The organism is Desulfovibrio desulfuricans, from assembly GCF_024460775.1.
GTDB classification, from domain to species: domain Bacteria; phylum Desulfobacterota; class Desulfovibrionia; order Desulfovibrionales; family Desulfovibrionaceae; genus Desulfovibrio; species Desulfovibrio desulfuricans_E.
Genome location: NZ_JANFYZ010000001.1, coordinates 1 through 57,531 on the forward strand (window position 1 = coordinate 1; position 57,531 = coordinate 57,531).

Genomic DNA, 57,531 nt, shown 5'->3' on the forward strand with positions numbered 1-57,531 from the left:
GTTGCCATCTTGACCATTGTTGATTGTGTAGCCCCTGTATTTTCTCCCAGTCGTGGTGTCTTTTGCCATGACCATCTCCTTTAGTTTGCTTTAACTCTGTCGTAGTTATTACTTCTATGGCTAATGAACATACAAATGGCATTAATGTTGTGCTTATAATTTATTCTGCATGTTGCATTTATTATTCGCAGCAAACAGCTATTTTCTAATTATTATTAAGACACTACTAAAACCGGGATAGACAAGTACGCACTATACCGAATATAAAAAAATTTACTTCTGAAAGATGCTAACAAATTTCACATAACATTGTTGCGATAAAGTTTACTTATACAAACTAATGACAACAAATCGTTATTAGAATGGTTGACAATTATTTTGTCCATCTATCTACAGGCTACTCCCCCTTAAGGGGGAGTAGCCTGTAGATAGATGGACAGTAAAAATATGCCTAGCCAGCTAAGTAAGATTGACTTTCAGAGCATAGGTAGAAGGGGAAAAAACCACCAACCACTGACTGGCCAATCTTCACTAACATATCGCACCGCGCTGTACAGGGATTAACATGTATCATCATCCAATTGCACACTAGGGTTATTTTCCATTGGATCAGCAAACATGCCGTTTTCCCTTAGTGCCCTGTAATGGTTGTAAGCAGCAGCCCTTTTACATATGCCCATATCGACAACAGCAGCACACACTTCCTTCTGCCCATGTGTAGGATTCTCTTTGACATAATCGACTATGGCTTGATCAATAGTCGGCACGCTAGCAACCGGCATATCTCCGTCCACATCTTCTGATTTTTCACTATCAGGGCAAGGCAGGCCTGAATCGGAATGAATCAAAGATCTCTGGCAGACGTCAAAGACCATCCCGCTAGCTTCGTTCTTAATCGTGTAATTAGTCCAGCAATGTTCACCAGATTCAAAATTACGATTTTTTGTTGCTATTACTTCAATTCCACATTTACCAATCTTCAGCTGAAGAACAACGTCTAAAGCAATCTCTTTCCCCATTGTTCCATATGCTGTATCGCCCTTTTTACCTTGATGATCTACAACAATTGCAGTTTTTCCATTCTTTCTACACCAGTCATAGAACATATTGGGCGCGGCTGCATTGGAAATCCCTGTTGACATACTCGTAGGAAATACTTTGAAGAGGCTATCCACAATAATTATATCGGCTTGTTCAAGGTCAAGCAGCAAGTCTTCCCAACCAGCTTCGGTGTCCAACCGTATATCTTTATTTTCAATCACGAATGAACGGACTATAAGTTCATTCGCGGCACTCTCTGGCAAACCAAGTCCTTCGGCAATTGAGCGAGCACGGTTTTTCAGGCTGTCTGCGGGCAACTCTGCATCAATTATCAAGACACGGTATTTCCGCGATGGGCATACTTTCCCGCCAAGAGCCTTGTACCCATTGGCGAAACACAGCGCCAATAGCAAAGCAAACAGACTCTTTCCTACACCACGCCATGCAAATATCGTCATCTGATCACCAAGCCGCAGTAGCCCTTCCAGAAGCATTTCTGGTTCGTTTTCGCTGCCGGGCAATTCCAGCAAAGGCTGCCCTTGGGGTAAAATTCCTCGGGGAGGCTCAACGCCAAATTCACGCCGGCAATGTTCGGCAAACTCAGGAAGACTGCACTCACCGTCCTGTCGGGTTATCGCAGATATGTCTTGAGTGAAACTAGAAATGTTATTTATTTTATGCCGCTTAAAAAAATATGGAGACAACCCATGTGTCTTCAGTGCCAAGAATACCTCAAAAGCCTGACAACATCCGGCAGCAGTGTTGTCTGGGAAAATAAGCGGAATCAGTGAACCCAAGGATGCCCAATCGCTTATTTCAATTGAACTATATGTCGTTATCGGTAGCAATTGGGATATCAATGCGTAACCCTGCTTGATAGTCTCGCACATCGTTTCGCTTGAACATATGAGGACATATTGAGAATTCGGTCTAAGTCGCACAATATCATTTAGATTATAAAGAGGAATTTTATTGGCGGGGTGAAGCAAATCAAAAACAATATTATAAGCAGAGTTACCAGCATACTGCCATGCCGATATGGGAAGCTTGGCAATCATTCCTGATTCATCAAAAAAATGCACAACACCGAAAGCTGTACTGCCATTCTCTGTAGAGTACCAATATACTCTAAATTTTTTGAATCCAAAATCTATCGGAAAATCTTTGATGGCCTGTTGCGCATGCTGCTTGTCTCTGTCCGTCATCAATACGCTGTTGTGACATGCCTTTCGATTGAACAGATAACGATCTTCTTGGGCCAGAAGTAACCCTATTTCCCTGATGATATTCGAATATACATTTTCGGGAAGCCACCCTTTTTTCTGTCGAAAAAGCGGCCCAAGGTAAAATCCGCCCAATGCCGAATATCCTTCTGCCTCGGTAATGAATTTTTTATCTTCACTGTTTCCGTGCAGCCGATTCAACAACCGATTTCTTGGGGTAGAATATGCGCCGCAGCTTTCAGGATGCAAGGAAATAGCAGTATTATCAGACAGAAAAATATCTTCGCCTTCTTGCCTTACTTCAGGATCAAGCAACTTTGCAAAACTTGCCACAAGGGCTGGGTCTGTCTGGACTTTACGCCAGAGCAAGTCCTGTTGAAGCACATCATTCACAGAGCCATACAGCTTCCAGGCAGGATGACCGAATGCCTTTGGATAACGTGGAGTATATTGGAACATAATTCCTCCAAGGGAGGCAGGCATGAACCTGCCTCCCAAGCTTAAAAATTTTCATTTGCAGTTTTAATAGATCTTGTACTAACGATTGGCACGTTTCATGTCCGCATCAAGCCATTTCAAAAAAGCATCGCGCAAAATAATAACCTTACGAGGCGATACTTTAATGAAGCATTGAGCGGGAATTTCTCCGCGTGATCTACGATTCTGAATCGTACGCCAACGCAATACATTACTTGTCAAGCAGTCAATCATCTTTCCTGGAAATGATTCAGGCAATGTTGCATAGTATTGTTCAATTAGCATAGTAGTCATAAGCCACACCATTTTTGCACGTGAAGCGAGATGCGCCTTAAATTCAGGCACATGTTAAAGACGCCAATATGTCAGGCGACCAGTGTTTGGAGGAGGCTTGCGAAAGAAAAGGGGATGTGGCAAACTGAGCTTGATACGTCAGTCAGGCCGAAACCGTTGGCGCGGTTTCCCCTGCGCAAGCCCGGCCTCTCTTCATGGATGCCGGGTTTTTTATGTTCTTTTTTTCTGCCTATAATCTAGCAATCTACATTTTGTGGAACAAAATACTGCTTTTTGAGTTTTTCCATAAAAAATTCTTCCACAGATTGGACAGATTCTCATTAACAAGAAAAGCCGATTAGAAATATCCCAAGCTGGCGTCAAAATGTAATTTACTTCTATATACTCTTGAATACTCATCGGAGACGAAATCGCCAGCACGGACGGAATAGCATGCAAGCCTTCCACTCGAAATCCAATGGAATGATTCTGTTCAACAATATTATTAAAATCTTGCTGTGGAAGACTACAATTTCTGATGGCCCATGAGAAAAAGAACTCATGTCGCTTCCTACATCTTTCAAGAATATCCCTTCCAAGTTCAAATTTCTTCTCGCCAGGTATCACATATACTGCGCAAAATTTTTGGTAGCCATAAGGTTTTTTGCACTTCAAGAAGGCGCCCCTACGGTCATCCTCTGACAAGCAAAGTCGCGTATTCGCCAATCCCCTTACAGCTATATTGGGGCATCCCAGAGCAAAAAGTGGAGAAGGCTCAAAACCAGAAATTTGAATAATGGATTCAATAGGCTCATTAAGATTGAGCCACGTTTCCAGGAGCTGGTAAGCGAATGCTATTTTGTGTTTAGTTTTTGCCATGGGTCAAAGCTATGGTCTAAGAACTATTTTGTCAACAAAATAGTTCTTAGACCAGCACTGGAATACACAAAACAAACCTGAGAGGGGCGGGATAGGAGCGGGATAAACGGCAAAAAGACGCAAAAAAGGGTTTGTGAGCGGCCTTGAGCCATCTTCACAAACCCTTGATTTATCTTGGTACCGGGAGCGAGACTTGAACTCGCAAGAGGTTGCCCTCGGCGGATTTTGAGTCCGCTGCGTCTACCAATTCCACCATCCCGGCAGACTGACCAAGACACATGGGCAATGCCGCATATGCATGGCGTGAGTGGCTTTGTAGCCCAAGGAGCGCCGATTCGTCAAGTCCTCAGAGCAGTTGCTCCCTGATTGGGCCAAAAGCCGCCCGACACCGTGGTACAGAATTGGCTGGCTGGGAGTACGGGAATGACCATCAACATTGTATGGGAACGAAACGGATTTTTATTACGATCTGCCAGTCTTGGAGATTCAGAACCTTACTATGAACAGAATTACAATCTATTGGACAGAGAGCCTGTGAAAATGACAGGGTGCAAAGATAGTTTTACAAGATAAGAAGTCACTTTTTTTTCAGTAAATCTATTGATGCTGCTGACACGTATCTATTTTTACTCATAGCGCCAGTAGCGAATGCATTGTGAGCGATATTGATGCTGTTCTTTGTAGTGCTCATTTTTGCATTGCTATCCTTCAAAATGCATATAGAGGAAGGGGCTTGGAACATGGGCAGTTCAGTCTATTTGTAGTTTTGTTTTTGATGAATTAAAGATCTCCTGTCTGCTGCTGATGCGTTTTGCCCATATGTGTGGTGTAAAAAACTTCAGATAACTCTGTTTGCGTCTGGATCGAACTTTTTATCAGGCTGGTACTGGAGTTACGGCTGTGCAAACATCCCTGAACTCCTTGATTGCCAGCATCATAAAACAGGCCGGGGGCAATTGCTCAATAGCGGGTGTCTCCCTATCGACAAGCTGATGCCCTTACGCTAACTTGATATACAGTTTTAGGCTGAATCATGTCGGCGGCATCTGCAACAGCAAGGTATTCCGTGATTTTTTATAGGATTTGTCGTGTCTTGCCTGTCTTTAAGGGCGGCGGGTCATGACAGCATCAGCGCCTTCAGGTTGGAGGCCCTCATTCGAGGCGGCGTGTCAGCGCCAGTCTGTTTCCCCTTCCCATCGCCTAGGCGGGAAGAGGGGGCTTTTTTATTGCTTGCCGTACCCCTTCCTTTTTTTCATATCTCCCCGCGTTTCTTCTCGTAGCAGTTTAGTTGCCCCGGTTCTCCATTCGATTGACCGCGCTGTTGGCCGCCTTGCAGCACAGCGCTGTTGTCGCTTTTGTCATATTACCCGCTCCACAACTTTGCGTTGTGCGGCGGGTTTTGTTTTGCGTTTTTGTACCGCAGCAAAGGGTACGATCAGGAGTATGCGCTATGTATGTAGCTGGAATTGATGTTGGTTCTGTGGCTGCAAAGGCCGTTGTGCTCGAGCTGCTGCCCAACGGCGGCTTGCAGGTTGCCGGTCGGGCAGTGCTGCCTACAGGCTGGAATACCGCCGAGGCTGGCGAGTTTGCGCTCAACAATGCCTGCGAGGCTGCCGCAATGGCACGCAGCGGTCTGAGGCATGTCACTGCCACGGGCTACGGGCGTATTGCCCTGCCTTTTGCCGACAAAACGGTTACGGAGATCAGTTGCCATGCGCGGGGCGCTGCGCATCTTTTCCCCCGCGCGGGGCTTGTGCTCGATATCGGCGGGCAGGACAGCAAGGTAATAAGCCTGGATATCCCGCGAGAAGCGGAGGCAGGCAGTCTGGATGCGGCAAGCGGTACGGGCAGCCTGGGCCCGCTCAAAACTGCGGGAAAACCGGGCGCAGTGCGCGATTTTTTGATGAACGACAAGTGCGCGGCAGGCACCGGGCGTTTTTTGCAGGTGCTCTCGGGCATTTTGAACATGCCGCTGGACGAACTGGGCAAGGCAGCCGCCACGGGCAAGCCGGTGGCCATTTCAAGCATGTGCGCCGTGTTTGCAGAAACAGAAATTGTGGGCCTGCTGGCCCGCAGTACGCCGCCGATAATTTGCCCGGATCGGGCATTTCGTAAATTTTCTGGTTAGGTTGGGGCTGCATCTGCGTTCCTCGATTGCAAATAAAAGTTAGTCTTAACTAATTCTGTTAAATTCAATTAATTAAATTGAAAAAGAATGTCAATACCAGCTAGGGAAAAGTTCAACAATTCGGGCAAGCGCACGGATGACAATGAAAAAGGGACGGGGTAAGCAGCGGAAGCCAAAGGCTGGCAGCACTACTGACTGCCATATTTGCGGAAAAAAGGATGTGTTCGCAGTTGGAAGGGGCTGAAAAAAGATTGCAATTTGCCTGAGGGGTTGCCTGAATTCGGCAGTTTATCCGGCAACAACGTGTCCGTGCCAATCCATCTGATATTATGCTGTTTAAAAGATGGTGCTCCTTGACGTAGGAGCACCTGAATGAAGCGGAGCCGATTCACGGGATGGCAGCGTAGTGGGAAAGCAGGCATATGCACAGATGGTTGTACCCGGTGTTATTACTTGTTTTCCTGTTCAGGTTCTTACCTGGTTTCGGGCAAAATTTCCTGCCCGAACAGGCCGAATTTTTTCATTTTTCTCCAAAGTGTGGCGCGCCCAATGCCCAGTCGGCGCGCAGTTTCTTTCCTGTTTCCGCCGCATTGCCGCAACATGTCGCGCAGGGCGCGTGCTTCCAGAGCATAAAGGCTGGCGGCAGAGGAGTCCTGTTGTCTGACAACTGGGGCAACGTCGTTTGGGCATGTCTGTTCGTATGGGTGGCAACTGCGCAGGGAATCAGCCATGATGTCTTCAGAAAGCACACCATGCGGGGCAATGACCATGGCCCGCTCCAGAACATTGGCCAGTTGCCGTACATTGCCCGGCCAGGGGATAGTTTCCAGAAGCGCCATCCCACGTGGATCTATCGGTGGCATGGGCTTGTGCTGTTCTTTGGATTTTCTGTGCAGTATGAACCGCGCCAGCAGGCCAATATCCCCCAAGCGCTCCACCAGCGGGGGAAGCTCCAGAATGAGCACCGCCAGTCTGTAGTACAGGTCTTCCCTGAACCTTCCCGCCTGAACTTCTTTCGCCAGATTGCGGTTGGTGGCGGCGATAATGCGCACGTCCACCGGCGTTACCTTGTTGTCGCCCACGCGCGAGACCTCTTTTTCCTGTAGGACTCGCAACAGGCGACATTGCAGGGGCAAAGGCATTTCGCTTATTTCATCCAGAAAAATGGTGCCGCAGTGGGCCATTTCAAAAAGACCCATTTTGCCGCTTTCGCTGGCGCCAGTGAACGCCCCCCGCACATAGCCGAACAGCTCGCTCTCAAGCAGGTTTTCTGGCAGAGCGGCGCAGTTTACGGCCACAAAGGGACTGTCTGCCCTGGCACTGGCATTGTGGATAGACTGCGCAAAGAGTTCCTTGCCTGTACCTGTTTTGCCGTAAATGAGAACAGTGCTTTCGGACTGCGCATAGGTGAAGGCCCGTTTTTTCGCTTTTTCCAGTGATTCCGATTTTCCAACCACATCGGCAAAGGTGCTTTTGGCCACGTGCCCGGAATCACGTACCCGTTTGCGCACCCGCTGCTCCAGAGACTGGATGCGCCGTACTTCCTGCAAGGTAAGCACCGCGCCCCGGCTGTGCCCGTTCACGTGGATGGGCACACTGGTAACGGCAAGAGAATTGCCGCCTATCAGGCATACTTCGGAGGCTTGCTCGTTTTCAGGCGTCTGGATGCAGGATTCCCAGGGCATGCCCAAAACCTCGCGCACGTCGCGCCCCACCACATCCTGCCGCCGCAGGCCAAGCAGCTCAAGGCCGATGCGGTTTATCTCAGAGATATGCCCCGAGGCATCAATGCCGATAATGCCATCGTTGATGGAGTTGAGCAGGGCATTGATTGTGCCGAGGCGCAGGTCTTTTTCCTTCTGGAGCGAAACAATGCGCTTGCCCTCTTCAATGGCGTCCTGAATGACGCGCGGATCCATGTCGATGTGTACGCCCTGCGCGCCAAGAGCCCGAGCGGCGTTTACCACGGGCGAGCCGCCCACAAAGGCCTTTACGCCTCTGGCAATGAGCTGCCGCAGTCTTTCCGATATATCGGCAAGATCCGTCAGGGTTTCCACAATCACCGGTTTTTCAAAAAAATCCTTTAGGGCAAGAGCGTTGTAGGTGAAGGATTCAAATCCCACCACCGCGATTTTATCCGCAAGGCCAAAAGCGCGGTTGACTGCGCGCAGCATGTCCACGCTCGTATACCTAAGCTCCAGCACATGCGTTTTGAGGGCTGCTTTAAGCAGGGCAGCCGTGCCGCCGTTGCTGACTACAACCATGGCCTGTCCCTGGTCGATATGGCTTTGGGCAAGGCGCACTGCATCTTCCAGCGCTGCTTCATAAACAAGAAAGCTCTCGCCGATGCGGCTGAAAATGTTGCTGATAGTGTTGGTAATCGGTTCGCTTGGGGTGATGAACAGAATGTCTTCCCTGCGGATATGAACCATGGACGTCTCCATCTGCAAATTGTTTCCTTTTGATACATGGTATATCAAGTGAAACATAAATGAAACAGAAAGATGCAACATCATCATTCTGAACCCGCCGGTATTCTGGGGCTGGCTGAAGGTAAAACAATATTTATTTGTTGTAATATATTGTAAAATATGAATTTTTAAATTTATTTGTGTTGTCCTGCAACCACTGGACTCTACTGGCATGTCTCTTGCTTTTTGGCGCAAGAATGCATTCGCCATGTTTCATAGGGAGGACACCATGAGAGTTCATGTCATAGAACCCATAGACGAAAGCGCCATGCGCAAACTGCGTGCCGAGGCGGAAGTAGTGGCGTGGGATGATCCGGAAAAAAACGACCTTTCCCGAGCGGATGCGGTCATTGTGCGCGCGGCGTCCGTCACGCGCGAGCAGATTCTTGCTGCACCGGGGCTGAAGGTTATCGGCAAGCATGGCGTTGGCGTGAACGCCATTGATCTGGTCACAGCCAAGGAGCGGGGCATACCTGTTGTGTACACCCCGCTGAGCAACGTAAATTCAGTAGCCGAACTGGTTTTTGGCTTTATTCTCGCCACTGCCCGCAAGCTGCGCGACAATATGGAGCACATACGCCGAGGGGCAGAGCGCATAGCCCCCGCAACTCTTACAGGCCTTGAGATTTCCGGGAAGTCGCTTGGCCTTGTAGGCTTCGGCAACATAGGTTCACGCGTGGCGCAGATTGCCGTGAACGGGTTCGGCATGGAGGTTCATGTCTACGACCCTTATATGAAAGCGACCACAGCAAAAGAGCGCGGCGTGCACTTGCATGAAACTCTTGAAAGCATGCTGCGCGAGGCAGACTACATCAGCGTGAGCGTACCACTTACCGAAACGACCAGAGGGCTCATAGGCTCCGCGCAGTTTGCCTGCTGCAAGCCCACGGCCGTTATCGTCAGCACCGCGCGCGGCGGGGTTATTGACGAATCCGCCCTTTACGAGGCCTTGGCGCGCAAGACTATTTACGGCGCTGCCAGCGACGTATTTGTGCAGGAACCCCCCACCATGGAAAATCCTCTGCTGCAATTGCCCAACTTTATCGGCACCCTGCATATAGGCGGCAGTACGCACGAATCGCTTGTGCGCGTTGGCAATACGGTTGTGGACGATGTGCTTGCCGTGTTGCACGGTGAAAAACCGCTCTATCCCTATGCGGTATAGCCTTTTGTTTTAGCCTGTTACCGAAAAGGATTCCGCTATGACTCAGACGGATACAACCTCGCCGGTTGAAGAACAGAAATTGCGTGAAGCAAAAAAGGCCACTGCGGCCGCCGCATTCGGTACTTTTTTGGAATATTACGATTTTTCAGTATACGGCTACTGCGCTGCCCGCATATCCAAGGAATTTTTCCCCAGCGACAACCCCACGGTTTCATTGCTGTCCACCTTGGCTGTATTTGGTCTGGCCTTTATCGTCCGGCCTTTGGGCGGCCTGTTTTTCGGGCACATTGGTGACCGCTACGGGCGAAAGCTTTCGCTTGTGGCTACGGTGGTGCTTATTGGTGTGGCCTGTACGGCCATCGGCTGCTTGCCCACCTACGATCAGATAGGCATCGCTGCGCCTATCCTGCTGATTCTTTGCCGCATATTGCAAGGATTTTCCGCCGGGGGCGAGATAGGCAGCGCGGCTTCGTACATTCGTGAATGGGCGCCCGCAGAACGCCGCTCCCTGTATCTTTCCTTTGTGCCCAGCGTGGCCAATTTGGGCAAGGCCGGGGCCGCTGGCCTTACCGGGCTGGCCGCCTATCTGTTTGTTGGCGAAAGCGCAAGCTGGGCCTGGCGCGTACCCTTTCTGGTGGCCATGCCCCTCATGCTCGGTTGCCTCTGGATGCGTCTCAAAATTGAGGATACTCCCGACTTCACCAACATGAAGAACGAGGGCAAGCTTTCTGAGGCCCCCATCAAGGAGCTGATACGTCAGTATCCTGCTTCACTGTGCAAGCTGTTCATGTACTCCCTGGTTCAGAACGTGGGTACGTATTGCGGTACCGTGTATGTCGCCATCTATATGCGCACAGTGCTTAAAATGCCTGCCACCGAAGTTGGCTTTATCGTACTGATAGCAGTGACCTGCGCGGCCCTCTTCATACCCGTGTTCGGCCTCATCACAGACCGCGTAGGCCCTGTTAAAACGCTGGTGGCCTGCTACGTCTGCTATATCGTGCTGAGCTATCCCTGCTACGCCATAATGGGCAAGGGCTTTGGCATGGCCATCTTTGCACTGGTTACCACCATGATCCCTTATGCCCTTTGCCAGGCTGGGTCATATTCCATGTACCCGGAGCTGTTGCCGCCCCGCGTGCGCAGCACAGGGGTTTCCTTCGGGCATAGCATGGGGGCTGTTTTGGGCGGGGCCACCACTCCGTTTCTGGCCACCTGGCTCATCTCCAAATTCAACGACATCATGATTCCCGCCTACATCCTCATTTTTGTGGGTGCGCTGGGCCTGGTTAACCTGCTGATTCTCAAGAAGGCCGACCCCGCTGAAGGGCGTCGGTTCCGCTAATAGCCTTCCTTTAAACAACAGTGCTCTGGAGAAATATATGGAACTTTTTGATTGCACCCTTCGTGACGGCGGCAATGTGCTTGGCAACGGGTTTCCGGCTGATCTGACCGAACGTATGCTGAAAGGGCTTGTTGATTGCGGCGTACGGTATATCGAATACGGCAATGCCAATGGCATTGGCGCGGGCGAAGAGCAGGGCAAGGTCGCCCCGTTGACGGATGCCCAATACATGACCCTGGGCAAGCCGCTGGTGGATAAGGCTCGTTTGGGTATGTTCATTCTCGCTGGCAACGCTACGGAAGCACGTGTGGCGGCGGCCGCAGAGGCTGGCCTGAGTTTTTTACGTGTGGGGGCCAATGCAGGAGATGCCGACAAGGCACGTCAGGCCGTTGAACTGGTAAAAAAGCATAAGCTCGAGGCCTGCTATTCATTGATGAAGGCCTATGTGCTCAGCCCTGATGCTCTGGCCGACGAGGCCGCGCGATTGCAGGATATGGGCGTAGATATGGTGACCATTATGGATTCCGCAGGAACTATGATGCCGGATGAAGTCTGCAGCTATGTAAAGAAAATGGTGCGGCGGGTGAGTATTCCCGTAGGTTTCCACGGGCATAACAATCTGGGTATGTCCGTGCCCAACGCAGTTGCGGCTTTCAGGGAAGGTGCCGCCATAATTGACTGTGGTTTGATGGGCATGGCCCGTAGCGCGGGTAATTTGGCAACGGAGATTGCGGTAGCCGTTTTTGACCGGCTCGGGGTTCGCACGGCTGATCTGAATGTTCTTTTGCGGTTCATTGATGAAAAGCTTGCGCCCGCCATGGAAAAACACAATTACAGGGCGCCTGTCGTGCCCCTTGATCTGGTGTTTGGCCTTGCGGGATGTCATTCTTCCAATACTGCGGCATTGCGCGAAGCTTCAAAGGAGTATGGCGTGGATATCTTTCGCCTTACCATGGCCGTTTCTGCTGAAAACCGCAAAAATCCTTCTAAAGACCTCATAAAGCAGCACGCATCCAAGCTTGCTGCCGCGCGTTGCCTGTAGGGCTTGTGCCCGTCCGGGCACTGCGGTTCCTAGCGTGATCCCTTTTTCGATGTGCGCAACCATATTATGCAGTAAAAAGCGGGGGCCGCGCCGTTAATAGCGTGGCCCCCGCTGGTGGGAACATACTCAGCAGTGGTGCTGGGTGCGAGGGAGCACCTTAATGATCTCATCCAGATTTTCAAGCGCCTTGCGGCTTTCAATCTGAACAAGCAGGCACAGGTTTTCTCCGCCTGCGCCATATCACTGGGTACGCGGCTCCACGTGGAGCCCGTGCAATGCTGGCTCCAACGCCGCGCACGCCATGAGGGGATACCGCTGGGCGTTCACCATGCGGCGGGCGTCGTCCGCAGTGTCCATCATGGGGACCAGAACGGTCTGCGCGCCAATATCCAGCATCTGCTCCAGCAGCGCTAGAAGCGTCTACGCAGTGTTTGGCGCATGTCTCCGTCAATCAACAGCCAATCGTAATCGCGCGTGGCCGCCATTTCCGCTGGAATCCTGAAAGCGGAAGTATAACCCACGGGCATCTCTGCGGTCTCGCGCCGCAAATGCTTGTTGCCAAGGTAGGGTTCAGGTATACACAGCCTGACTGTCTTACTTGCAGAGTACCCCTAGGACCTTTACGGGGAAAGCGCAAAACCCATTTTGGTATTGCGGCGCAGTCTGCTTATGGCCGCTACCTTGGAGCAAAAAATGAAAACGCGTGTAGAACACGATTTTCTTGGCGAAATGAAAATCCCTGCCAATGCCTATTATGGTGTGCAAACCATGCGGGCCGTGCAGAACTTCAGCATTTCTGGCCGCACAATTTCCCAATGCCCATCGCTGATAAGGGCTTTGGCTTACGTAAAAAAGGCTGCGGCCCTTGCCAATGCGGAACTGGGCGCATTGCCTGCAAACATAAGCAAGGCCATCTGCGCCGCGTGCGATGAACTGCTGGCGGGCAAGCTGCATGACCAGTTTCCGGTGGATACCATTCAGGGTGGGGCTGGTACCTCCACCAATATGAACGCCAATGAGGTTATTGCCAATCGCGCCCTGGAAATCATGGGTCATGAAAAGGGCGATTACCAGTATTGCCACCCCAACAACCACGTCAACTGTTCCCAGTCCACCAACGATGCCTATCCAACAGCCTTCAGGCTGGCTCTGTATGCCGAGCTGACCAACCTTATGGAGCACATGCGGTATATTCAGGGCTGCTTTGCGCGCAAAGGCGTGGAATTTGCCGATGTGGTAAAGATGGGCCGCACCCAGTTGCAGGACGCAGTGCCCATGACGCTGGGCCAGGAATTTTCGGCTTACGCAACAACCATCGGCGAAGACATTCTGCGCGTTGAAAAAAATCGTAAACTGCTTCTTGAAATCAACCTTGGGGCCACTGCCATCGGCACCGGTATTAACGCGCCTTCAGATTATTCGCGTATTGTCTGCAATCATCTCAGTAACCTTATCGGGCTCAATGTGGTGACGTCAGACAACTTGATTGAAGCCACATGGGACACAGGCAGCTATGTGCAGATTTCGGGAGTGCTCAAGCGTTTTGCCGTCAAACTTTCAAAAATCTGCAATGATCTTCGCCTGCTGTCTTCCGGCCCGCGCACGGGCATTAACGAGATAAACCTGCCGCGCCGTCAGCCTGGTTCATCCATCATGCCCGGCAAGGTCAATCCCGTCATTCCCGAGGTGATCAACCAAATATGCTTTGACGTCATTGGTAAGGACATGACTGTAACCATGGCCGCTGAGGCTGGGCAGCTTGAGCTTAATGTCATGGAGCCTATAATTGCCCACACGCTCTTTCTGGCTGTGGAACGTCTGGGCATTGGGTGCAGAACGCTCGGGGAAAAATGTGTGGAAGGCATTACCGCCAACAGGGAACGCTGCCTGGAACTCGTAATAAATTCCATCGGTATCGTGACCAATCTTGTGCCGGTTATTGGTTACGAAAAATCGGCGGCAATCGCCAAAGAAGCCCTGGATACCAATAAATCCGTCTCTGAAGTGGCGCTTGCGCATGGCGTGATGACTGCGGAACAACTTGAGAAACTGCTTTCGCCCGAAAGCATGACACGCCCAAGCCGCGCGCACCTGTAAAATACAACCTTGCGGTAACGCTACGGGGCAATCCGCAACTCCAGACGATAAATAAACCGCCCAGTCCTGCGCGTTGCCGCGCTGCACCTAGGCGGAATATTTTACGCTGAAAATGAATCAGACCGCGGAAAGCTCTTCGGTTTGCTTGGCTGCGCCCGTAAGGTTTGTTTTTTTGTTTAACCTTGCGGAATCAATCTTCCCGGTAACTTTTTGAAATGAAGACGGGGGCAAAGCGCCCCAAGAAAGAAGAGCAAGCCACAATCGCTTGAACAGAACAGAAGTCTGAAAAGAAGAAAGCCCGCTAAGCTGTCAGCTTAACGGGCTTCTTTGAACTCTCTCTGAGTTCAAATGGTGCCGAGGGCGGGACTCGAACCCGCACGAGAATCCTCACTACCCCCTCAAGATAGCGTGTCTACCAGTTCCACCACCTCGGCGCGAGAAGATGTACTACTGCAAACTGAAATGCTTGGCAAGCTTTTTTTTCAAAAAGTTATCAAGACTTGCGCTTGAAGGTTGATACAGGTAGATTTTTTCGTTCATGAGAGGTGAGTATGGACGAGATAGTTCAAAAGTTTTTGCGCGGCACAGGGCCTGTGCTGTGCGTAGATATAGGCAGCGGCACGCAGGATGCCCTTTTGGCCCGCCCCGGCCTTGAGTGCGAGAACTGGCCGCGCTTTGTTTTGCCAGCGCCCGCGCGGCTTGTTGCGCAGCGCATTCGCGAGCTGACCCTGCTCAAACGCAATATCTGGCTTTACGGCGCCAACATGGGTGGCGGCTTTACTCAGGCAATCAAGGAACATTTGGCGGCGGGTCTTTCTGTCAGTGCAACAGCAGCGGCCACGCGCGGTATTCATGACAATGAAGAAGTCGTGCGCAAAATCGGCGTGGAAGTGCGTTCCAGCTGCCCCGATGGCAGCGTGCCGGTCTTTCTCACCGATTATTCGCCGGAATTCTGGGGCGGACTGCTGCGTCATGCCGGGCTGCCCCTGCCGCATCTGGTGCTGACCGCTGCGCAGGATCACGGCTTTCATACCCACGGCAACCGCCAGGCGCGCATGCGCGCATGGACGGAACTGCTGGCCGCATCTTCTGATCCCCGGCGCTGGATATATGAAACACCGCCGCCTTCGCTGACGCGCCTTGTGCCCCTGCACGATAAAACAGGCGGTCCGGTTGCGGACACCGGGGCCAGTGCGCTGCTCGGCGCATTGTGCGACAAGGAAGTGATGGATCGCAGTTATCGGCAGGGCATTACGGTCATTAATGTGGGCAACGGACATACCGTGGCTGCGCTGGTATATAAGGGACAGGTGCGCGGAATTTACGAGCATCACACCGGCATGCGCACTCTGGAGCAACTGCTTGGTGATCTTGAACAGTTCCGCAAGCACTGGCTGCCCACAGAAGAGGTGCAGGCCTCCGGCGGGCACGGCACGGCTTTTGGCCCGTATTGTGAAGAAGCCGGCGGCTATGAACCAACCTACATCACCGGGCCAAAGCGCGCGCTGCTGCAAGGGCAGGGGCGTTTTCTGGCCCCGCACGGCGATATGATGATCGCCGGATGTTTCGGCCTTATCTGGGGATGGGCGCACACCCGGGCCGGGGAGTAGCTTTTTTTCCCGCCACGGCGGGTGGATACGCATTACAAGCTGGCGCGCCTCGGGGCGTTGCGGCATGAAGCTGAGGAGGCGGCATGGAATTCTTTGATGAGGCGGAGTGTTGGAGCAGGGATCAGATTGAGCAGACCCAGCTTTCGCGGCTGAGAAGCACAGTGGCCCAGACGCGCAAGTGCGATTTTTACCGTCAGCGCCTGGACGAAGCGGGCGTTGGGCCGGATTCCATCCGCAGTCTGGATGATCTGCGGCGCATCCCCTTTACCACAAAGCAGGATCTGCGTTCCCAGTACCCCACGGGGCTTTTGTGCGTGCCGCAGTCCGAGATCGTGCGCATGCACTGCTCCAGCGGCACCACCGGTTCGCCCGTGGCCATCTGCCACACGCAGAACGACATCAATTCCTGGGCCGACCTTATGGCGCGCAGCATCCACATGGTTGGCGTGCGCCGGGACGACGTTTTTCAGAATATGTCCGGCTACGGGCTGTTCACGGGCGGCCTTGGCATCCATTTTGGCGCGGAGCGTCTGGGCTGCATGACCATCCCCGCCGGGGCTGGCAACTCTCGCCGCCAGATCAAGCTTGCCAAGGATTTCCGCACCACGGTGGCCCACATTCTGCCTTCATACGCACTCATTCTGGGTGAGCACCTGCGCAACATGGGCGAAGACCCGCGTCAATTCCCCCTGCGTATCGCCCTTGTGGGTGCGGAGCCGTATACCGAAGAATTCCGCCGCCGTATTGAAGACCTTTTTGACATGAAGGCCTACAACTCCTACGGCCTGTCTGAAATGAACGGCCCCGGCGTGGGCTTTGAGTGCCTGCACCAGGCGGGCATGCACCTGTGGGAAGACGCCTATATCCCTGAAATAGTCGATCCCGAAACTGGCGAGCCCATGCCCGAGGGCGAAGTGGGCGAACTTGTCATGACCTGCCTGTGCCGTCAGGGCATGCCCATCCTGCGTTACCGCACTCGCGACCTTACGCGTTTCTTGCCGGGGGAATGCGCCTGTGGCCGCAAGCACCGCCGCATAGACCGCATCCTTGGCCGCGCGGACGACATGTTTATCATCAAGGGCGTCAATATCTACCCCATGCAGATTGAGCAGGTTATCATGACCTTTGCCGAAGTGGGTCAGAGCTACCTGATTCTGCTTGAGAACGATGGCCTTGGCGATGTGATGCGCGTACAGATCGAAATCCGCGACGAGCATTTTGTGGAAGACATGCGCGTGCTGCAAAACCTGCAAAAAGCCATTGCCTCGCGCCTGCGTGATGAAATCCTCATCACGCCCAGGGTCGAGCTTGTGGAGAGCAACAGCCTGCCGCGTACCGAGGGCAAGGCCGTGCGCTTGCAGGATATGCGCAACAAAAACTAACAGCGACCGGAGAGCCGCATGGATTTTCTGCCTTTTCCCCTGGCTTCATTGTTGGCCGGGGCGTTCATAACGCTGCTGTGCTTTGTGCTGCTGCTCAACATTTTTGGGCTGCCCGCCAACTGGGTGCTGCTGGGGCTTGTGGCGTTGTGGAAGGTGGTGCATCCCGGCGCGACCTCCATGGATGTCTGGTTCTGGATTATGATGGTGGGCATAGCCCTTGTGGGCGAAGCCCTGGAAATGGGCATGCAGATACTCAAGGCCAAACGCTATGGCTCCAGTTCTTCCGGCACGTTTGCGGGGATGATTGGGGCCATAGCGGGGGCCATTCTGCTTGCGCCGCTCTTTTTTGGGCTTGGGGCGCTTATCGGTGCGCTGGCTGGGGCGTGGACAGGCTGTTTTGTTGTGGAACACCTCAAGGGGCGCCCCCTGCGCGAAGCGCTGGACGCGGCCTTTGGCGCCATGATGGGCCGATTTCTCGGCACAGTGTGCAAGTGCGGCGCAGGCGGGGCCATGCTGGCTCTGGCTGCCGGGCGTATCTGGCCCAAACTGCCGCCCCAGATGCCCCCGGCTTTTTCTCCCGAAGCTCCCACGCAGGTCTTGCTGACGCTGCTGCGGGGCCTGTGCTGAGGTTATGATGCTGCTGCAAGGTCTTGAAGTTGTATTGGTCAAAACGCGCTTTCCTGAAAACATAGGCATGGCTGCCCGCGCCTGCGTCAACATGGGCTGCCCCACCTTGCGCCTTGTCGATCCGGAACGGTGGGACAGGGAAAAGGCGCGTCCTCTGGCTACGCCCAAGGGGCAGGATATCCTGGATGCCGTGGAAGTGCATGAAGACGTAGCGCAGGCCGTGGCCCAAAGCGCACTGGTGTTTGGCACCACCGCGCGCGTGGGCGGCTGGCGTCAGGCTCTGCTTTCGCCGGAGCAGGCCGCGCGCGAGGCCGCTGCCGTTCTTGCAAGGGGCGAGAGGGTTTCCTTTGTTTTTGGCCCGGAAGATCGCGGCCTCAACAATGACGAAATCATGCACTGCCACCGTTTGGTGACTATTCCCACAGACCCGGCTGCCAGCTCCCTCAACCTTGCCCAGGCAGTGCTGCTGCTGAGCTACGCATGCGCCAACGCCGTTCGTGCCCTGCGGCATGGCGAAAAGCCCTCGGACGAGCCGCGCGGCGGCAAGGCGGCCACTGCTGCGGAACAGGAAAGGCTTATGGAATCACTGAAGGATATGCTGCTTCGTCTTGATTATCTGCATGGCGACAATCCTGATTACTTCCTCATGCCCTGGCGGCGTCTTTTTAGCAGGGCAGGACTGTTGCGGCACGAGTATGATGCCCTGATGGGCCTGTGCCGTCAGGTGCGTCACAAGTTGCCAGACTGATTTTTTTTTTATACAGGCTTTTCAAAAGCCCGCTCTTGCTCCCCATGCATGGCATAATGCTGTGAGGACGCAGGAACGGGCTTTTTTTATTGAGCGCAATGCTGACTTGCAACTTTTTTTTATTTTTTTCGACAATGGACAGCGCCCGCTGGCGGCACTAAAAAACGGGTTGATTGAAAAAAAATTCACAATCTTTTGAGCGGAGTTTGTTCGTTAACAGGTTAGATTTATGTGTGAAATTTTTTCTATGCAACAAGCAAACAAGTTGTGCCCATTGACCAAGCTTGTGTATCTGGTAATATAACCGTATGTTTTGTGTTATCTGTTTTATGTAGTAGAAATCGTTTTTTCGTAATTAACTTGACCTGCGGCCTATTAATTTTTTTAACCATGCCGTTAAGGAGATTGAAGATCACTTATCTCTAATGAAGCTGGCCGTAAGCCCCGTGCAGAGTTTTGCACGCAGAGGGTGAGCGTTGGCGGCTGGTCTGCACCGGCCACATGGCGTTATGATACGGTAAATTTTTTGTGGTGGACGTTTCTGGCAAGGAGAATGGCATGCGTTGGACTATTGCGCACACATATGTCGGATCGCTATTCGGCGCGCTGATTACATGCTGTGGCGTTGTGCTTTTTGTCTCAATCTACTTCATGAAAGTTCCGATCGAAGACGAACTGAACAAGGGCATCGTAAGGATGCAGCAGGTCATCAGTTCTGCCAATGAAACTACAGCCCAAAAGTTTTTACAAAGTGCTGATCTTATTGCTGAAGATGATGACTTTGCCAAGGCTGTCGCTGAAAAAAACACTGATGCGGCGGTCAAGATCGGCTCAGTCCTGATGAAAAAGGCCGGGTCGGATTTTATGACCATCACCGATGAGAAGGGGATAGTCATAGGCCGTGGGCATTCCAAAAAGCACGGCGACAGCGTTACCAATCAGGAAACCGTGGTTATTGCCCTCACGGGCAAGCCCGCCGTTGCCGTAGTGGCTGGCACGGAGGTGCCGTTCACCATCCGGGCCAGCTTTCCTGTAATGCACGATGGCAAGCTTGTGGGCAGCGTCTCTATTGGCACCTCGCTTGTCACGCCCGCCTATCTTGATTGGCTCAAAAAGCTTTCTGGCGTCAACGTCACCATTTTTAAGGGTGATACACGCGTTATGACAACCATCATGCAGGATGGCAAACGCGCAATCGGCACCAAGCTGCAATCGCCTGAAATCCTCAAGGCCGTGCTTGAGCGCGGCGAAACGGTGTATTCGCATAATAATATCCTTGGTGTTGACTACAATTCTGCCTACTGGCCAGTCAAAGATGCCAACGGCAAAATTGTGGGCATGTGGTTTGTAGGCATGCCCATTGACGAATTGCAGCGTCTGGAACGCGTGGCCATAAGCAATTCCATATGGATTGGCGTGGGCCTGCTGGTCTTTCAGCTGATTCTTTCGTTTATCCTCGGTCTCAAGATCAGTGCCCCCATACGCAAAATAACCGCCTATGCGCAGGCTGTGGCCGATGGCAACACCGAAGCGCAGCTTGACGTATACAGCCGCGACGACATGGGCCAACTGGCAGATTCCTTGCGCACGATGGAAGATAATCTGCGCAAGTTGGTGCACGATGCCAGCGAAAAGGCAGAGGAAGCCCACAAGAGGGGTGAAGAAGCCAAGCTCGCCATGGAAGAGGCCCGTGTGGCCCAGGCACAGGCGGAGCAGGCCAAGCGTGAGGGCATGATCAGCGCTGCTGCCCAGATAGAAGAGGTTGTGGAGCAGCTTAACGTCTCTATCAGCGATATTTCCGAGCAGGTGGAAAACACCAGCGGTGCTCTTGACCATGCCGCAAGCCGATTGGCGGAAACCGCAACCGCCATGGAAGAAATGAATTCCACGGTGCTTGAAGTTGCCAAGAATGCCGGCGGGGCGTCTGATATCTCCAACGCCGCCAAGCGCAAAGCAGAGGTCGGTTCCGAGATTGTGTCCAGGGCCGTGGTGGGTATTCAGGAAGTGCAGCGGCAATCGCAGGCCCTCAGGGACGGCATGGCCCAGCTGGACGACCACGCCAAGGCCATCAGCCAGATCATGGGCGTCATTTCAGATATCGCGGATCAAACCAATCTGTTGGCCCTGAATGCGGCTATTGAAGCCGCCCGTGCGGGCGAGGCTGGGCGCGGATTTGCCGTGGTTGCTGACGAAGTGCGCAAACTGGCGGAAAAGACCATGTCTTCCACCACCGATGTGGGCAACGCCATTGCGGCCATTCAACAAAGCGCCGGCCAGAGCATTCAGCAGGTGGAAAAGGCCGTTGGCAACATTTCTGAAGCCACGGAGTATTCCAATAAGTCTGGCGAAGCCCTGAAAGAAATCGTTGGCATGGTGGATCAGACAGCCGATGAAGTGCGGGCCATTGCCGCCGCAAGCGAGCAGCAGTCTGCCACCAGCGAAGAAATCAACAGGTCTGTCGCTGATGTTAACCACATTGCGGCCAGCACTTCGCAATCCATGCAGGTCGCCATGAAGGAACTGGAATCCCTGCGCGCCCTGGCCCGCAACCTCATGGATCTTATAGAACATATGAAGAAGGCTTAAGCCCCAGCGGCTTACCCGCCATGATGCATAAAGGCTCTGTTCCTCCGGGAACAGAGCCTTTGCTCTTTTTTGTGGGCTGTGCTCGCCGCACTGTTCGGCTGTCAGGGCAAAAGGGGATTGCAGTGTATTGTTGCCCCCCTGGTTTCCGTCAGATATTCCCGTTACCTTGCTCCCGCCTTGGTCTATTTGCGCAGAATTGTTTTCAAAGTTTCAGCTTCTGGCCCGCTGCAATTTTTAAGAAACTGTTCAAGGCGGGTTTGTACGGCTGGATGGCGTGGCGCGAGGTCGTACAGCGAGGCCGCTGCTGCGGCGCTGCCGGAAAATGAGTCGTTATTGCGCAGCCCTTCTGAATTCAGCTTGGCGTAGTGCAGGGCCGCACGGATAATGACATCAAGAAATTCATTGCTGCCAGAGGCCATAAAGGCCGCCCAATACATCTGCAATACGGATTTCTCCGAGTAGATGTCCCAGTTGACCAGCGGGGCGGGGCTGTGCCGAATCTGCTGGAGGAGAAGCTTTTCCTCCGGTTGCAGCAGGGTGGCAAGCAGCTCTTCTTCATCAGGCAATTGCGCAAGATGGGCCATCCAGGCCAGAGTACGCCGTCCATCGCGGCTCAGACCGGGCTGGGGCGGCAACAGGCGTTGCCGGGCAGACGGATCATCGCGCAGCACCTGCGCCAGAAAGGTTGCCAGCATGATCTGCTTGAGGCTGTCTTTCAGCACCCCTTGCCCGTCAAACGTGCGCAAAATGCCTGGCAGCGTCTCGGTGCGGCGGTGCTGGTAATAATATTCCAGGTCATTGGCATAAAAGGACAATCCCTTGGAAATGGCAAGCGCATTGCAAGGGCGCGGCCATGCAGCGGGCAACAGGCAGGCAAGGGTTGCCGCTATAATCAGAAAAACCGCGAAGCGGGCAGGGGGAGTAGAAATTTTCATATAGGTGGTGTGGGTTAATCGAAGTCGGCAAGCAGGGCATCCAGCCCCAGCACATTGGGCGAGCTTTCGCGCAGGCGGTTCAGCAGGCGCACGCGGGCTTCCAGCAGGTGGGGGGAGGACACGCCGTTACGGATGGAACTGTGCGCCTCCAGAAAAGCCGCCAGATTGTCGCAAACCTTAACAAGCTGGCCGTCCTTGGGATCCAGGTCGTCCCGGTTGCATGCGGCAAGAGCCTGAAAGCCCTCAACAGCGCGAACTGTGCCGTTTTCGCGCACGCATTCCTGAAATTCGGAACCGACAGCTGCGCCAAGGTAGTATTCAATACGCTCCACCAGCGAGGTGAAGCCCTCAGCGCGCAAGGGACCATACACGCGGCGTTCCAGTTCTTTATCCTCGTATTCCTTGATGATTTTTGGCAGGTCTGAAATGGACTGCTTGACCGGCGAGATGATGTCGCGGGTGAGCACTTCCGGCAGGTCGTGGAACAATCCGCAGAAAAAATTGTTGTTGGCGCGCGCCGGGCAGGCATCGACGGCAAGACTGAAACAGTAGGCGTAGCTTGCCACAATAAACATATGGCCGAGAACCGACGTGGCCGGAATGCGCGGGGCCTGCGTCCATCGCACCTGAAAGCGCAACTGGCCGCACAGGTTGGCAAGGCGCGAGAGGGCCGTGCTCTGGCTGCGCATGGCGGCGAGGCCGCGCAAGTCCGTGAACGTATCCAGCCGATCGGGAAACGACTGGCCTATGTCGCCCATTTCATCATCAAACGGCGCGTTAAGCGGCTCTATGAGCCTGAACTCCCACTGCGAGGCAAAGAGGTGGGCAGCAGTAAGAATGCGCCGCGCAAGCGTGTCGTCATCCGGGCTGGTGTGCCACTGGCGCATGCGTTCCCAAAAGGGGCCAAGAGGCGCAAGCGAAGGCTCAAGCCTGTCGAGCACGTGCTCGGTCAACTGGCGGAACTGCTCCGGGTTTTCCTTGATCCTGTAGAAGATGGGAGGCTTGATGTCCGTGATGATGAGCCGGTAGAAATAGTCAAACAGCCCGCCCTCAATGATTTCTGTTGCAAGCGCGGTGCGTTCCGGGTCAGTCATGTGCCGGGAGTTTTCGTGCCAGAGCACGCAGGCCAGGAGCATTTTGTGCGCCTGCTTGTCAATCTCAAGCAGTTCCACTGGCCGCAGCTTGTCATTCCAGCGTAACAGGTACGCGCCGGAAAAAATAAGCTGTAGAAGATTCTTGCGAATTACAGGCATGAAAAGCCTCCCCAAAAATGGCTGCGCAAAAAAACAGTTTGCACTATAGGGCGGAGTGGGGTAAAGCTCAAGAGCTTCAACACTGTTACCGGGAAAAAGCCGCATATGCCAAGGGCATGTGGGGTTGCGCCCCGATTGAGATGAGCGGTTGCGCCTGCAACCCGCGAGTTCTGGTGCTGCGGTGTGCCGCCAAAGTGGTCAGTTTTTCGCCCCTGATGGGGGCGAATGCTTGACAGCTATTGGCGTTTATAGTATTGAGGCTGCCTTTACTGCGATATTGTCGTCATCCCCGTTCGACGGCACATCGCGCAATGGATCTTTTTGCTGCCGTTATGGCCGCTGATATTTGCAGATGTGAGGAGTCACTCCGATGAAGACGTTCAGCCCCACCCCCAAAGACATCAACCGTGAATGGTTCGTGGTTGACGCTCAGGATCAGGTGCTCGGTCGTCTGGCCAGCCAGATAGCCCACCGCCTGCGCGGCAAACATAAGCCCGAATTCGCTCCCCATATGGATAACGGTGACTTTATCGTGGTTGTTAACTGCGAAAAGATTAAAGTTACCGGTAAGAAGATGACTGACAAAAAGTACTACCGGCACTCTGGCTGGGTGGGCGGCCTCAAGACCACCCAACTCGGCGACATGCTGGCCGACAAGCCCGCCCGCGTGCTGACCGCTGCGGTGCGAGGCATGCTGCCCAAGAATCGTCTGGGCCGCGCCATGCTGAAGAAACTGAAGATTTACGCCGGGACCGAACATCCGCATACGGCCCAGAATCCCCAGCCGCTGACGCTGCCGCATTAAGGAGTAAAGAGCCATGAGCGAGAAATTTGAATACGGCACTGGCCGCCGCAAGACCGCTACGGCCCGTACCCGCATCTACGCCGGTTCCGGCGGCATCACGGTAAACGGCCGCAACTTTGAGGATTATTTTCCTCGCAAGACCCTGCAGATGATCATCCGTCAGCCCCTGGTTCTTGCCAAGCTGTCCGACAAGTTTGACATCCGCGTGAACGTTGCCGGTGGCGGCGTTACCGGTCAGGCTGAAGCCGTGCGCCACGGTATTTCCCGTGCGCTGCTTCTGGTTGACCCGGCCCTGCGCCCCATGCTCAAGAAAGCTGGCTTCCTTACCCGCGATGCCCGCAAGAAAGAACGTAAAAAGTACGGCCTGCGCGCTGCCCGCGCCCGGTACCAGTACTCCAAGCGTTAATATGCCTTTATGGAAGCCCTCTTTATGGGAGGGCTTCCTTTTTGCCTTTGAGCGGGTCGCATGTCGGCCCGCTTTTTTTTGGCGGAGTTCCTGAGCAGTTTTGTAGGAATGCCCGGGCCGCTCCCGCTCCAATCCCGGCTACTCTGCGGAGTGCCGCATCTGTGGTGGTGTTATGGAAAACGACAATACTTCAAATTTTTCTTCCGCATCTGATGTGTTGCCGATGCTGGACTATGCCTACACCCATGAGCAGACGCAGGCCACTACCGGCTATTTTTCCTGTGTTCCGCCAGAAGACCTGAATTTTGACCGTGCGCTGGAACGGCTTGAAGCCGCGCCGATGGACGACTTTCTGCACCTGCATCTGTTAAAACTGCTCGCAGGCAAAGCGCAGGACGAACTGAACCTTCTGGCCGCCAGTTGTTATGATGCGGCCATCAACGAGTTTACCCGTCCAGTGCTGGCGGCCCTGCTGGCTGAGTGCACCTTGCTCGGCGCGGAATCGCCTGGGAAGGGCCAGGGCTTTTGCGCGTTCTTTCCGCCTGATGCCGCCGAACGACTTGCAGCTTACAGCCCCGCTGTGTATTTGCGGGCTGCAAGCCTGCCTGACCACGCCATTGCAGCTGCCTGGAGCTCCCTGTTCCGCGCCAATATCTGCGAGCATCATTCCCTGCCGCGCCCGGATGAGGCTGGCATAGCTCCCCTGTTCAGCGGGGAACTGCTTGATGCCACAGCCCGGCGCATGGCGGAGCATGCCGATGCACTGGCCCGGCAACACGAAAAACTCAAGGCCGAAGCCTGGGAACCCTGGCAGCGCCCCCCATCGCAGGAAACATACCTGCGCGCCTTGGACGCGCTGATGGAAAACGGCGTTGTGGATGGCCCGGAAATGCGCCATGAAGCTTCGCTTTCGCCCATTGCGCTGCTGCGCGGCTGGCAGGTGGATATTGCCGTAACAAGCGGTTCTGTGCGCCACTCCTTGCGGGGCAAGGCCACAGCCTACGGGCGCGGCCTGTCCCTGGCGGCGGCCCGGGCATCCTACGCCATGGAAATTGTGGAGCGCGCCAGCGCCTATGTGAGCGTTGGGCCGGGGGATGGCACTGCCGCCAATGCCGGGACAATCCTTGACCGCAAAACAGAACTGCCCCTGACGCTTGCGCGTTTTTCCGAGCTGGCGGAGCAGGGCAGAGCGGCGCTCGACCCCAATCTGCTGCCCCTGGAAGCTCCCTATACTGATGCCCCCCTGCACTGGCTCCCTGCCTCTGACGCATCAGGCGCGACTGTTCTTGTGCCTGCGCAGGCGGTTTTTCTGTTCTGCAATCTGGACGAGCAGGCCCTGTTTATTGCTGGCGGCTCCACCGGCCTTGCGTCTGGCAATATTATGGATGAAGCTGTGGTTGCCGCCCTAACGGAAATTGCCGAGCGCGACGCCGAGGCCACAACTCCTTACAGTCGCACGCGCTGTTTTATGCTGCGCAGCCGTGATCAGCTCATTCAGTCGCTGCTTGACGACTACGCCGCCTGCGGTATCCGCGTGCAGTTTCAGGATTTGACCACGGAGCTTGGGCTCCCGGTGTATCAGTGTTTTGTCACCGGGCGTGACGGTACCGTCGCGCGGGCCACAGGAGCCAATCTTTGCGGCGCGCGCGCTGCCCTGGCGGCGCTCACTGAAACCCCGTGGCCCTACTCAACGGCGCAAAACAAGCCCCCATGCCCTTCAGCATCAGGACTAGCGGGACTGCCTGTTCGTGTGTTAGAGGATTTGCCGGATTACAGCATGCCCTCCCCCCGCGTCAACCGCCGTTTGTTAGAGTCGGTGCTGTCGGCGCACGGCAGAAGTCCTCTCTATGTGGATCTGACCCGCAAGGATTTTGATATCCCGGTGGTCAGGGCCATTGTTCCCGGTTTTGCCCTCACGGCAGAGTGGGACAGGTTCTCAAGGCCGGACGCGCGCCTTTTTGCGCGTTATGCCGCGTGTTGTCTATGAGTTGCCGTAAGTACGGCTAATTACAATTGCAGCCCGGCGGCAACTCGGGTATAGTAGGGAGCGACCGGCCCATAAGTGAACAGGCCGCTCTGAACGCACAACCTTTGGAGGGTTAGGATGAAACTGGGTAAATTTCTTGCCGCGCTGGCTGGTCTGGCGCTGACCTTCGGCGTTGCCGGCCAGGCGCTTGCCGCTGATGCCGGTCCCATCAAAATCGGCGTGTACCTTCCCCTGACCGGGCAGAATGCCTTTGGCGGCCAGCTCGAACTTGAGGGCGTGCGTCTCGCCCATAAGGAAATGCCCAAGGTTCTTGACCGCCCCGTTGAACTGGTGGTGGTTGACAACAAGTCTGACAAGGTCGAAGCCGCCAACGCCGTGAAGCGCCTTGTGGAACGCGACAAAGTCGTGGCCCTTATCGGCACCTACGGTTCCTCGCTGGCCATGGCTGGCGCTGAAGTGGCTGAAAAGGCCGCTGTTCCCGGCGTGGGCACCTCCTGCACCAACCCCCTTGTGACCCAGGGCAAGAAGTACTACTTCCGCGCCTGCTTCATCGATCCTTATCAGGGCGCTGCTGCCGCCACCTATGCCTATGAAACCCTCGGCTTCCGCAAGGCCGCCGTGCTCATGGACATGACCAGCGACTACGCCGTGGGCCTCTCCAGCTTCTTTACCCGCGATTTCAAGAAGCTCGGCGGCGAAATCGTGGCTACCCTCAAGTACAGCTCCGGCGATCAGGACTTCACCGCCCAGCTGACCGAACTCATCGCCAAAAAGCCTGACATCGTCTTCATGCCCGCCTACTTTGCCGAAGGCGCCATCATCATGAAGCAGGCCCGCGAACTGGGTGCCAAGTTCCGCCTCATGGGCGCGGACGCCATGGACAACCCCGACACCCTCAAGCTGGGCGGCAAGGCTGCGGAAGGCTTCCTGCACACCACCTTCCCCTACGACCCCGCCATGCCCAACATGAGCCCCGAAGCCAAGCGCTTCACCGAAGCGTGGAAGGCCGCCTATCCTGACAAGGAAACCAACGTTAACGGCGCTCTTGGCTACAACACCTATTTCCTGATTCTTGACGCCATCAAGCGCGCCAACTCTTCTGATCCCAAGGCCATTACCAAGGCTCTGGCAGAAACCAAGGATCTGCCCACCGCTCTGGGCCTGCTGACCATCAACAAGACCCATGACGCAGAAATGCCCGTGGGCATCATTGAATACAAAGATGGCAAGCGCGTTTACGTGGGCGAAGTTACACCCAAATAAGTAAACAACAGATCAACCCCGCGGCGATATTCGCCGCGGGGTGCTTTTTTCATTTTTTTGCCGCTGTTCGAGCGGAAGGGCCTATTGTGGCCTTTTGTCCGTTGCGAGGCGCTGAGGTGGCCCATGAGCCTTGATATGTTTTTGCAGCACTGCTTTAACGCCCTGACCCTTGGGTCGCTGTATGCGCTGATCGCCATCGGCTACACCATGGTTTACGGCATCCTGCGCCTGATCAACTTTGCCCACGGCGATATTTTGATGATCGGCGCGTACTTTGTATTTTTCGGCACGTTCGCATTTGGCTGGCCCTGGGGTGTAGCCGCTGTTGTCGCCGTTCTTGGCGCCAGCGTGCTCGGCATCCTTGTAGAAAGGATAGCCTACAGACCCTTGCGCGACGCCCCGCGTATTTCGGCGCTTATCAGCGCCATTGCCGTATCATTTTTTATTGAAAGCCTCGCCGTGGTGGTCTTTACAGGCCAGCCACGCCCCGTGTTGCAGCCCGAATGGCTGGTTTCTGAATGGCAGCTTGGCGGCATACGCATCCTGCCGCTTACGGCCTTTGTGCCGATCATGACCATCGTGCTTGTGGCCGTGCTTTTGTATGTGGTGTACCGCACAAAGCCCGGCCTCGCCATGCGCGCCATTTCAAAAGATATTGAAACCACGCGCCTTCTGGGTGTGCGGGTGGACAACATCATTGCCCTCACGTTTGGTATCGGCTCTGCACTGGCGGCGGCCTCGGGCATCATGTGGGCCTTGCGTTACCCGCAGGTGCACCCCTACATGGGCATCATGCCCGGCCTCAAGGCCTTTATTGCCGCAGTGTTCGGCGGCATCGGCTCCATTCAGGGCGCTGTTATCGGCGGTGTCGCCCTTGGCTTTGTTGAAATCATGACCGTGGCCTTTATGCCTGAGCTTTCGGGGTACCGCGACGCCTTCGCCTTTGTGCTGCTGGTGTTCGTGCTGCTGTTCAAGCCCACAGGGCTGCTGGGTGAGCGAATGGAGGAGAAAATCTAATGCGCCTGAACAGAAGCACCATTCTGAGCATTATGGTCATGCTGCTGTTTGGCCTTGTGCTCTCCCAGGCAGAAAGCTTTCTCGGCGATTATCAGATTTATATCGCCAAACTCATTTTCATCAACGCCATTCTGGCGCTTTCGCTCAACCTGATCTACGGGTTTACCGGGCTCTTCTCTTTGGGGCATGCCGGGTTTATCGCCATTGGCGCGTATGTTTCGGCCTTGTGCATCCTGAGCCCCGAGCAGAAAGAAATGATGTGGATTCTTGAACCCATCATCTGGCCTTTCTCCGACCTGTTTACGCCTTTCTGGGTTTCTGCGCTGGCTGGCGGGCTGGTGGCCACCATCTTTGCCTTTATCATCGCCGTGCCAGTGCTGCGGCTTGGCGATGACTATCTTGGCATTGCCACCCTCGGCTTTGCGGAAATCATCCGCGTCATGATCGTTAACGCTACGTCCATCACCAATGGTTCGCTGGGCATCAAGGGCATTCCAGGGCACGCCAGCCTGCTTTCGTGCTATATCTGGATGCTCTTCACGCTCATAGTGCTTTCGCGGCTCATATTCAGCAATTTCGGAAACGTGATGCGCTGTATACGCGATAACGAAATCGCCGCCAGGGTCATGGGCATCAACGTGTTCCGCTACAAGGTGCTTTCGTTCTGCGTGGGCGCGTTTTTTGCCGGTGTGGGCGGGGCGCTGCTTGGCTCTCACCTCTCCACCATCGATCCCAAGATGTTCAACTTTTTGCTGACCTTCAACGTGCTTATGTTCGTTGTGGCTGGCGGTCTTGGCTCGCTGACGGGCAGCCTGCTCGGCGCCACGGTCATCACCATCCTGCTTGAATGGCTGCGCGCCATTGAAGAACCCATGGATCTGGGCTTTATTGAAATCCCCGGCATCCCCGGCATGCGTATGGTGGTGTTTTCGCTGGTGCTGCTGGCCATTATTCTTTATCGGCGCGAGGGCATCATGGGTACCCGTGAGCTGACCTGGAAATCAATGGGCGCGTTCTTCAGGAGGGGCAAGGCATGAGCGGTTTTAATCTGCCCAAGGCTCCCAATTACGAGGGCGCACTGCTGCTGGCCAAGGACGTAACCATGCGTTTTGGCGGCGTGACCGCCGTGAGCGATCTTTCCATCTCCCTGCCCAAAGGCGCCATTGCGGGCATTATCGGCCCCAACGGCGCTGGCAAAACTACAGCTTTCAACGTTCTGAGCGGTTTTTATACCCCGCAGGAAGGTGACGTGGTTTTTGACGGCAAGAGCGTGAAGGGCCTTGGCCCCTCGGAAATCTGCCGCATGGGCATGGCCCGCACTTTCCAGAATATCCGCCTGTCGCAGCAGATGACCGTGCTTGAAAACATCATGGTCGGCTGTCATGTGCGCCGCCGCTGCCCCTGGTGGATGGCCCCTCTGGGCATCCCCGCTTTTTATAAGGAAGAAGCGGCCATTGTGGAAAAAAGCAAGCAGCTTGCTGATCGGGTAAACCTGAGCGGCAACCTCAACGATCAGGCGGGCAGCCTGCCTTACGGCGCGCAGCGCAGGCTTGAGATTGCCCGCGCTCTGGCCACGGAGCCCAAACTGTTGCTGCTTGATGAACCCGCAGCGGGTATGAATCCGCAGGAAAGCCTGGATCTCATGCACTTTATCGGCCATATCCGTGACGAATTCGACCTCACCATTCTGCTGATTGAGCATGACATGAAGGTCGTCATGGGCGTGTGCCAGTACATCTGGGTCATGGAATACGGCGCCTTGATCGCCGAGGGCGAGCCGGAATCCATACGCAACAACCCCGTGGTTATCCGCGCCTATCTGGGTGAGGACGCCACGCTGGAAAAAGTCATTTAGCCGTGACAAGGGCGGCGGAGCCTTGCTCCGTCTGCCCGTTGCGGCTTGCAAAGGCGCTGTTTGCCGCTCCTGTGCAGGAGCAAACGGCCATACGCAGCAGATAGACATGCCCGGAAAGCTCTTCCGGCGCAGACCGACATATGGACAGGGTGCATCATGCTTGAAATTCGTAATCTCCATGTGCGCTACGGCGGCATTCAGGCCGTTCAGGGCGTAAGCCTGAATATCCCGCGCGGCAGTATTGTGACGCTTATCGGGGCCAACGGCGCGGGCAAGAGCAGTATCATCCGCTCCATTGCCGGCCTGAACAAAACCATCAGCGGCGACATCCTGCTGACCCGCCACGAGGGCGACGCCCCGGCTTCGCTCATGGGCCTCAAGCCCGAAGACATGGTGCGCAAGGGTATTTCTCTTTCGCCGGAAGGGCGGCGTATCCTGCCCCATCTGACGGTGGAGGAAAACCTGCACCTGGGCGCATATTCGCGCAGCGACAAGGCAGAGATAGCCCATGATATCGAGTGGGTTTACAGCCTGTTTCCCCGGCTTAAAGAACGTCTCTGGCAGAAGGGCGGCACGCTCTCCGGCGGCGAACAGCAGATGCTGGCCGTGGGCCGCGCGCTCATGAGCCGACCCGATCTGCTCATGCTTGACGAACCCTCTCTGGGGCTTGCTCCGCTGCTGGTGCGCGAGATTTTCGACATCGTCAAGCGCATCAACGAAGAGGGTAAAACCGTCCTGCTGGTGGAACAGAACGCCTTTGCGGCGCTTTCTGTGGCGCACTATGCCTACATTCTTGAAGTTGGCAGGGTGGTGCTTGAAGGCCCAGGCCGCGAGCTGCTTGAAAATCCCAAGGTCAAGGACGCCTACCTCGGCGGCTAGACCTGCTCCTGATTACAGACCGCGCTGATCTGGTCAACGCTCAAACCGGCAATCGTATGACTGCCGGTTTTTTGTTGCTGCAGGCTTCGGCTAATTCAGCAAGGCGCGATCTCATATAACCGGGCCGCCGGGGTGAGCAAAATGCTGCGGCTTGCCACCCCGTGCCGGGGGTATTAGTATTCATGTTGGTTAAAAACAGTCCGGGGAGCAGGGCACTTGCTGCTTTTGCCTCTGCGACCTTGCGACTGCAAATCCATAAGGAGCAAACATGCAACGCATACTTCTGTTATTGCCCCTGCTGCTGGCCTTGCTGGCTGGCGCGGCCTCTGCCGCACCGGGCGAACAGCGAACCCTGACCAAACTGCCCAACGGGCTTTCCGTGTATATCATCAAGGACAGCCGCTTCCCCCTGGTGGCAACGCGCCTTTACGTGCGCACCGGGTCGGCCAATGAGGACGCCAAGCAGGCGGGCATCAGCCATTTGCTGGAGCACATGGTCTTCAAAGGTACAGAACACCGGCCCAAAGGCCAGGTGGCACGCGATGTGGAAGCCCTTGGCGGCTACCTCAACGCAGCTACCAGCTTTGACAAAACATGGTACATGACGGACATGCCCGCCGCTCACTGGCGCATGGGCATGGACGTGGTGAAGGAAATGGCCTTTCAGGCCGCTCTGGATCCCAAGGAGCTGGAGTCGGAAAAAGAAGTGGTGATTTCCGAGCTTGAGCGCGATCAGGATTCGCCCATGAGCAGGCTGTTTGAAAGCCTGCAGGTGTCCACGCTCCAGAACACCCCCTACGGGCGGCCCATCATCGGCTTTAAGGAAACCGTGCGCGCCATCACCGCCGACGACCTGCGAGCCTATGTGCAGCGCTGGTATCAGCCGCAGAACATGATGTTGCTGGTGGCGGGCGATATTGACCCGCAGGCAGTGCTGCAACACGCGCAGGAACTTTTTGGCGGCATGGCCAACACCAACGATTTTGTTACGCCGCCGCAGGTTGATTTGCTCACGGCCCCCGGCGGTCAGCGCGTTGAAGTGGTGCGCGGCCCCTGGAACAAGGTCTATCTGGGCATGGCCTTTCCTGCGCCAGCCCTGCGCGACCTGCGCTCTGTAGATCTGGACGTGCTGAGCTACCTGCTTGGCGGTGACGGCACCTCTCTGTTGAGCCGCAAATACGAGTATGAAAAACAGCTTGTGGACAGCATCAGCGTGGGCAACATGAGCCTTGAGCGTGCGGGCATGCTGTATATTACCGCCAATATGGCTCCGGAAAAGCTGGAGGCCTTCTGGCAGGGGCTGACCACAGACCTTGCCAAACTCAAGGCCGCAGACTTCAAGCCCGAAGCCCTCAAGCGCGCCCGCTACAACCTTGAAGACAGCATGGACCGCTCGGCGGAAACGCTCAACGGCCTGGCCTCCTGGCTAGGCAGCGTCCAGTTTGAGCTGGGCGGCGATGTGGCGGAACAGAACCTGCGCTTCACCCAGCGCAATGTTTCGCAGCCGCAGGTACAGCAGGCCATTGACCTCTGGCTTGACCCCGGCAGGGCGCGGGTGCGTGTGCTTGCGCCTGAGAATGCCAAGCTGCCCGATCTGGAAGCCGTGCTGCAAAAGAACTGGCCCGGCAGCGCCGCTGCCAAAACAGCGCAGCAGGCTTCGGCTACTGCGGGTCAGCAGGAAGTGATCGATCTGGGGCAGGGACGTACCGTCATTCTTATCCCTGATGCCACAGTGCCCTATGTGGCGGTTGATCTCATGCTGCCCGGCGGCAACGCCCTGCTGAAGCCCGACCAGCAGGGGCTGGCAGAATTGACGGCCAGCACCCTTGGCGATGGCAGCGGCAAACTGGATGCCCAGGCCATGGAACGCTATTTCGCTGACCGCGCGGCTTCACTCTCCGCCAAGGCGGGCCTGCAAACCTTTACAGTGTCCCTGACTGGCCCGGCCCGGTTTAATGCCGATTATTTCTCCATGCTGGGCGAGGTGCTGGGCAAGCCCCGCTTTGAAGCCAAGGAAATCAAGCGTGAAGCGGAAAACATGAAGGCCGCCATCCGCCAGCGGGCAGACAGGCCCACCTCCTTCCTGTTCTCGCGGGTGAATCCCTTCATCTTCCCCGGCGGGCAGCCCTACGGCTACGACAGTCTGGGTACGGAAGCGAACCTCTCCAGGTTTACGCCCAAGGATGTGCGCTCGTTCTGGGACAAGCAACTCGTGCAGCCCTGGGTGCTGGCAGTGGCAGGCGATTTTGACCGCGAGGCCGTGCTGGCCTTTGCTCGTACTCTGCCCACGCCAGACAAAAAGGATTTCTCCTTGCCCGCCCCCTCATGGGGTGATGCCCGCAACCTTGATCTGCATCTGCCGGGGCGCAATCAGGCCCACGTGCTCCAGATGTTCAAGGCTGTGCCTTACACCAGCCCGGATGCCCCGGCGCTCATGCTTTTGCAGTCTGTGCTTTCCGGGCAGAGCGGCCTGCTGTTCAGCCAGATGCGTGACGAGCAGGGCCTCGGATACACGGTCACGGCCTTTTACCGCGCCATGCCTCAGGCTGGCATGATGGCTTTTTACATTGGCACCACACCTGACAAGGTGGCGCAGGCGCGTGAAGGCTTTGCCAAGATTATTGCCGATATCAAGGCAAAACCCCTGCCTGCGGAATTGCTTGAAGCCGGGGCCAACCGCCTGCTTGGCGAATACTACCGCGACAAGCAAAGCCTTGGTTCCCGCGCGGGCGTGGCCGCCACAGACGCCGTGCTGGGCCTGCCACGTGATTTCAGCAAGTCGCTCATCGACAAAGCAGCCAAGCTGTCCCCTGAGGATATTCAGGCTGTGGCGCAGAAGTATCTGGACGACAAAAACCTCTACAACATGATCCTGCTGCCGTAGGCGGCGTTTCGGGTTTGTTGACGGGTCGCATCGGGTATCCGATTGTGCTTCCCTGCAAAACAACGGCGGAAGCGGAGTTGGGCCGATGCGGCCCCTTGTGTTTATTGGTTGTTACGGAATGCCCAATCACTGTTTGCGCGTACAAAAAAAGTTTTTATAAACGATATCTTCGGCAAGGGGCGGGCAAATAAAAATGTCAAGTCCGAGGTAAGTCCCCTTATGTGGAGGAGGCCGTCTTGAAAACCCGGCGTGGGTAGAGTAAGTTCTTGTCTGCGTTACGGGAACTGCTTTCTGAGGAAGGCTCGCCAGGTATCGGCTGCGGTCGCAGTGCCGGGGCCTGGGCGGCAGCGCCATGCGGGTATGATGCCTGAATTCATGGCGAAATGTTTCAGCAGCGCCAATCAAAGCCACACATGTTGCGGGTCGGGTTGCCTGATCTGGCATCAGTCAGGGCGAACATTTTTGTTCCCGCCCTCGCTGTTTTGCGGCCTTGATGTAGTGAAAAATTGGGCAGGCAAGAAAATTCAATAGTGAATTCGCAGTGTTGCTACGGCACTAGGAGAGCTTTTTTGCGTGTGTTTATTGACAGGGTGCAATTCTTTTGAGATTTTCTAGACATTGAAAGCGCCATGGAGCTTAATAGGGAATCCCCGTGAAAATCGGGAGCGGACCCGCCGCCGTGTGCCTGTTCAACACCGCTTTTCCTCGTGTGCCACTGGATAAAACCGGGAAGGCCGAAAAGCGGCAGGCAAGCCGGAAGACCTGCTTTCAACCGTTCTAAGAAAGTGGAGCATCTGCAACGGGCTTTTGCAGATGAACCGTCAGAAAAGGGCCATTGATGGCCTCTCCGCCCGTTTTGTCCGGGCGGCCTTTTTGTTCATAGCCCACACGTTGGAGCGAAGTTCATGCTCGCCAGCATTATAAAGCGCGACGGCACGGAAGTGCCTTTTGATTCGGTCAAGATTCTCAATGCCATCACCAAGGCCAATCAGGCCGTTGGCGGTGAAGACATGTCCCCGACTGACCTGCTGTTTGTCACCGAAAAGGTGTGCAAAAAGCTGGAGTCGCGCAGCCTCAAGCATGTGGAAGAAATTCAGGATGTTGTTGAAGAAACCCTGATTCAGTACGACTACGCCAAAAGTGCCAAGGCTTACATCCTGTACCGGGCCGAGCATACGAAAATCCGTAATGCGGAATCGTATCTCATGGATATTTATAAAAAACTTACGTATTCCCCGGCCCTGCAGGAAGACATCAAACGCGAGAATGCCAATATCGATGGCGATACGGCCATGGGCACCATGCTCAAGTATGGTTCCGAGGGCTCAAAATTCTTCATCGACAACTACATTCTGCCCAAGGACGCCTCCGCCGCGCACCTTAACGGCGATATCCACATTCACGACAAAGATTTTTACATGCTCACGGAAACGTGCTGCCAGATTGACCTTATCCCCTTGTTTAAAAATGGTTTTTCCACGGGGCACGGGCATTTGCGCGAGCCCAATTCCATTGAGAGCTACTCGGCCCTTGCCTGCATTGCCATTCAGGCGAACCAGAATGAAATGCACGGCGGCCAGAGTGTGCCGCATTTTGACTTTGCCATGGCTGAAGGCGTTATCAAAACCTACCGCAAGGAATATGAGCGCGCTTTTGCCGCATTTTTGCGCATTGCCCAGAATCTGGAGGAGCAGGCAGCCATTGACGCCGCCAGAGAAACCATCGCCCTGTTGCCCGAAGGCCCGCGCCTTGGCACCTGCGATGCTTTTGGAGAGGCCCTTGTGGCGGCTGTCCCCGAGGCCCGGCGCGAACTTGTGACGCGCGCGCATGCCTATGCAGCCGGCGAAGCCCTCAAATACACCGAGCGCCGCACCTATCAGGCTATGGAAGCCCTGATCCATAATCTGAACACCATGAATTCCCGTGCAGGCGCACAGGTGCCTTTCAGCTCCATCAACTACGGCACGGATGTTTCTGCCGAGGGGCGCATGGTTGTTAAAAACCTGCTGCGCGCCACCAAGGCCGGGCTTGGCAATGGGGAGACCTCCATTTTCCCCGTGCAGATATTCAAGGTGAAGTCCGGGGTCAACTATAATCCTGAAGATCCCAACTACGACCTTTTCAAGCAGGCTATGGATGTTTCCGCCATGCGGCTCTTCCCCAATTTCAGCTTTCTTGATGCGCCGTTCAACCTCCAGTACTACCGCCCGGGCGACTATAATACGGAAGTGGCCTACATGGGCTGCCGCACACGCGTGCTTGGCAACGTGTACGACAAGGACAGGCAGGTTACGTGCGGTCGCGGCAATCTGAGCTTCACCTCCATCAATCTTCCCCGGCTCGGGCTGGATGCGCGTGGCGACATCAGCCGTTTCTACGCTCTGCTGGATGACAAGATTGATCTGGTGTTCCGCCAGTTGCTGCATCGGCTCAAGATCCAGAGCGCCAAAAAAGTGCGCAACTATCCCTTCCTCATGGGCGAGGGCATCTGGCTCGATTCCGACAAACTGGGTTGGGACGACAGTATTGAAGAAGTGCTCAAGCACGGCACCCTGACCGTGGGCTTTATCGGTCTTGCCGAAACGCTCAAGGCTCTTGTGGGCCAGCACCACGGCGAAAGCGAAGATGCCCAGAAGCTCGGCATCGAGATTGTTACGCACCTGCGCAAGCGGTGCGATGACGAAGCCGAAAAGACCGGACTCAATTTTTCACTCATCGCCACCCCGGCGGAAAGCCTGAGCGGGCGTTTTGTCAACCTCGATAAAGCCAAGTACGGCAGCATCCCCGGCATCACCGACAGGGATTACTACACCAACTCGTTCCACGTGCCGGTGTACTGCCCCATCAAGGCCTTTAAAAAGATACAGATCGAGGCCCCGTACCACGCGTTGACCAATGCGGGCCACATCACCTATGTGGAGCTGGATGGGGATACCTGCAAGAACCTTGAAGCCTTTGAGAGCATCATCCGGTTTATGCACGATAATGGCGTTGGTTACGGCTCCATCAACCATCCTCTGGATCGCGACCCTGTCTGCGGCTATGTGGGCGTGATCAACGGCGCCTGCCCCCGCTGCGGCCGCAAGGAAGGCGAAGGCGTAAGCGCCGAGATGCTTAAAGAACTGCGTAAAAAATACCCGCACACCCCCAAGTGGGACTAGCGGTCATATACAATTTTCATCAACTTTTGCTTATAGAACAAGGAGAGCGACAATGCTAATGAAATCGCGTCTGTTCGAGGAAACCAAGCCCGCGCAGAAACTTGTGGGTCAGGATGTGGGCTTTGAACGTACCCGCCGCATCACCGGTTACCTTGTGGGAACGCTTGACCGTTTCAACAACGCCAAGCGCTCGGAAGAGCGCGATCGTGTCAAGCATGCCTGAATCCGGTAATGCCGGGGTCATGCGGCTGTCAGGCATTGTGGAGGAATCCATAGTGGACGGCCCGGGCCTGAGGTATGTCCTGTTCACGCAGGGTTGCCCGCATCACTGCAAAGGATGCCACAATCCGCAGACGCACGACTTTAAGGGCGGCTTTCCGTTTACGGCGGAGGCCGCCCTTGCCCAGATTGGGGAAAACCCTCTTCTGTCGGGAGTGACGCTGTCTGGCGGGGAGCCCTTTGAGCAGGCCCAGGCGCTCTGCGCCGTGGCCGAGGGCGTGCAGGCCATGCGCAAAAATGTGATGACCTACACGGGTTACACATTTGAAGCCCTGCTTGCCCGCAATGACTACTGGACAAACCGGCTGCTGGAACTGACGGATGTTCTTGTGGATGGCCCCTATGTGGAAAGCCTCCGCGATCTTGAGTTGCAGTTCAGGGGCAGTTCCAACCAGCGCCTTCTTGACCGCGCCAGCCGTGAGCGAATAGCGGCAGCATTGTGCAGCCGTTGAATTTTTACGAATCCTGCCAGTTTGTTCTGCCGGTAACGCTTGCTCCCCGCTTTTGGCGGGGTTTTTTATTGGGGTTTGGCCGCAGGCGGCTCACTGTTTCGGTGTGGCTTTTGTGCCGGTCACATAGGAGGCAAAACCCACATCCATCTGCTGTATATGGTCCACCAGCCAGGTTTTCAGGTATTCCAGCAGGGCAATATCAATAAAGGCCTTGTCGTCAAGCACGGCCTCACGAAGTTCTGTCACTGCTTTTCTGAAACCCTGGTGCACTTCAATGTGCCTTGCCGTGAGCGGATATGGCGTGCGGCTGAAGAAAAGTTCTTCTGTGGCAAAATGGCTGAAGGCATAGCCCGTCAGATCATCAAGAATTTCGAGCAGCAGCTTTTTATCGCAGCCTTTCTGCATTCCACGGTGCAGCTTGTTGATGTACGAAAGCAAGAGCTTGTGCTGGCCGTCAATGACCGGAATGTTCGTGTTGTAACGGCTATCCCAGGGGAAAGCCTCTGCAAGCTCAGTATCTGCTTCGTCCTTATCAGTGGCGGCTGCGTCCAAAATCTGGCTGGCGTGCAGCAATATGCTTTCGCTATGGTGCAGCGCCGCAGAAAGAGCAAGAATTTGCTCCTTACGCGGGCGGTCCTCGGGCAGCCCATTGCCCGCCTCAGCAGCAGTGGCCAGGTCGTTCAACTCTGACTGGGCGTTGCGCAGGGCCGCAAGGGCCGTCTGCTGCGTCTGCATGTCCACAACGCGCCTTTCGCGCAGTTCCTGAATTTCCTGCCGGAGTTTGTCTGCTGTTTCGCGCGCTTCGGCAAGGTCGTGGCGAAGCGCGGCCTCTCTGGCATTGAGGCTGTCTTCCAGAGCGCGCACAACATCGCAGGCCGTGGGTATGGAAGGGATTTCAGCGCAGTCCGGTTGCGCAATGGCAGCTACGAACGTGCGCAGGGGCAGCAGGAGGTATCGGTAGAGCAGCACAAGGCCGCAAAGGGAAAAAAGCAGGGAGAGGACAACTGCAAGCCGGGAAAAGGGCGGGGTGAGCTGCATGGCGATAATGCCAGCCAAGGGAGCAATAATCAGAAAAATGATTGGAACGCCCATGTTTTCCCCCGTCAATGGGTATGCCTACCCAGTCAAGGTTGCCTGGCAGCTCTTGCCGCCTCATCACATAACCTGCGCATAACCACAAAGTTTGCTGCGGCCTTGCGTTGGGCGCGTATGCGCTCTTTATTGACGCGTAGCACATTATCGGCCAGGAGCGCTACCACGCCTTTGTCCAGATAGCCGAGTTCCGCCATGGATGCGATGATTCTCATGGCTTCGGCCAGCGGCATGCCGCTACGGTAGGGGCGGTCTTCTGTGAGGGCTGTAAAAACATCCGCCACGGCGATGATACGTACAGGAAGCGTCAGGCTGCTTCCTTCAATTTTGTGGGGATAGCCCGTGCCGTCAATGCGTTCGTGGTGTCTGCCGCCCCATTCCCGCACGCAGGTAAAACCGGGTATGGAACCCAGCAAATTCATACTGATTTCAGCATGTTTTTGAATTTCCTGCACTTCGTCAGGCGTAAGCGCCGCTGGTTTTTCCAGAATTTCGAGTGGCACCGCAAGTTTGCCTATGTCATGCAGCAGACCGGCTACAAACATGGTCGTGAGATCGTCGGCGTCGGCCATGCGGGTTAGCCTGAGCAGCATGCGCGCCGTATAGGCCACGCCCAGCGAGTGGGTGGCGGTGAAGGGGCTTTTGGAGTCAATGGTTTGCGAAAAAAGCCCGCACAGTTCCACAAGCTGCACCGGGCCAAGAATTACAGAGCCAAATGCCGTAGCCAGGTATTCTTCCATGCGCTCGTGGCTGTCCAGAAACGCTGAAATTTCCGAATCATGAGCCAGGGTTGCCAGCGCTTCAAGGCAGGCTTGGGCGTATTCCCTGTCTTTTGCCTGCAGGGTGAGGCAGATGCTGTACAGGTCAGAAGCCTGCTTGCCGCGCAGGGCAACGTCAACCCGGTCAGCCAGGTGGATGCAGTTGGCTGGCAGTGCGTGCTGGTCGGAGGCCTCATAACTGCACCATTCCGTATGGTGATGCAGCACCATGTCGCACACTGGCCTGGGCAGCCCCGCAGTTTTGCAAAAGGCCCAGCCAGCCCGGCAGTGCAAGGCTTTGTTGCGTTCAAATATGAGGTCGCGCGTATCGCTTTTGAGCGGCACTGCGCCAATATCGTGCAGCATGCTGGCCATAAGCATGTACTTGCGCGTGGTGCGTGATATCCGCATGCGTTCAGCAATAACCTGGCTCAAAAAGGCAACCCGCAGATGGTGTCCGGCAAGAAGCGGCGTAACCATGTCCAGCGCGCGCGAAAAACCCATCAGCAGATCAAAAAGGCGAATTGAACGCATGAAACCTCACTCTCACCAATCGGAACAGATATTCAAAGTAAAATAATAGGACAACCGGCCCCCGGAGGCAATAGGCTCATTTGCACAGAGGCTGACAGAAAGAGTACTTTTTTGCATCATGGATGTTACGTAAGCCCCATGTTGCAATTGCACAGAGTTTTTGCCGCAGACGTAAATGTGCCGCACCCGGATGAGTGCGGCACATAATCTACAGGCATTGGAATCTGCGCCAACTACTGCTTGAGTCAGGATTAATCCTTGAAGGGAGAAATCATGCGCAAGGTTTTGATGACATCAGGGAAGTTCTGGATGACAAAGTCCACTTCTTCCTGCGTGGTGTAGCGGGAGAGGGAAAGGCGGATGGAGCCGTGGGCGTAAGTAAAGGGTACACCCATGGCGCGCAGCACGTGCGAAGGTTCAAGGCTGCCAGAGGTGCAGGCAGACCCGGAGCTTGCGCAGATGCCGAGCCTGTCGAGCATGAGCAGGATGGCTTCGCCTTCCACGTTTTTAAATGCAATATTGGTGGTGTTGGGCAGGCGGTTATCCACATCGCCGTTGACCATGCAGTCGGAGATACGTTCAAGCAGACCCTGTTCAAGCCTGTCGCGCAGCATGGCCACGCTGACGCGTTCTTCCTGCATGTGCGCAATGGCAAGCTGAGCCGCTGCGCCAAGCCCTGCAATGTACGGCACATTTTCCGTACCCGCGCGGCGACCCCGCTCCTGATGGCCGCCCCGCAAAAACGGGCGGAAGCGCACACCCTTGCGCACATACAGCACGCCAATACCCTTGGGGGCGTGCAGCTTGTGGCCGGAGAGCGAAAGCATGTCCGCAGGCAGATGGGCAAGGTCAATGGGCGTTTTGCCCACGGCCTGCACGGCATCCGTATGGAACAGCACGCCGCTCTCGCTAGCCATTTCAGCCATGCGCTGGATAGGATAGATATTGCCCACCTCGTTGTTGGCAAACATGATGGATGCCAGCGCCGTATCAGGCGTGAGGGCGGCTGCGTATTCGTCAAGGTCAAGGCGTCCCTTGTTGTCCACGCCAAGGTAGGTCACCCGGTAGCCCTGGCGTTCCCAGTGCTGCATGACGCTGAGCACGGCGGGATGTTCCACGCGGGTGGTGATGAGATGGCGCTTTTCAGGCTGGGTCTGGATGGCCGACCAGATGGCGGCGTTGTCGCTCTCCGACCCGCAGGAGGTAAAGATGATTTCGTCCGGGTTTGCGCCCAGCAGACTGGCCATCTGCTCGCGGGCTGTTTCGACCGCATCTGCCACCTGACCGCCAAAGGTGTGCATGCTTGAAGGGTTGCCGTACAGCTCGTTCAGATAGGGCAGGATGGCATCGCGTACTTCAGGCGCAACAGCCGTGGTGGCGTTGTTGTCAAGATAGATGGTTTTCATGGCGGTTAGGCCTCCTCAACCACGATGTCGGCTTCAACATGTTCGCGCAGCAGGCGCTGCACCAGATCGCGGATGGTCACTTCGCTCGAACGGCACTGGGCGCAGCGCCCGCGCAGGGAGACCACAACGCGCAGACCGTCCACATCCACCAGTTCAATATCGCCTCCGTCAGCAGCAAGCTGCGGGCGGATTTCTTCGTCAATGGTCTTGAGCACCTTCTGCATGCGCTGCACGTTGGTGAGGCGCGGCTTGGGCTTGAGCTCGACCAGCGGCTTCTGCTTGAGCTGGGCGGCCAGAATCTCGGCTATTTCATCAAGGCATTCGCCGCATGCGCCGCCAGCCTTGGTGTAGTTGGTGATTTCTTCAACTGTCTTGAGGCCGTTTTCAGTGATGGCGCGGATAATCTGGGCATCCGTGATGCCAAAGCACTTACACACCAGCTTGCCTTCTTCATGGGCATGGGGTACGGGCGGTTCGCCCTTCCATTGACGGATGGCGGCTTCAAGCGCCTCCTGGCCCATGACGGAGCAGTGCATCTTCTGCTTGGGCAGGCCGCCCAAAGCGTTGGTGATGTCCTTGTTGGTGATCTTGAGCGCGTCTTCAACAGACATGCCCTTGACCATGTCGGTCAGCACAGAGCTTGAAGCAATGGCGCTGGCGCAGCCAAAGGTTTCAAAGCTGGCGTCTTCGATGATGTGCTGGTCGTTGATCTTGAGATATAGCTTGAGTGCGTCTCCGCATGTCAGGCTGCCCACTTCGCCAATGGCGTTGGCGCCTTCAAGGGGACCCACATTGTGCGGCCGCAGAAAGTGGTCGTGTACTGCTTCAGTGTAATTCCACATGATTGCCTCCCGTTACGGAGCATTTCTCTGAGTCTATAATTTCCTGCAAGGTGCGCTTTTGCAGGAAGGAGCGGATGTGCCCGTCCAGTTCTGTCCAGAAGCCCCGGGTGGAGCAGTGGGATTCGCGTTGACAATGGCGACCCTTGCTCAGACAGCGCACAGGGGAAATTTCACCCTCAAGATGCTGAAAGACTTCTTCAATGTTAATATCTGTTGGCGACTTGGCAAGTGAGTATCCGCCGCCAGAACCGCGCACCGCACGCAAAATGCCCATGGGGCGCAGTGCCCGCACTATCTGTTCCAGATAGCCCGATGAGATGTTTTCTTCTCGGGCCACCTGCCCCAGTTGCAAAAGAGAGCCCTGGGGCTGGGCCGCCAGACGCAGCAAAAAGCGCAATCCGTAACGGGTTCTGGTAGAAAATCGCATAGGCATCCTCGTATCCTGTAGGGGTTCAGGATTATGAACTCTTACTTGCCCTGCCGGTCACGGGCAATGGCAGTAAGGCTGAAGGGCGTTTCCTGGTATACGTAGTAGTTGAGCCAGTTGCAGTAGAACAGGTGCGCGTGCGCCCGCCAGTTCATGTTGGGCAGACGGCTGGGATCGTTGCCGGGATAGTAGTTGCTGGGCGGTATGGGGTTCATGCCCCGTTCATGATCGCGGCGGAATTCCGCATCCAGGGTGCCCCTGTCGTACTCAAGGTGCCCGGTCATGAACACCTGCGAGTGATCGCGGCTTTCTACCAGGGCAAGCCCGGCTTCTGGCGATTCGGCCAAAATGCGCAGCTCGGACTGTTTGCTCACATCCTCGGCGCGAACTTCCGTATGGCGCGAATGGGGCGCGGCAAAGGTATCGTCAAAGCCGCTGAACAGGCGACAGCCGGGCTGCAAAATGTCGTGCTGGAACACGCCGGAAACCTTGGCAGGCAAGGCGTACTTGGGGATACCGTAAAAATGGTACAAGGCCGCCTGCGCCGCCCAGCAGATGTACAGGGTTGAGTACACGCGGCTTTGCGCAAAGGTCATGATGTCCAGCAGCTCGTGCCAGTAGTCCACATCCTCAAAAGGGAGATGTTCCACCGGAGCGCCGGTGACGATCATGCCGTCAAAGCTGCCGTGGCGAATTTCTGAAAATGTCTTGTAAAAGCGCTCAAGGTGCTGTGCGGGAGTATTTTTGGATTCGTGAGCTTCAGTGCGCAGCAGGGTGATGTTGACCTGGAGGGGCGAATTACTCAAAAGCCGCAGCAACTGCGTTTCTGTAGCTATCTTGGTGGGCATGAGGTTGACGATGGCGATTTCCAGCGGACGAATGTCCTGCTGGACAGCGCGATCTTCCGTCATCACAAAGATGTTTTCGCTTTCAAGCGCTGCACAGGCGGGAAGATCAGCAGGAATCTTGATGGGCATGTGGATGATCCTTTACAGCAAAGCAGTCTTACTTGGCAGTGCGTTCACTGCCCCTACGGCCCGTCTGCGGGTTACGGTTTTTGGGCAATTTCAGTTAATAAAAGCCCGCCCGTAAAACATAGCATTACACTATGTTTTGTCAAGGCGGACTTTAGGTATTTCCTACATGGGCATTTCTTGCCCACGTATACTTCTTGTAAGATGCCTACAATTGTACAATATGCGTCTCCGGCGTCAAGGTGCTGCCTGCGGCCTCAATGGCGCGGTGCGCCAGCCTGTCCAGCCCGCCGCAGCAGGGCACGCTCATGCGCAGTACGGTAATGCCCGCAATGCCGCCCTGTTTGATGATGGCTGTGAGCCTTTCGACCAGCACTTCATTGTCTTCAAGCTTGGGGCAGGCAATGATGGGCACGCGCCCGCGCATCCAGTCCGCATGCAGATTGGGCAGGGCAAAGCCTGCGCAATGGGCTGCCAGCAGGATGTTGGCCCCGCGCAGATAGGGCGCAGTGGGCGGAACCAGCCGCAACTGGATGGGCCATGTGGGCACCTGCGCCCGCAGATCTTGCGATCCGGCGGGGGCCATGGTTGCAGGGCCGCCGGTCAGCGGGGTGAACGTGCGCGCCATGCTGCCGGGGCAGCCGCCGCCATGCGGGCGGTGGGGCTGGGCGGTTCCATCCCTTTTTGCCTTGGCGGCAAGGGCCGCCTCCTCATCAAATTCGGGCGCTTCCCTTTCCACAAGGCGCAGCGCACCCTCGGGGCAGTTCAGACACGCGCCGAGGCCGTCACAGTAGATGTCGCTGACAAGTTTGGCTTTGCCGTCAATGATGGCAAGCGCGCCCTCAGCGCAGTCGAGTACGCATTGCCCGCAGCCGTTGCACTTTTCTTCGTCAATCTCAATGATGGGACGTTTCATATTATGCCTCCTTTGCCAGGCGCGCCAGCGCCACGGGCGTGTCGATGACATGGTCGGCCTGGGCTGCGCGCAGTTCGTCCGCGCCGCGAAATCCCCAGGCCACGCCGATTGAGATCATACCCGCGTTGCGGGCGGTGAAGATATCCACGTTGCTGTCGCCCACGTAAAAGCTGCGCTCTGGCAAAAAGTCCATGTGCCGCAGCATGTCGAGGGGGGCGTCCGGCTCCGGCTTGAGGGGCACGCCCTCCCTGCCGCCGCGCACAAGGGCAAACGGCACATCAGGAAAGTAGCGGCGCACCAGTTCAACGGTGAGATCGTCCGGCTTGTTGGAAAGGACGGCCAGAGCGTGGCCGTCATCTGCGAGCTGGTGCAGCGCCTGGGTGATGCCAGCATAGGGCTTGGTGCGTACGCACATGTTTTCGCCGTAGCGGGCGCGGGCCTCTGCAATCAACGCTGTCAGTTGGTCTGAAGAAAGCTTTGCTGCTTCACCCTCGGGGAGGGCGTCATTCACAAGTTTGTGAAAGCCTCGGCCCACATAGAATCTGTACGCTGGCAAGGGATGGACTGGATAGCCGTGACTGGCAAGAACGTCGTTGCAGGCCTGGCCAATGTCTTCCAGGCTGTCAACCAGTGTTCCATCCAGATCAAAAATGAATGCTCTCATGTATGCTCCTGTGGGCCCTGCAAGCGGGCACCAGTATTGTAGCTGAAAAGTGGATTAAATCACAAGTATTCTATGGGTATTAATGCGACAAAATCCACTATTCTCTTTTTTTCCAATGTGTTAAAAAAATGTTCCGCAAAAGGCGCATAAGGGTTTGTGATGCCTGTTGCTTTTTGTACTTTGCTGGACAGAATTTTCACGCATTGATAGAACAGTATCGCGGGCTCAAGATGCTGTATGTGACGACCGTCACGGAGGATCTATGGCAAGACATATTTTGAATATCAAAAGTCTTGGTGAAAAGGCGTCCTGGCTGCTGGTGCAGCAGGCATTGGGCATGCCGGAACCGAAGCTGCAAACAGACTTTATGGCGCAGCGCGTGGCCCTGCTGATGTTTTCGCAGCACTCTCTGCCTGAGAGGCTTTGCGTTTCTGCCGCTGTGCGGCAAATGGGCGGCAATGTCGTGTACGAAGGCAGCCGTGGCAGCTGGCGCAATGAAATGAATGATTACCAGGAACAGCTCCTGCCCGTTTTCAGCTACTACATTGACTGCATGTACATGTACGGCATGCCCGTGGGCGGGTGGGACATGGAGGCATCATGCCTGCGCTTCCCGCTTATCAATGCGGGCAGCCCTGATGCGCATCCGGCGCATGCTCTGGCCGACATCGCCTGCATGTTGCGCAATTCACGCTATCTTGACGGCGTGACCTGCGGCTGGCTGGGCTGTGTTAACGGCACGCTGCATTCACTGATGGCGGCGACGGCATGGTTTCCCATTTCACTGCGCATTGCCGTGCCGTCCCGCGTGGACCCCGCGCCGCTCAAAGAAGCTGCGGAGCGCTATGGGTCGCGCATTACCATTGTGGAAAATGTGGAAGAAGCCGTACGGGGCGTCAACTATGTTTTTGCGGGCTGCCGTAGCGGCCTGACGGACGAAGAGCGCGAAAGCTGGCAAGTGACGCCGGAACTGCTCGCCAAGGCGGCGCATGACGCGCATCTTATGCTGAGTGCTTCGCCCATAGCGGCCATCCGTGTTGACGATTCCATCCTGGCCAGCAAGGCCTCACTGTTGGTGCAACAGGCAGAATACCGTTTGCGGGTTCACAAGCGCATGCTGCACTGGGTTTTTCTTGATAATGAAAGCGGGATCTAGTTTATGGGTTTGCAAAACGGGCAGGGCGGTCTGAATACGCTGTCTGCATTAATGGCGGATTCGACTGATGCGGGCGAGGCAAAGGCCAGTGTTGAGAAAGCCGATGCTGCTTGCGTAACAGGACATAATGTTCTGACTGCCAAAGAGCTTATTGAATTTATACAGGTTTATGCTTCCACATTGCTTGCGGCGGGCGGGCAGACTTCACGGGTAGACCGCACCGCCTGCCGCATTGCACGGGCATATGGTTTTGAGGTGGAACTGGCCATATTCCCCAAGCACCTCATGCTTTCAGTCATCAAGCCAGCCGAAGGGGGCATTCCGGCGGAGCGCCGTACTGCGGTCAGCTCCATTGTGTCTGGTGCGCCCAATTTTCAGCGGGTGGCGGCGCTCAATGCCCTGAGCTGGAGCATTGCCGATGAAAACCTCAGCCTTGCCAAGGCGCGCGAACATTTCAGCGCCATCTGCGCGGTGCCCACGCTTAACCCTGTGCTGCTGCGTTTTCTTGTGGCCTGCGCCAATGCCGCCTTTTGCGGATTGTTCAACGGCGATGCGGTGGCCATGGGGCTGGTTTTCTGCGCAACCTTTCTGGGCTTTTATCTGCGGCAAAAACTGCTGCACTGGGGCCTTGACCTGAAGGTCACGTTTTTTCTCTGCTCGTTCGCTGCTTCTCTGGTGGCGTCGCTGGGCGTGCTGCTGCATCTGGGCAACACGCCGCAAACGGGCATGGCTGCAAGCGTGTTGTTTCTCATCCCCGGCATCCCCCTGATCAACGCCATGCTGGATATTCTTGACGGGCATGTGCTTATGGGCGTTTCGCGGCTGATTCAGGCTAGTACGCTCATTATCTGCATTGCTCTGGGGCTGGCTACAACCATGCTGCTGATGGGGGTGGATTCGCTATGATGCTGGTAGACTGCCTTGTGGACGGAGTGCTTGCATCTGTTGCCACAGTTGGTTTTGCGGCCATATCGCGGCCCACCAAGCGGATAGCCGTCATGGCTGGCCTGCTTGCCGCCACGGGGCATATGAGCCGTTTTTTGCTGTTGCAGGCCAATATGGGGATAGCCAGCGCATCGCTCTGCGCCGGGTTGATCATTTCCTTTTGCAGCATGCCAATCGCGCGCCGCTGCCATACCCCGGCGGAAATGTTTGTGTTCCCCGCGCTGTTGCCCATGATTCCCGGCATGTTTGCCTATAAGGCCATTCTGGCGACCTTGCAGTTTCTCAACACAGCCGGGACGCCTCAGGGCCAGACTGTGCTTGTCAGCGTTGTCTACAACGGGCTTACGGCATTTTTCATCATGTGCGCCCTGGCTATCGGGGCCATACTGCCCCTGCTTCTTTTCCACCGTGAAGCGCCGCTTGGCCGTACATTACACAAGCTGAGCCAGGGCGGCAGCGCGGACTGAATCAGGCGCTTGGCCCTGGCAGGAATAGTGTTTTGCCGTGCTGCTCACGGCAGACATACAGAGGATGGGAGCGGGTCTAGCGGAAAGATACCGGCGTGAGAAGGCGCTGATCTACAAATCTGCGGCGATTAAAAAATACAGCCTAAAATCATGATCCTGATGTGCGTGTTCACGTCAGGATCTTTTTTTTCACAGTCAGTTGCGCATGGCGGCAAAGGCCCACCACCATGCAGCGGTGCAGATTAGGGCCGTGAGCGCCCCCGCCGTCCACTGGTTCAAGCGCTTACGGCCGTTCCGTACCTGCCATGCTTCAAGCGCCCCCAGCGCCAGCCCACAGCCAAGCCCTGCCAGATGTGCCGCATAGTCGGTATTCTCGCCCTCAGTGCCGAGCATGGCCAGCAAGGCGGCTGCGGCTGCCACTGGCAGCATGGTCTTGCGTTTGCCTTGCTGCTGGCAAGCCATGTAGCCGGAGATAGCCCCAATGCTGGCAAACAGTGCCGTGGAAAATCCCATGCTCAAAACCGGGCGGGGCCGCAACAGCACTGTCAGGGCATTGCCCATCGCTCCCCCAAGCAGGGTAAGCCACAAGGCCCTGCCAACGCCTGTCATGCGGGCCAGCAGGGTCATAAAAATAGCGCCAAAGGCCATGTTGCCGCAAAGGTGGGTGAGGCTGGCATGGAGAGTAAGCGCGGTGACGGTTCTGTACCATTCGTTGAAAACGCGAACCCGTACTGCGTCAAGAATGCCCGCGCTGTTCCACATGTCTGGCGGTGGCAGCGCGGCGGGGACAGCCCACCAGCCTACGCGCCAGCCGTGCCAGAGAATGAGCGGCAGCAGCGCCAGTATTGCCATGTAGGCGTGGGGAAAAACTCGAAGCGGCGGTGGCTGGGAAACTGGTGCAGTGCTTTCCCGCGCAAAGTCCCCCAGTTCCATGAGGGCAATGTTCTCAAACAACGCGGGCACATAAATGTATTCCCTGCTGTTCATCTGGACGGTCTGATGCGGAATGTTGCAGGCATTGAGCACAAGCAGCCATTCACGAAAGCGGGCGTAGCCCGCTGTGCCTTGCAAACTGGCAACCGGACGCCAGTCGAGAGGCAGGCTGCTGGGCCTGCGGCGGACGCGCCAGTAGCGCGAAAAGGCAAAAATTCTTGGCGGAATTGTGCGCATATGCAAAAAAGCCCCGGCAGAAACCTGTCGGGGCTGAAAGCTGCAAAAGAAGGTCAGTTAGGCCTGCTTACGCACCGTGGGCTTAACAACAACGCCAGAGCGCAGGCAACGGGTGCAGACGGAAAGGGTCCGCACGCTGCCGTCGGGGAACTGGTGACGCACGCGCTGCAAATTGGGATTGAAGCGACGCTTGGTCTTAATGTTGGAGTGGCTCACAAGATTGCCGACCTGGGGCTTTTTGCCGCAAAAGATGCATTCCTTGCTCATACATTCCTCCGTATATGCAAAAAAATAGTTCAATTCAAATGCGGCAAGAACAAAGCCCGCGCCGAAAAATGACAGCGTTGCATGTGGGCATAACCGCGCGAAAAGGTCATATAGCTCATGCAGCATGGAAAGGCAAGAAATTTTCTCAAAAAAAGGCGGTTGCGCTTCAAGTGCGGGGTAGCCAGCCAGTCATCAAGCCGGACAGACCTTAACACCATGGAACAACGGAATTTTTCAAGAAAAACTGCAGGAGCTGATTACTGTGCTGCTCAGAAGTAATCCCTGTGCGTACGCGCCCAGTCAGACGCATCAAGCTCCCGTGGTTTTTTTACTTCATCCTTGTGACCAATGGCCACGAGGCAAAGTACGCCATAATGACCGGGAATGCCAAGTGTTTTTCTCACTTCGGCCTCGGCGGAAGCGGCACCGTTGGTGCGCAGGCGCATCTGCACCCATGTGGAGCCAAGACCCAGGCGTTCCACTTCCAGTTGCACCAGAATGGCAACAATGGAGGCATTTTCAACCCATACGTCCGATTTGTCGGTATCAGCCACCACCGCCAGCACCAGGGGGGCTGTGCGCAGGGGCATGGTGCCGGAATCGCGGCAATCTGCCAGCGCGGCAATAACAGCCTTGTCGCGCACGGCCACCAGTTCCACCGGGCGGGTATCCTTGGATGAAGGGGCCAACAGCCCGGCCATAAGCAGTTTTTCCAGGTGTTCATCGCTTACGGCTTGATCGGTGAACTTGCGTATGCTGCGGCGGTTGCTCAACAGTTCCAGCATGGCTTTATCCTTTGTGGCATGTGCGGCATGGCGCCGCAGGCTGAAAAAAAGCACGGGCGGCGGGCGCGGATATCCAATGGAAAAGGGGGCCTTCTGGCCCCCTGTAGCGTTACATTCTTACTGAAACCGGCTGCTTGCCCTGTTCGCCCCCAGCACCTATGGAAGGGGCTTTGGAGGTCGCCATTATGTATATTTCGTGCGGGTCAAGGATCAGGATGACCGAACCGTCGCCCATGATGGTTGCGCCCGAAATACCCTTGAGGTCGCCAAGGTATGCGCCAAGGGGTTTGATAACGATTTCCTGCCGCTCCAGAAGCCGATCAACCACGAGGCCCAGGCGGCGGTCGTTGTCGTGGATGACAACCACGGAAAGCACATCCGGCAGAGGATCGGTGCGGGGCAGGCCCAGCATTTCTGAAAGCTCCACAACGCCAAGCACTTCACCGCGCAGGGTTACGGCCTTGCGCCCCTTCACATCCGTGAGGCGTTCAGCTTCAATCTTGGTGGTTTCTGAGACTGCATCAAGGGGGATGGCGTACATCTGACCGGAAACATTGACCATGAGCGCGTCAATGATAGCCAGGGTCAGGGGCAGGCTCAAGGTGAAGCGCGTTCCCTTGCCCACCTCTGAATACGTGCTGACGCTGCCCTTGAGGTTCTTGATGTTGGTGCGCACCACGTCCATGCCCACGCCACGGCCTGAAATATCTGTGATTTTTTCAGCCGAGGAGAAACCCGGGGCAAAGATGAGCTCCAGCGATTCGCGGTCATCAAGCTGTGCGGCTTCCTCAGGGGTGATGACGCCCTTGCGGATGGCAACTTCGCGCATTTTTGCGGGGTCAATGCCCTTGCCATCGTCTTCAATTTCAATGGCGACAGAGTTGCCCTTGTGGAAGGCGCGCAGCACAACCTTGCCCTTGGCGGGCTTGCCGGCAGCGAGGCGCTGGTCTTCAGGTTCAATACCGTGGTCAACAGAGTTACGGATAAGGTGAACAAGCGGATCGCCGATGACTTCAACAACGCTCTTGTCCAGTTCCGTTTCTTCACCTTCCATGACCAGATCCACTTCCTTGCCGCTTTTGCGCGAAAGGTCGCGCACCAGGCGGGGAAAGCGGGAAAAGACGGAAGAGACCGGAACCATGCGCACCTTCATGATGGTGTCTTGCAGATCGTCAGAAATGCGCGCCATGGCGTAGGTGGTTTCAGAAAGGCTCTGGGCGACCTGGGAAATATCCACGTCATGCCCGGTGTCTTCAAGTGAACGGGCGATGAGGGTGTACCTGTTACGGTTGATGATGAGTTCGCCAATGAGATTCATCAGGTGGTCAAGGCGTTCATGGTCAACGCGGATGGTGGAAGAACCCTTGTGGTTCTCGGCAGCCGGAGCCGCAGCCGGAGCCGCCGGTTTTGCAGGTGCCGCAGGCTTGGCGGGCGCAGCGGGCTTTGCCGCTGCCGGGGCGGCGGGTTTTGCCGCTGCCGGGGCGGCGGGTTTTGCGGGCGTAGCGGGCTTTGCCGCAGCCGGAGCAGCAGGCTTGGGAGCCGGGGCATCCTGCTTGGGGGCAGCCGGAGCCGCCGCAGGCGTATTCTGTGCGGCTGTGCTGGCCGGGGCTGCGGGAGCCGGGGCGGCCTGTTCTTTTTCGGCCTTGGGTTCGGCTTCCGGTTCAGCAGGCTTTTCGACCGCCGGGGCGGTGGGAGCCGGGGCAGCCGGAGCCGCAGCAGGCGCACTCGGTGCCGCTGCCTTGGCCGGGCCGTCCAGCGCAAGCTGAACCATATCCTTGATGATGGAAACTTCCTGATCCAGCAGGTCAACCATCAATTCAAAGTCAATACCGCTGATGCGCCCCTGATCCACGATGCCAGCCGTGCGCTCGGCGTAGACCTTGATGTCTTCAAATTCCATAAAGCCGCAGGCGTTCTTGACCGCCATGAGGCAACGGTAGAGGGCATCAATGGAATCTTTGTGGCTGCCGTCTTTCTTGAGAGTTTCCAGCGCGGCATGAATAATTTCAAACTGCTGCCGCACCGTGACGCGAAAGGCCTCAGTATCATCGTTTTCAGCGCCAACAGCAAAAAATGTCGGAGTGACCACTTCAACCGGAGCGTGGGGATCTGTGGCTGCAGGGGTTTCCTGCTCGCTGGCCTCCTGCTCTGCATCTCCCTGGCTCTCGGCAGCATCGTGATGGTCGCCGTTGCCGTTCTGATTGGCCTGGGCGTCAAGAAGTTCCTGCGGCAGGGAAATGGGGCCGCCTGTCTGGGCTTCCTGAAGCTGCTTGACCACGGGAGAAATGTTGAAAGGAGTGGCTGAACCCGCTTCAATATTGATGCGCTGCACCAGGGCTTCCAGCACGTCAACCACAAGAAGCAGAAGGTCGATCAGCTCGTGTGTGGGCGTGATTTTGCCCTGACGGACATTGTTGAGCAGGGTTTCTGCTTCGTGCGTGAGCGAATTCAGTTCGCTGTAGCCGATAATGCCGCTGTTGCCCTTCATGTTGTGGAAGAAGCGGAAAATATCGTTGACCAGTTCATCACGGCCAATGGGATTTTCTTCCAGATCCAGCAGGGAGCTTGTGAGGTTTTCGATGGTGTCGTTGGACTCATCGATAAAATCTTTCAGGTGCCCTTCACCAAAGGCAGTGAGGGTATACGTAGGCAGATCGGGCAGGGTCTGCACCCAGTCCTTGCCAGACATGGCCGTAAACTCTTCTTCGTTTCCGGCGGTAGCGGCTGGGGTGTCAGCCGCGTTGGCGTTGCTGCTTTCGCTATACGCTTCAGCAGCTTCATCCACCGTGGGCTGTTCATCACTGATGGCAGGTTCTTCAACAACAGAGGCAGTTTCGACAAGCACTTCTGGTTGCGGCGCTGCTTCAGGTTCAGCCGCCACTGGCTGCGGCGCTGTTTCGCCGGCCATGATGGCATCGATCTGAGCCATGATGTGCCCAATCTCCACTTCGCCTTCGGCGTTGGTGGATTCAAGATTGTCGATCATCTGGCGCAGGGCATCGGTGGATGCCAGGATGACATCCATGATCTCCGAGGTCACAACCATTGTGCCTTTGCGCAGTTCGTCCAGAATATTCTCAGACTTGTGCGCCAGCTGATTGATGCGGTTCAGCCCCAGAAAACCCGATGCGCCCTTGAGGGAGTGCATGGGCCGAAAGATATCATTCAGCAGAGCAAGATTGTCCGGCGCCTTCTCAAGCTCAAGAAGGTTAGGCTCGATAGTTTCGAGATGTTCTTTGGCTTCCGCGATAAAATCGGCGAAAAGTTCCGGATCAAAAAATTCCTGGCTCATAACCTGTACCTTTATATGGCTGAAAGCACACTATTGCCCGAATTGGACACATACTGTCTTTCTTATCGGCTATCCCAGAAGCATCTTTATATTACGGACCATTTTTTCAGGCTGTGCCGGTTTAACCATATACAGGTTGGCGCCGAGGCTCATGCCGGTCTGAATGTCCTTCTCCTGCCCTTCCGTTGAAAGGACAATAATAGGAATATCCTTATAGGCATCCTGAGCGCGGATGGTCTTGATAAACGTGAAGCCGTCCATGCGGGGCATGTTCACGTCCGAAACAATCAGGTCGACCGGCTCAAGGCTGTAAAGCTTTTCAATAGCGTCAAGGCCATCCTCGGCGGTGCTGACCTTGAAGCCTTCGCCCTTGAGAACAAAGGCTACCAGGTTACGGATAGTCTTGGAGTCGTCTACGACCATAATATGTTTTTTCATAGGTGATCCTGTCCGTCTGTTGTTGGCTGCCGTACAAAATTTCACCGAACTCTAGAGATTATTCAGACTATTGGCAAGTCGAACCGCATGCTGTCTCAGCCAGGCAGACGATCAGACTTCAATAAGTTTGTCGACAATCAGTTCTGGGTCGATAATACCGTGGAGGCGTTCCTTGATATTGGCGAGGCCGCACAGAAAATCTGCCCCTTCGCCAAGTTGCGCCTCGATGTTCCAACTAATGCTATCTTTTGAAACCATGTACATGGTATGTATTTTGTCGATAATAAGGCCAAGCTGCATATCTTCTGTGCCACAAACAATGATAAAGCTTTTTTCTGTATAACGCTTAGTCTGGTCTGTGGTCAGCAATGCATCCAGGTGCAGCAGGGGCGTAACCTTGCCGCGCAAGTTGACAACACCAGCAATAAAGGGGGGCGCCATGGGCAGCCGGGTCAGCGGCATGTAGCGCAGCACCTCGACAATTACCGGCACTGGCAGCAAAAATACCTGTTCGCGCACATAGAACGAAACCATCTGCACCTGTTCTTCTGCCGCAAGCCTTGTGCGCAAGGAAGGCCGGGCAGTCTCTGCCTCTGCATGCCCGGCATGATGGGCTGGGCGCGCATGGTCTTTCGCTTCTCCTGCTGCGCCAGCCATCACCTGCTCCGGTTCAAGCACCGGCATGGTCTGCAATGCATCGCTGCCCAGATATTTTTGCACAAAGGCCTGTTCCGCAGCGCTCAGCGTTGCGTCTGCCGCTTGAGGTACGGCCAGGCACTGGTCTGCAAAGTATTCTTCGGGCGTTTTTACCATAGCTTCACCACTTCTTCTGCAAGCGAATTATACCCGAGCGCACCCTTTGAGCGGGCGTCGATATCATAAATGGTGCACCCCTGGGCGCTGGCCTCGCGAAAGTGCGTGTCCACCCCAATGACCGTCGAAAACATGGATTGCCCCATTTTGCGGCGCATCAGTTCAAGTACCCGTGTGCAGGCTTTTGCTCTCCTGTCGTACATGGTGGGCACTGCCCGGTAGCGTACGGGCCTGCCCAGGGCCTTGTTCAACGTGTGCAGCGTGTCGAACAGCAGCTTGAGCCCGTGCAAGGCAAGAAAATCTGTCTGGATCGGAATTATCAGCAGGTCTGCGGCAACCAGCGCATTGACCAGCAAAATGCCCACATGGGGTGGACAATCCAGAATTATGTAATCGTACCCATCGCGCACATGCGTGAGGCTGCGGAGGAGCACACTTCCCTTGGCCTGACGTTCGCGAAAATCAACTTCAAGCTCTGACAGCCGTATGCTGCCCGGCGCCACATCTATCCCCGGCAGCGCCTGCACATGGATAAGATCGGGCCAGATCACGGGCCAGGCATCTTCCTGCGCAAGAAAAAGATCGTGCAGGCTGCAAGTGATGCCTTCGGGGTATATTCTCGCATGCAGCGTGGCGCAGGCGTGGGGGTCAAGATCAAGAACAAGAACCTTTTTCCCCATGCGGGCAAGCGCGCTGCTCAGCGAAATGGATGTCGTGGTTTTGCCGACGCCCCCTTTTTGATTGGCAATAGCCAGAACTTTTGCGCACATGGTATCAGCATCAGCTCATTTTTCTGTAAACAATGGTTCCCTTGTGGTGTTCAAGCTGGAACGCACGGCTGATGTTATGCAGGGATTCGGAATGCCCGATAAGCAGAGCGCCGTTGATTTCAAGGTTGTCGTAAAAGGCGTTGATGACCTTGCGCTTCATTTCATCGTCAAAGTAGATGATAACGTTGCGGCAGAAAACAATCTGAGATTTTTCAACGCGTTTGAGCTGTTCCCTGTCATTGAGGTTAATGGGCCCAAAGGAAATGAGCGACTTCAGTTCCGGCTTGACTCTGTACTGCGTGTCTTCCTTGATAAAGTAAGCGTCCACAATTTCCTTTGGGGTCGTGCGCAGGGCATAATCGTTGTAAACTCCCCGGCGGGCAGCGGCCAGCACGGCCTCGGAAAGGTCATTGGCTGTGATCTTGATGTCCCAGCTGGAAAGTTCACTTTTCAGCACTTCACACAATATGATGGCAAGCGTGTAGGGTTCTTCGCCCGTGGAACAGCCAGCCGACCAGATACGCAGCTTTTTGCGCCCTGCCTTGCGGCACTGGTCAAGAATGTCGGGCAGCACACTTTTTTGAAAAACTTCAAGCTGCGGTGGATTGCGGAAAAAGCTTGTTTCGTTGGTTGTTACCACTTCAAAAAGCTTGGTGAGCTCTGTGCGGCGGCTGCCGTCAAAGCGCAGAAAGTTGTAATAGTCGCTGTAACTCTTGAGGTTCAGTTCCTTGATGCGGTTTGAAAGCCGGTTTTCAACAAGGTACTTCCTGTTTTCAGCAATGAAAATGCCGCACTGTTGATAGATGAAATCGCGCAGTTGCAGAAATTCCTCGTCAGATATCTGCAAATCCTTGCGGAAGGGCGAGGCTGCACGGGTGTTGTCTGCAGTTTGCGTGGGCGAGCGAAAAGCCGCGGCAGGCGTGAGCGGCGGGCGCATGGCGCTGGTCGCGGGTGCGCTTTGCGCGGGCCGTGCGGCACCAAGGCCGCCCGTAGCAGGCGCTGGGCTTGCTGTGCGCGGAGGCAGGGCAGACCCCAGCGGAGGCCTTGCTGTTTGCCCAAGACCAGACTGGCCTAGCCCGGATTGCCCCAGGCCAGTTTGCCCGAGAGGAGGCCGCGTTGCCGCACCAGACAGACCATTTGCAGCTTGGCCAAGTCCGGATTGTCCAAGTCCGGATTGTCCCAGGGGCGGGCGTGTTGCCGCAGGCGCAGCGGGGCTGGTGGCACCGCCTGCTGGAGGTGTGCGGAATGCAGAACCTGTCATGCCAGCGCCTTGTGTCGGGCTCGCAGGGGCCGGAGCCGTTGTTCGGAATGGCGAGGCAGGGGCTGGCGCAACGGGTTTGGCAACCGGAGCGGCTGGCGCTGCCCCAGGCGTTGGCGTCACGCCAAGCCGTGGACGTTGCTCTACGGGAGTAGCCGCGCTGCCAGCAGATGAGCCGTTGCCGCTGTTCTGGGCAGAGCCGAGCGGGCTTTTTGGAAATAACGTAGGGGGCTGAGACATACCTACTCCTGTTCGGCCTGGATCGTTGCCACCGCTTCTTCCGCTGC

The 57,531-nt window shown here is 55.7% G+C and carries 48 protein-coding genes, 2 tRNA genes and 1 riboswitch (1 of these 51 only partly in view); of the genes, 25 read left to right on the forward strand and 25 right to left on the reverse strand.

What is annotated here, in order from left to right:
* Positions 1-560: 560 nt before the first annotated feature.
* The 3 genes from NE637_RS00005 to NE637_RS00015 all read right to left on the reverse strand — a co-directional run bounded on the left by NE637_RS00005 (position 561) and on the right by NE637_RS00015 (position 4,155).
* Positions 561-2,747, reverse strand: coding sequence for an AAA family ATPase (locus NE637_RS00005; protein ID WP_256267550.1), 2,187 nt, complete (start codon positions 2,745-2,747; stop codon positions 561-563).
* A gap of 498 nt (positions 2,748-3,245) precedes the next feature.
* Complete coding sequence (locus NE637_RS00010; RefSeq protein WP_256267551.1) at positions 3,246-3,893, reverse strand: hypothetical protein; 648 nt, start codon at positions 3,891-3,893, stop codon at positions 3,246-3,248.
* A gap of 175 nt (positions 3,894-4,068) precedes the next feature.
* Positions 4,069-4,155, reverse strand: a tRNA-Leu gene (locus NE637_RS00015).
* Positions 4,156-5,343: 1,188 nt separating this feature from the next.
* On the opposite strand from NE637_RS00015, the gene NE637_RS00020 reads away from it, so the two are divergent.
* Positions 5,344-6,021 carry a BadF/BadG/BcrA/BcrD ATPase family protein gene (locus NE637_RS00020; protein WP_256267552.1) on the forward strand — a complete coding sequence of 226 codons (678 nt, stop codon included), beginning with the start codon at positions 5,344-5,346 and terminating at the stop codon, positions 6,019-6,021.
* 473 nt (positions 6,022-6,494) lie between these two features.
* On the opposite strand, the gene NE637_RS00025 is transcribed toward NE637_RS00020, so the two are convergent.
* Positions 6,495-8,453: a sigma 54-interacting transcriptional regulator gene (locus NE637_RS00025; protein WP_227119085.1), complete on the reverse strand. Its 1,959-nt coding sequence runs from the start codon at positions 8,451-8,453 to the stop codon at positions 6,495-6,497.
* Between the two features lie 268 nt (positions 8,454-8,721).
* Between NE637_RS00025 and NE637_RS00030 the strand changes: the two genes are divergently transcribed.
* The 3 genes from NE637_RS00030 to NE637_RS00040 are packed head-to-tail and all read left to right on the forward strand — an operon-like array spanning position 8,722 to position 12,044.
* Positions 8,722-9,657 carry a hydroxyacid dehydrogenase gene (locus NE637_RS00030; RefSeq protein ID WP_227119086.1) on the forward strand — a complete coding sequence of 312 codons (936 nt, stop codon included), beginning with the start codon at positions 8,722-8,724 and terminating at the stop codon, positions 9,655-9,657.
* Positions 9,658-9,694: 37 nt separating this feature from the next.
* On the forward strand, positions 9,695-11,002 hold the full coding sequence (locus NE637_RS00035) for an MFS transporter (RefSeq protein ID WP_192111551.1): 1,308 nt from the start codon (positions 9,695-9,697) through the stop codon (positions 11,000-11,002).
* A gap of 37 nt (positions 11,003-11,039) precedes the next feature.
* Positions 11,040-12,044: a hydroxymethylglutaryl-CoA lyase-like TIM-barrel protein gene (locus NE637_RS00040; RefSeq protein ID WP_227119087.1), complete on the forward strand. Its 1,005-nt coding sequence runs from the start codon at positions 11,040-11,042 to the stop codon at positions 12,042-12,044.
* Between the two features lie 240 nt (positions 12,045-12,284).
* Here the strand turns inward: NE637_RS00040 and NE637_RS15835 are convergent, their stop codons facing one another.
* Positions 12,285-12,440 (reverse strand): aldolase/citrate lyase family protein, encoded by a 156-nt coding sequence (locus tag NE637_RS15835; protein WP_368736100.1) that lies wholly within the window; start codon positions 12,438-12,440, stop codon positions 12,285-12,287.
* 297 nt (positions 12,441-12,737) lie between these two features.
* Between NE637_RS15835 and aspA the strand changes: the two genes are divergently transcribed.
* Positions 12,738-14,141, forward strand: a complete 1,404-nt coding sequence (gene aspA, locus NE637_RS00050; protein WP_192111553.1) for an aspartate ammonia-lyase — start codon at positions 12,738-12,740, stop codon at positions 14,139-14,141.
* Between the two features lie 349 nt (positions 14,142-14,490).
* Here aspA and NE637_RS00055 read toward each other — a convergent pair.
* A tRNA-Leu gene (locus NE637_RS00055) sits at positions 14,491-14,575 on the reverse strand.
* Positions 14,576-14,692: 117 nt separating this feature from the next.
* Here NE637_RS00055 and NE637_RS00060 point away from each other — a divergent pair.
* The 5 genes from NE637_RS00060 (at position 14,693) to NE637_RS00080 (ending at position 21,094) form a co-directional block, all read left to right on the forward strand.
* Entirely contained in the window at positions 14,693-15,751 is a 1,059-nt protein-coding gene (locus tag NE637_RS00060) for a DUF1786 domain-containing protein (RefSeq protein ID WP_192111555.1), read from the forward strand.
* Between the two features lie 83 nt (positions 15,752-15,834).
* The gene (locus NE637_RS00065; RefSeq protein WP_022658646.1) at positions 15,835-17,133 is read left to right on the forward strand and encodes a phenylacetate--CoA ligase family protein; all 1,299 of its coding nucleotides are present in this window, start codon (positions 15,835-15,837) and stop codon (positions 17,131-17,133) included.
* A gap of 18 nt (positions 17,134-17,151) precedes the next feature.
* Entirely contained in the window at positions 17,152-17,760 is a 609-nt protein-coding gene (locus NE637_RS00070; protein ID WP_215647735.1) for a DUF456 domain-containing protein, read from the forward strand.
* Between the two features lie 7 nt (positions 17,761-17,767).
* Positions 17,768-18,508 (forward strand): RNA methyltransferase, encoded by a 741-nt coding sequence (locus NE637_RS00075; protein ID WP_192111557.1) that lies wholly within the window; start codon positions 17,768-17,770, stop codon positions 18,506-18,508.
* A gap of 558 nt (positions 18,509-19,066) precedes the next feature.
* Positions 19,067-21,094: a methyl-accepting chemotaxis protein gene (locus tag NE637_RS00080; RefSeq protein WP_192111558.1), complete on the forward strand. Its 2,028-nt coding sequence runs from the start codon at positions 19,067-19,069 to the stop codon at positions 21,092-21,094.
* 182 nt (positions 21,095-21,276) lie between these two features.
* On the opposite strand, the gene NE637_RS00085 is transcribed toward NE637_RS00080, so the two are convergent.
* Both NE637_RS00085 and NE637_RS00090 read right to left on the reverse strand, forming a co-directional pair.
* Positions 21,277-22,029, reverse strand: coding sequence for a translation initiation factor 2 (locus NE637_RS00085; protein WP_227118484.1), 753 nt, complete (start codon positions 22,027-22,029; stop codon positions 21,277-21,279).
* A 14-nt stretch (positions 22,030-22,043) separates the two neighbouring features.
* Positions 22,044-23,282: an HD domain-containing protein gene (locus NE637_RS00090; RefSeq protein WP_227118485.1), complete on the reverse strand. Its 1,239-nt coding sequence runs from the start codon at positions 23,280-23,282 to the stop codon at positions 22,044-22,046.
* 370 nt (positions 23,283-23,652) lie between these two features.
* Here NE637_RS00090 and rplM point away from each other — a divergent pair, with 370 nt between their 5' ends.
* The 12 genes from rplM to nrdG all read left to right on the forward strand — a co-directional run bounded on the left by rplM (position 23,653) and on the right by nrdG (position 38,270).
* Positions 23,653-24,087, forward strand: coding sequence for a 50S ribosomal protein L13 (gene rplM / locus NE637_RS00095; protein WP_192111561.1), 435 nt, complete (start codon positions 23,653-23,655; stop codon positions 24,085-24,087).
* Between the two features lie 13 nt (positions 24,088-24,100).
* Positions 24,101-24,493, forward strand: coding sequence for a 30S ribosomal protein S9 (gene rpsI, locus NE637_RS00100; RefSeq protein WP_192111562.1), 393 nt, complete (start codon positions 24,101-24,103; stop codon positions 24,491-24,493).
* A 172-nt stretch (positions 24,494-24,665) separates the two neighbouring features.
* Positions 24,666-26,480: a YcaO-like family protein gene (locus NE637_RS00105; RefSeq protein WP_227118486.1), complete on the forward strand. Its 1,815-nt coding sequence runs from the start codon at positions 24,666-24,668 to the stop codon at positions 26,478-26,480.
* 117 nt (positions 26,481-26,597) lie between these two features.
* Positions 26,598-27,743 carry an ABC transporter substrate-binding protein gene (locus NE637_RS00110; RefSeq protein ID WP_227118487.1) on the forward strand — a complete coding sequence of 382 codons (1,146 nt, stop codon included), beginning with the start codon at positions 26,598-26,600 and terminating at the stop codon, positions 27,741-27,743.
* Positions 27,744-27,866: 123 nt separating this feature from the next.
* Positions 27,867-28,760 carry a branched-chain amino acid ABC transporter permease gene (locus NE637_RS00115; RefSeq protein ID WP_022658657.1) on the forward strand — a complete coding sequence of 298 codons (894 nt, stop codon included), beginning with the start codon at positions 27,867-27,869 and terminating at the stop codon, positions 28,758-28,760.
* Positions 28,760-29,797 carry a branched-chain amino acid ABC transporter permease gene (locus NE637_RS00120; RefSeq protein WP_022658658.1) on the forward strand — a complete coding sequence of 346 codons (1,038 nt, stop codon included), beginning with the start codon at positions 28,760-28,762 and terminating at the stop codon, positions 29,795-29,797. The genes NE637_RS00115 and NE637_RS00120 overlap by 1 nt, the downstream gene beginning before the upstream one ends.
* Entirely contained in the window at positions 29,794-30,615 is an 822-nt protein-coding gene (locus NE637_RS00125) for an ABC transporter ATP-binding protein (RefSeq protein WP_192111565.1), read from the forward strand. The genes NE637_RS00120 and NE637_RS00125 overlap by 4 nt, the downstream gene beginning before the upstream one ends.
* Positions 30,616-30,771: 156 nt before the next feature.
* Positions 30,772-31,494, forward strand: coding sequence for an ABC transporter ATP-binding protein (locus NE637_RS00130; protein WP_192111566.1), 723 nt, complete (start codon positions 30,772-30,774; stop codon positions 31,492-31,494).
* A 268-nt stretch (positions 31,495-31,762) separates the two neighbouring features.
* Positions 31,763-34,378, forward strand: coding sequence for a M16 family metallopeptidase (locus NE637_RS00135; RefSeq protein ID WP_227118488.1), 2,616 nt, complete (start codon positions 31,763-31,765; stop codon positions 34,376-34,378).
* Positions 34,379-34,983: 605 nt separating this feature from the next.
* Positions 34,984-35,162: riboswitch (cobalamin riboswitch) on the forward strand.
* A 121-nt stretch (positions 35,163-35,283) separates the two neighbouring features.
* A complete protein-coding gene (locus NE637_RS00140) occupies positions 35,284-37,539 on the forward strand; it encodes an anaerobic ribonucleoside triphosphate reductase (protein WP_215647740.1) in 2,256 nt (751 codons plus the stop codon).
* A 52-nt stretch (positions 37,540-37,591) separates the two neighbouring features.
* Positions 37,592-37,762, forward strand: a complete 171-nt coding sequence (nrdD, locus tag NE637_RS00145; RefSeq protein WP_034605181.1) for an anaerobic ribonucleoside-triphosphate reductase — start codon at positions 37,592-37,594, stop codon at positions 37,760-37,762.
* Positions 37,755-38,270: an anaerobic ribonucleoside-triphosphate reductase activating protein gene (nrdG, locus tag NE637_RS00150; RefSeq protein ID WP_225529849.1), complete on the forward strand. Its 516-nt coding sequence runs from the start codon at positions 37,755-37,757 to the stop codon at positions 38,268-38,270. Before nrdD ends, nrdG begins: the two co-directional genes overlap by 8 nt.
* 90 nt (positions 38,271-38,360) lie before the next feature.
* Here the strand turns inward: nrdG and NE637_RS00155 are convergent, their stop codons facing one another.
* The 8 genes from NE637_RS00155 to NE637_RS00190 all read right to left on the reverse strand — a co-directional run bounded on the left by NE637_RS00155 (position 38,361) and on the right by NE637_RS00190 (position 45,883).
* Positions 38,361-39,362, reverse strand: coding sequence for a bacteriohemerythrin (locus NE637_RS00155; RefSeq protein WP_227118489.1), 1,002 nt, complete (start codon positions 39,360-39,362; stop codon positions 38,361-38,363).
* A 32-nt stretch (positions 39,363-39,394) separates the two neighbouring features.
* Positions 39,395-40,654, reverse strand: coding sequence for an HD-GYP domain-containing protein (locus tag NE637_RS00160; protein WP_227118490.1), 1,260 nt, complete (start codon positions 40,652-40,654; stop codon positions 39,395-39,397).
* Positions 40,655-40,905: 251 nt separating this feature from the next.
* The gene (gene nifS / locus NE637_RS00165; protein ID WP_227118491.1) at positions 40,906-42,060 is read right to left on the reverse strand and encodes a cysteine desulfurase NifS; all 1,155 of its coding nucleotides are present in this window, start codon (positions 42,058-42,060) and stop codon (positions 40,906-40,908) included.
* Positions 42,061-42,065: 5 nt separating this feature from the next.
* Positions 42,066-42,902 (reverse strand): Fe-S cluster assembly protein NifU, encoded by an 837-nt coding sequence (gene nifU, locus NE637_RS00170; RefSeq protein WP_192111572.1) that lies wholly within the window; start codon positions 42,900-42,902, stop codon positions 42,066-42,068.
* Complete coding sequence (locus NE637_RS00175) at positions 42,886-43,329, reverse strand: RrF2 family transcriptional regulator (protein ID WP_027180794.1); 444 nt, start codon at positions 43,327-43,329, stop codon at positions 42,886-42,888. The genes nifU and NE637_RS00175 overlap by 17 nt, the downstream gene beginning before the upstream one ends.
* A gap of 41 nt (positions 43,330-43,370) precedes the next feature.
* Positions 43,371-44,306 carry a homoserine O-acetyltransferase MetA gene (metA, locus tag NE637_RS00180; protein ID WP_192111573.1) on the reverse strand — a complete coding sequence of 312 codons (936 nt, stop codon included), beginning with the start codon at positions 44,304-44,306 and terminating at the stop codon, positions 43,371-43,373.
* A 205-nt stretch (positions 44,307-44,511) separates the two neighbouring features.
* A complete protein-coding gene (locus tag NE637_RS00185) occupies positions 44,512-45,219 on the reverse strand; it encodes an ATP-binding protein (protein WP_227118492.1) in 708 nt (235 codons plus the stop codon).
* A 1-nt stretch (position 45,220) separates the two neighbouring features.
* Positions 45,221-45,883 (reverse strand): HAD family hydrolase, encoded by a 663-nt coding sequence (locus tag NE637_RS00190; RefSeq protein ID WP_227118493.1) that lies wholly within the window; start codon positions 45,881-45,883, stop codon positions 45,221-45,223.
* A 262-nt stretch (positions 45,884-46,145) separates the two neighbouring features.
* Between NE637_RS00190 and NE637_RS00195 the strand changes: the two genes are divergently transcribed.
* From NE637_RS00195 to NE637_RS00205, 3 genes are read left to right on the forward strand one after another with little or no spacing between them, the layout of a single operon-like run.
* On the forward strand, positions 46,146-47,039 hold the full coding sequence (locus NE637_RS00195; RefSeq protein ID WP_192111576.1) for an ornithine carbamoyltransferase: 894 nt from the start codon (positions 46,146-46,148) through the stop codon (positions 47,037-47,039).
* 3 nt (positions 47,040-47,042) lie between these two features.
* Positions 47,043-47,945 (forward strand): threonine/serine exporter family protein, encoded by a 903-nt coding sequence (locus NE637_RS00200; protein WP_227124420.1) that lies wholly within the window; start codon positions 47,043-47,045, stop codon positions 47,943-47,945.
* On the forward strand, positions 47,942-48,451 hold the full coding sequence (locus NE637_RS00205) for a threonine/serine exporter family protein (RefSeq protein ID WP_227118494.1): 510 nt from the start codon (positions 47,942-47,944) through the stop codon (positions 48,449-48,451). Before NE637_RS00200 ends, NE637_RS00205 begins: the two co-directional genes overlap by 4 nt.
* Positions 48,452-48,646: 195 nt before the next feature.
* On the opposite strand, the gene NE637_RS00210 is transcribed toward NE637_RS00205, so the two are convergent.
* From NE637_RS00210 to NE637_RS00250, 9 genes are all read right to left on the reverse strand, one after another.
* Positions 48,647-49,621: a rhomboid family intramembrane serine protease gene (locus NE637_RS00210; RefSeq protein ID WP_227118495.1), complete on the reverse strand. Its 975-nt coding sequence runs from the start codon at positions 49,619-49,621 to the stop codon at positions 48,647-48,649.
* Positions 49,622-49,678: 57 nt separating this feature from the next.
* Positions 49,679-49,888 carry a 50S ribosomal protein L28 gene (rpmB, locus tag NE637_RS00215; protein ID WP_027180796.1) on the reverse strand — a complete coding sequence of 70 codons (210 nt, stop codon included), beginning with the start codon at positions 49,886-49,888 and terminating at the stop codon, positions 49,679-49,681.
* 269 nt (positions 49,889-50,157) lie between these two features.
* Complete coding sequence (locus NE637_RS00220; protein WP_192111579.1) at positions 50,158-50,673, reverse strand: nitroreductase family protein; 516 nt, start codon at positions 50,671-50,673, stop codon at positions 50,158-50,160.
* A gap of 109 nt (positions 50,674-50,782) precedes the next feature.
* The gene (locus NE637_RS00225) at positions 50,783-53,965 is read right to left on the reverse strand and encodes a chemotaxis protein CheA (RefSeq protein ID WP_227118496.1); all 3,183 of its coding nucleotides are present in this window, start codon (positions 53,963-53,965) and stop codon (positions 50,783-50,785) included.
* Between the two features lie 69 nt (positions 53,966-54,034).
* The gene (locus NE637_RS00230; RefSeq protein ID WP_022658680.1) at positions 54,035-54,403 is read right to left on the reverse strand and encodes a response regulator; all 369 of its coding nucleotides are present in this window, start codon (positions 54,401-54,403) and stop codon (positions 54,035-54,037) included.
* A 111-nt stretch (positions 54,404-54,514) separates the two neighbouring features.
* Entirely contained in the window at positions 54,515-55,216 is a 702-nt protein-coding gene (locus tag NE637_RS00235) for a chemotaxis protein CheW (protein ID WP_192111581.1), read from the reverse strand.
* Entirely contained in the window at positions 55,210-55,986 is a 777-nt protein-coding gene (locus NE637_RS00240) for a ParA family protein (protein WP_192111582.1), read from the reverse strand. Before NE637_RS00240 ends, NE637_RS00235 begins: the two co-directional genes overlap by 7 nt.
* A gap of 10 nt (positions 55,987-55,996) precedes the next feature.
* Positions 55,997-56,923 (reverse strand): CheR family methyltransferase, encoded by a 927-nt coding sequence (locus NE637_RS00245; protein ID WP_252209483.1) that lies wholly within the window; start codon positions 56,921-56,923, stop codon positions 55,997-55,999.
* 563 nt (positions 56,924-57,486) lie between these two features.
* A protein-coding gene (locus NE637_RS00250) for a HEAT repeat domain-containing protein (RefSeq protein ID WP_227118497.1) crosses the window boundary here: on the reverse strand, positions 57,487-57,531 show its end. Its footprint extends 1,887 nt past the window's final position; only the last 45 of its 1,932 coding nucleotides appear in the window; its start codon lies beyond the right edge, outside the window — the gene reads right to left on this strand; it ends in the stop codon at positions 57,487-57,489.

Excerpts from the sequence above, each read along its gene's own strand:
- NE637_RS00065 (WP_022658646.1), top strand. The coding sequence starts at position 15,835 with ATGGAATTCTTTGATGAGGCGGAGTGTTGGAGCAGGGATCAGATTGAG.
- NE637_RS00140 (WP_215647740.1), top strand. The coding sequence starts at position 35,284 with ATGCTCGCCAGCATTATAAAGCGCGACGGCACGGAAGTGCCTTTTGAT.
- NE637_RS00120 (WP_022658658.1), top strand. The coding sequence starts at position 28,760 with ATGCGCCTGAACAGAAGCACCATTCTGAGCATTATGGTCATGCTGCTG.
- NE637_RS00040 (WP_227119087.1), top strand. The coding sequence starts at position 11,040 with ATGGAACTTTTTGATTGCACCCTTCGTGACGGCGGCAATGTGCTTGGC.
- metA (WP_192111573.1), bottom strand. The coding sequence starts at position 44,306 with ATGCCCATCAAGATTCCTGCTGATCTTCCCGCCTGTGCAGCGCTTGAA.
- NE637_RS00105 (WP_227118486.1), top strand. The coding sequence starts at position 24,666 with ATGGAAAACGACAATACTTCAAATTTTTCTTCCGCATCTGATGTGTTG.
- NE637_RS00225 (WP_227118496.1), bottom strand. The coding sequence starts at position 53,965 with ATGAGCCAGGAATTTTTTGATCCGGAACTTTTCGCCGATTTTATCGCG.
- NE637_RS00075 (WP_192111557.1), top strand. The coding sequence starts at position 17,768 with ATGCTGCTGCAAGGTCTTGAAGTTGTATTGGTCAAAACGCGCTTTCCT.
- NE637_RS00110 (WP_227118487.1), top strand. The coding sequence starts at position 26,598 with ATGAAACTGGGTAAATTTCTTGCCGCGCTGGCTGGTCTGGCGCTGACC.
- NE637_RS00115 (WP_022658657.1), top strand. The coding sequence starts at position 27,867 with ATGAGCCTTGATATGTTTTTGCAGCACTGCTTTAACGCCCTGACCCTT.
- nifS (WP_227118491.1), bottom strand. The coding sequence starts at position 42,060 with ATGAAAACCATCTATCTTGACAACAACGCCACCACGGCTGTTGCGCCT.
- NE637_RS00240 (WP_192111582.1), bottom strand. The coding sequence starts at position 55,986 with ATGTGCGCAAAAGTTCTGGCTATTGCCAATCAAAAAGGGGGCGTCGGC.
- NE637_RS00220 (WP_192111579.1), bottom strand. The coding sequence starts at position 50,673 with ATGCTGGAACTGTTGAGCAACCGCCGCAGCATACGCAAGTTCACCGAT.
- NE637_RS00230 (WP_022658680.1), bottom strand. The coding sequence starts at position 54,403 with ATGAAAAAACATATTATGGTCGTAGACGACTCCAAGACTATCCGTAAC.
- NE637_RS00035 (WP_192111551.1), top strand. The coding sequence starts at position 9,695 with ATGACTCAGACGGATACAACCTCGCCGGTTGAAGAACAGAAATTGCGT.
- NE637_RS00020 (WP_256267552.1), top strand. The coding sequence starts at position 5,344 with ATGTATGTAGCTGGAATTGATGTTGGTTCTGTGGCTGCAAAGGCCGTT.
- NE637_RS00085 (WP_227118484.1), bottom strand. The coding sequence starts at position 22,029 with ATGAAAATTTCTACTCCCCCTGCCCGCTTCGCGGTTTTTCTGATTATA.
- NE637_RS00135 (WP_227118488.1), top strand. The coding sequence starts at position 31,763 with ATGCAACGCATACTTCTGTTATTGCCCCTGCTGCTGGCCTTGCTGGCT.
- nrdD (WP_034605181.1), top strand. The coding sequence starts at position 37,592 with ATGCTAATGAAATCGCGTCTGTTCGAGGAAACCAAGCCCGCGCAGAAA.
- NE637_RS00030 (WP_227119086.1), top strand. The coding sequence starts at position 8,722 with ATGAGAGTTCATGTCATAGAACCCATAGACGAAAGCGCCATGCGCAAA.
- NE637_RS00090 (WP_227118485.1), bottom strand. The coding sequence starts at position 23,282 with ATGCCTGTAATTCGCAAGAATCTTCTACAGCTTATTTTTTCCGGCGCG.
- nifU (WP_192111572.1), bottom strand. The coding sequence starts at position 42,902 with ATGTGGAATTACACTGAAGCAGTACACGACCACTTTCTGCGGCCGCAC.
- NE637_RS00175 (WP_027180794.1), bottom strand. The coding sequence starts at position 43,329 with ATGCGATTTTCTACCAGAACCCGTTACGGATTGCGCTTTTTGCTGCGT.
- rplM (WP_192111561.1), top strand. The coding sequence starts at position 23,653 with ATGAAGACGTTCAGCCCCACCCCCAAAGACATCAACCGTGAATGGTTC.
- NE637_RS00010 (WP_256267551.1), bottom strand. The coding sequence starts at position 3,893 with ATGGCAAAAACTAAACACAAAATAGCATTCGCTTACCAGCTCCTGGAA.
- NE637_RS00025 (WP_227119085.1), bottom strand. The coding sequence starts at position 8,453 with ATGGTTCATATCCGCAGGGAAGACATTCTGTTCATCACCCCAAGCGAA.
- NE637_RS00195 (WP_192111576.1), top strand. The coding sequence starts at position 46,146 with ATGGCAAGACATATTTTGAATATCAAAAGTCTTGGTGAAAAGGCGTCC.
- NE637_RS00125 (WP_192111565.1), top strand. The coding sequence starts at position 29,794 with ATGAGCGGTTTTAATCTGCCCAAGGCTCCCAATTACGAGGGCGCACTG.
- NE637_RS00185 (WP_227118492.1), bottom strand. The coding sequence starts at position 45,219 with ATGAAACGTCCCATCATTGAGATTGACGAAGAAAAGTGCAACGGCTGC.
- NE637_RS00190 (WP_227118493.1), bottom strand. The coding sequence starts at position 45,883 with ATGAGAGCATTCATTTTTGATCTGGATGGAACACTGGTTGACAGCCTG.
- NE637_RS00080 (WP_192111558.1), top strand. The coding sequence starts at position 19,067 with ATGCGTTGGACTATTGCGCACACATATGTCGGATCGCTATTCGGCGCG.
- rpmB (WP_027180796.1), bottom strand. The coding sequence starts at position 49,888 with ATGAGCAAGGAATGCATCTTTTGCGGCAAAAAGCCCCAGGTCGGCAAT.
- NE637_RS15835 (WP_368736100.1), bottom strand. The coding sequence starts at position 12,440 with ATGCTGGATATTGGCGCGCAGACCGTTCTGGTCCCCATGATGGACACT.
- NE637_RS00235 (WP_192111581.1), bottom strand. The coding sequence starts at position 55,216 with ATGGTAAAAACGCCCGAAGAATACTTTGCAGACCAGTGCCTGGCCGTA.
- NE637_RS00160 (WP_227118490.1), bottom strand. The coding sequence starts at position 40,654 with ATGCGTTCAATTCGCCTTTTTGATCTGCTGATGGGTTTTTCGCGCGCG.
- NE637_RS00130 (WP_192111566.1), top strand. The coding sequence starts at position 30,772 with ATGCTTGAAATTCGTAATCTCCATGTGCGCTACGGCGGCATTCAGGCC.
- NE637_RS00210 (WP_227118495.1), bottom strand. The coding sequence starts at position 49,621 with ATGCGCACAATTCCGCCAAGAATTTTTGCCTTTTCGCGCTACTGGCGC.
- nrdG (WP_225529849.1), top strand. The coding sequence starts at position 37,755 with ATGCCTGAATCCGGTAATGCCGGGGTCATGCGGCTGTCAGGCATTGTG.
- NE637_RS00005 (WP_256267550.1), bottom strand. The coding sequence starts at position 2,747 with ATGCCTGCCTCCCTTGGAGGAATTATGTTCCAATATACTCCACGTTAT.
- aspA (WP_192111553.1), top strand. The coding sequence starts at position 12,738 with ATGAAAACGCGTGTAGAACACGATTTTCTTGGCGAAATGAAAATCCCT.
- NE637_RS00070 (WP_215647735.1), top strand. The coding sequence starts at position 17,152 with ATGGATTTTCTGCCTTTTCCCCTGGCTTCATTGTTGGCCGGGGCGTTC.
- NE637_RS00155 (WP_227118489.1), bottom strand. The coding sequence starts at position 39,362 with ATGGGCGTTCCAATCATTTTTCTGATTATTGCTCCCTTGGCTGGCATT.
- NE637_RS00205 (WP_227118494.1), top strand. The coding sequence starts at position 47,942 with ATGATGCTGGTAGACTGCCTTGTGGACGGAGTGCTTGCATCTGTTGCC.
- NE637_RS00245 (WP_252209483.1), bottom strand. The coding sequence starts at position 56,923 with ATGCGCCCGCCGCTCACGCCTGCCGCGGCTTTTCGCTCGCCCACGCAA.
- NE637_RS00200 (WP_227124420.1), top strand. The coding sequence starts at position 47,043 with ATGGGTTTGCAAAACGGGCAGGGCGGTCTGAATACGCTGTCTGCATTA.
- rpsI (WP_192111562.1), top strand. The coding sequence starts at position 24,101 with ATGAGCGAGAAATTTGAATACGGCACTGGCCGCCGCAAGACCGCTACG.
- NE637_RS00060 (WP_192111555.1), top strand. The coding sequence starts at position 14,693 with ATGGACGAGATAGTTCAAAAGTTTTTGCGCGGCACAGGGCCTGTGCTG.